Origin of the sequence: Phenylobacterium sp., assembly GCF_036402295.1 — a bacterium.
GTDB lineage: Bacteria > Pseudomonadota > Alphaproteobacteria > Caulobacterales > Caulobacteraceae > Phenylobacterium.
Window position 1 is genome coordinate 1 of sequence record NZ_DASWTE010000041.1, and the last position, 52,825, is coordinate 52,825.

60 protein-coding genes and 2 pseudogenes (1 of these 62 cut by a window edge) are annotated in these 52,825 nt (G+C 71.3%); 36 read left to right on the forward strand and 26 right to left on the reverse strand.

What is annotated here, in order from left to right:
- Window positions 1–162: biopolymer transporter ExbD (locus VGD44_RS02435; protein WP_331083640.1), on the reverse strand; the 162-nt coding region annotated here is incomplete at its 3' end.
- Between the two features lie 164 nt (window positions 163–326).
- Between VGD44_RS02435 and VGD44_RS02440 the strand changes: the two genes are divergently transcribed.
- A complete protein-coding gene (locus tag VGD44_RS02440; RefSeq protein WP_331083509.1) occupies window positions 327–1,295 on the forward strand; it encodes a WD40 repeat domain-containing protein in 969 nt (322 codons plus the stop codon).
- A 24-nt stretch (window positions 1,296–1,319) separates the two neighbouring features.
- On the opposite strand, the gene ald is transcribed toward VGD44_RS02440, so the two are convergent.
- The 4 genes from ald to mtgA all read right to left on the reverse strand — a co-directional run bounded on the left by ald (window position 1,320) and on the right by mtgA (window position 4,445).
- Complete coding sequence (gene ald / locus VGD44_RS02445; protein ID WP_331083511.1) at window positions 1,320–2,432, reverse strand: alanine dehydrogenase; 1,113 nt, start codon at window positions 2,430–2,432, stop codon at window positions 1,320–1,322.
- Between the two features lie 107 nt (window positions 2,433–2,539).
- Window positions 2,540–2,971 (reverse strand): cupin domain-containing protein, encoded by a 432-nt coding sequence (locus VGD44_RS02450; RefSeq protein ID WP_331083513.1) that lies wholly within the window; start codon window positions 2,969–2,971, stop codon window positions 2,540–2,542.
- A 37-nt stretch (window positions 2,972–3,008) separates the two neighbouring features.
- Window positions 3,009–3,434, reverse strand: coding sequence for a CBS domain-containing protein (locus VGD44_RS02455; protein WP_331083515.1), 426 nt, complete (start codon window positions 3,432–3,434; stop codon window positions 3,009–3,011).
- Window positions 3,435–3,746: 312 nt separating this feature from the next.
- Complete coding sequence (mtgA, locus tag VGD44_RS02460) at window positions 3,747–4,445, reverse strand: monofunctional biosynthetic peptidoglycan transglycosylase (protein WP_331083517.1); 699 nt, start codon at window positions 4,443–4,445, stop codon at window positions 3,747–3,749.
- A gap of 133 nt (window positions 4,446–4,578) precedes the next feature.
- On the opposite strand from mtgA, the gene VGD44_RS02465 reads away from it, so the two are divergent.
- From VGD44_RS02465 to VGD44_RS02490, 6 genes are all read left to right on the forward strand, one after another.
- Window positions 4,579–5,241, forward strand: a complete 663-nt coding sequence (locus VGD44_RS02465) for a nitroreductase (protein WP_331083519.1) — start codon at window positions 4,579–4,581, stop codon at window positions 5,239–5,241.
- 100 nt (window positions 5,242–5,341) lie between these two features.
- The gene (locus tag VGD44_RS02470; RefSeq protein ID WP_331083521.1) at window positions 5,342–7,291 is read left to right on the forward strand and encodes a cytochrome P450; all 1,950 of its coding nucleotides are present in this window, start codon (window positions 5,342–5,344) and stop codon (window positions 7,289–7,291) included.
- Window positions 7,288–10,206, forward strand: a complete 2,919-nt coding sequence (locus VGD44_RS02475; RefSeq protein ID WP_331083523.1) for a hypothetical protein — start codon at window positions 7,288–7,290, stop codon at window positions 10,204–10,206. Before VGD44_RS02470 ends, VGD44_RS02475 begins: the two co-directional genes overlap by 4 nt.
- A 19-nt stretch (window positions 10,207–10,225) precedes the next feature.
- Window positions 10,226–10,882, forward strand: coding sequence for a lysoplasmalogenase family protein (locus tag VGD44_RS02480; protein WP_331083525.1), 657 nt, complete (start codon window positions 10,226–10,228; stop codon window positions 10,880–10,882).
- Window positions 10,883–10,976: 94 nt separating this feature from the next.
- The gene (locus VGD44_RS02485; protein WP_331083527.1) at window positions 10,977–11,438 is read left to right on the forward strand and encodes a hypothetical protein; all 462 of its coding nucleotides are present in this window, start codon (window positions 10,977–10,979) and stop codon (window positions 11,436–11,438) included.
- 56 nt (window positions 11,439–11,494) lie between these two features.
- Complete coding sequence (locus VGD44_RS02490; RefSeq protein WP_331083529.1) at window positions 11,495–12,430, forward strand: cyclase family protein; 936 nt, start codon at window positions 11,495–11,497, stop codon at window positions 12,428–12,430.
- Here the strand turns inward: VGD44_RS02490 and VGD44_RS02495 are convergent, their stop codons facing one another.
- Window positions 12,431–13,186, reverse strand: a complete 756-nt coding sequence (locus VGD44_RS02495) for a hypothetical protein (RefSeq protein ID WP_331083531.1) — start codon at window positions 13,184–13,186, stop codon at window positions 12,431–12,433. It lies immediately after the preceding gene.
- A 144-nt stretch (window positions 13,187–13,330) separates the two neighbouring features.
- Between VGD44_RS02495 and VGD44_RS02500 the strand changes: the two genes are divergently transcribed.
- Window positions 13,331–14,188, forward strand: a complete 858-nt coding sequence (locus VGD44_RS02500) for a dienelactone hydrolase family protein (RefSeq protein ID WP_331083533.1) — start codon at window positions 13,331–13,333, stop codon at window positions 14,186–14,188.
- A gap of 104 nt (window positions 14,189–14,292) precedes the next feature.
- Here the strand turns inward: VGD44_RS02500 and VGD44_RS02505 are convergent, their stop codons facing one another.
- From VGD44_RS02505 to VGD44_RS02515, 3 genes are read right to left on the reverse strand one after another with little or no spacing between them, the layout of a single operon-like run.
- A complete protein-coding gene (locus tag VGD44_RS02505) occupies window positions 14,293–15,663 on the reverse strand; it encodes a M20/M25/M40 family metallo-hydrolase (RefSeq protein ID WP_331083535.1) in 1,371 nt (456 codons plus the stop codon).
- 22 nt (window positions 15,664–15,685) lie between these two features.
- Window positions 15,686–16,414 carry a hypothetical protein gene (locus tag VGD44_RS02510; RefSeq protein ID WP_331083537.1) on the reverse strand — a complete coding sequence of 243 codons (729 nt, stop codon included), beginning with the start codon at window positions 16,412–16,414 and terminating at the stop codon, window positions 15,686–15,688.
- Complete coding sequence (locus VGD44_RS02515) at window positions 16,411–17,322, reverse strand: aminotransferase class IV (protein WP_331083540.1); 912 nt, start codon at window positions 17,320–17,322, stop codon at window positions 16,411–16,413. Before VGD44_RS02515 ends, VGD44_RS02510 begins: the two co-directional genes overlap by 4 nt.
- 193 nt (window positions 17,323–17,515) lie before the next feature.
- Between VGD44_RS02515 and VGD44_RS02520 the strand changes: the two genes are divergently transcribed.
- A complete protein-coding gene (locus tag VGD44_RS02520; protein WP_331083542.1) occupies window positions 17,516–18,700 on the forward strand; it encodes a Xaa-Pro peptidase family protein in 1,185 nt (394 codons plus the stop codon).
- An 84-nt stretch (window positions 18,701–18,784) separates the two neighbouring features.
- Window positions 18,785–19,975, forward strand: coding sequence for a gephyrin-like molybdotransferase Glp (gene glp, locus VGD44_RS02525; protein WP_331083544.1), 1,191 nt, complete (start codon window positions 18,785–18,787; stop codon window positions 19,973–19,975).
- A 23-nt stretch (window positions 19,976–19,998) separates the two neighbouring features.
- Here the strand turns inward: glp and VGD44_RS02530 are convergent.
- Window positions 19,999–20,877: pseudogene (locus tag VGD44_RS02530) on the reverse strand (XdhC family protein); the annotation flags it as partial.
- Between the two features lie 123 nt (window positions 20,878–21,000).
- Here VGD44_RS02530 and VGD44_RS02535 point away from each other — a divergent pair.
- Window positions 21,001–21,867, forward strand: coding sequence for a bifunctional regulator KidO (locus tag VGD44_RS02535; RefSeq protein WP_331083547.1), 867 nt, complete (start codon window positions 21,001–21,003; stop codon window positions 21,865–21,867).
- Here VGD44_RS02535 and moaC read toward each other — a convergent pair.
- Window positions 21,827–22,351, reverse strand: a complete 525-nt coding sequence (gene moaC / locus VGD44_RS02540; protein ID WP_331083549.1) for a cyclic pyranopterin monophosphate synthase MoaC — start codon at window positions 22,349–22,351, stop codon at window positions 21,827–21,829. The two genes, VGD44_RS02535 and moaC, sit on opposite strands and share 41 nt — an antisense overlap.
- Window positions 22,351–22,902 (reverse strand): molybdenum cofactor biosynthesis protein B, encoded by a 552-nt coding sequence (moaB, locus tag VGD44_RS02545; RefSeq protein ID WP_331083551.1) that lies wholly within the window; start codon window positions 22,900–22,902, stop codon window positions 22,351–22,353. The genes moaC and moaB overlap by 1 nt, the downstream gene beginning before the upstream one ends.
- 117 nt (window positions 22,903–23,019) lie before the next feature.
- On the opposite strand from moaB, the gene VGD44_RS02550 reads away from it, so the two are divergent.
- Window positions 23,020–24,024: a TauD/TfdA family dioxygenase gene (locus VGD44_RS02550; protein ID WP_331083553.1), complete on the forward strand. Its 1,005-nt coding sequence runs from the start codon at window positions 23,020–23,022 to the stop codon at window positions 24,022–24,024.
- Here the strand turns inward: VGD44_RS02550 and VGD44_RS02555 are convergent.
- Window positions 24,021–24,290 (reverse strand): hypothetical protein, encoded by a 270-nt coding sequence (locus VGD44_RS02555; protein WP_331083555.1) that lies wholly within the window; start codon window positions 24,288–24,290, stop codon window positions 24,021–24,023. The two genes, VGD44_RS02550 and VGD44_RS02555, sit on opposite strands and share 4 nt — an antisense overlap.
- 232 nt (window positions 24,291–24,522) lie before the next feature.
- Here VGD44_RS02555 and VGD44_RS02560 point away from each other — a divergent pair, with 232 nt between their 5' ends.
- The gene (locus VGD44_RS02560; protein WP_331083556.1) at window positions 24,523–24,786 is read left to right on the forward strand and encodes a hypothetical protein; all 264 of its coding nucleotides are present in this window, start codon (window positions 24,523–24,525) and stop codon (window positions 24,784–24,786) included.
- Here VGD44_RS02560 and VGD44_RS02565 read toward each other — a convergent pair.
- The 3 genes from VGD44_RS02565 to moaA are packed head-to-tail and all read right to left on the reverse strand — an operon-like array spanning window position 24,783 to window position 26,504.
- Entirely contained in the window at window positions 24,783–25,226 is a 444-nt protein-coding gene (locus tag VGD44_RS02565) for a molybdenum cofactor biosynthesis protein MoaE (RefSeq protein WP_331083558.1), read from the reverse strand. The two genes, VGD44_RS02560 and VGD44_RS02565, sit on opposite strands and share 4 nt — an antisense overlap.
- Entirely contained in the window at window positions 25,223–25,462 is a 240-nt protein-coding gene (locus VGD44_RS02570) for a MoaD/ThiS family protein (protein WP_331083560.1), read from the reverse strand. Before VGD44_RS02570 ends, VGD44_RS02565 begins: the two co-directional genes overlap by 4 nt.
- A 1-nt stretch (window position 25,463) precedes the next feature.
- Window positions 25,464–26,504: a GTP 3',8-cyclase MoaA gene (gene moaA, locus VGD44_RS02575; RefSeq protein WP_331083562.1), complete on the reverse strand. Its 1,041-nt coding sequence runs from the start codon at window positions 26,502–26,504 to the stop codon at window positions 25,464–25,466.
- A gap of 29 nt (window positions 26,505–26,533) precedes the next feature.
- On the opposite strand from moaA, the gene VGD44_RS02580 reads away from it, so the two are divergent.
- Window positions 26,534–27,133, forward strand: coding sequence for a nucleotidyltransferase family protein (locus VGD44_RS02580; protein WP_331083564.1), 600 nt, complete (start codon window positions 26,534–26,536; stop codon window positions 27,131–27,133).
- 9 nt (window positions 27,134–27,142) lie between these two features.
- On the opposite strand, the gene VGD44_RS02585 is transcribed toward VGD44_RS02580, so the two are convergent.
- Window positions 27,143–27,319 carry a hypothetical protein gene (locus VGD44_RS02585; protein ID WP_331083566.1) on the reverse strand — a complete coding sequence of 59 codons (177 nt, stop codon included), beginning with the start codon at window positions 27,317–27,319 and terminating at the stop codon, window positions 27,143–27,145.
- Between the two features lie 218 nt (window positions 27,320–27,537).
- On the opposite strand from VGD44_RS02585, the gene VGD44_RS02590 reads away from it, so the two are divergent.
- From VGD44_RS02590 to VGD44_RS02600, 3 genes are all read left to right on the forward strand, one after another.
- Window positions 27,538–28,020, forward strand: coding sequence for a hypothetical protein (locus tag VGD44_RS02590; RefSeq protein WP_331083568.1), 483 nt, complete (start codon window positions 27,538–27,540; stop codon window positions 28,018–28,020).
- 90 nt (window positions 28,021–28,110) lie between these two features.
- Complete coding sequence (locus VGD44_RS02595; RefSeq protein ID WP_331083570.1) at window positions 28,111–28,371, forward strand: dodecin family protein; 261 nt, start codon at window positions 28,111–28,113, stop codon at window positions 28,369–28,371.
- 151 nt (window positions 28,372–28,522) lie between these two features.
- Entirely contained in the window at window positions 28,523–28,720 is a 198-nt protein-coding gene (locus VGD44_RS02600; RefSeq protein WP_331083572.1) for a hypothetical protein, read from the forward strand.
- 182 nt (window positions 28,721–28,902) lie between these two features.
- Here the strand turns inward: VGD44_RS02600 and VGD44_RS02605 are convergent, their stop codons facing one another.
- Window positions 28,903–29,193, reverse strand: coding sequence for a DUF1330 domain-containing protein (locus tag VGD44_RS02605; protein ID WP_331083573.1), 291 nt, complete (start codon window positions 29,191–29,193; stop codon window positions 28,903–28,905).
- A gap of 272 nt (window positions 29,194–29,465) precedes the next feature.
- Between VGD44_RS02605 and VGD44_RS02610 the strand changes: the two genes are divergently transcribed.
- Complete coding sequence (locus VGD44_RS02610) at window positions 29,466–29,693, forward strand: hypothetical protein (protein WP_331083575.1); 228 nt, start codon at window positions 29,466–29,468, stop codon at window positions 29,691–29,693.
- A 22-nt stretch (window positions 29,694–29,715) separates the two neighbouring features.
- Here VGD44_RS02610 and VGD44_RS02615 read toward each other — a convergent pair whose 3' ends face one another.
- Both VGD44_RS02615 and VGD44_RS02620 read right to left on the reverse strand, forming a co-directional pair.
- Window positions 29,716–30,384, reverse strand: coding sequence for a hypothetical protein (locus VGD44_RS02615; RefSeq protein ID WP_331083577.1), 669 nt, complete (start codon window positions 30,382–30,384; stop codon window positions 29,716–29,718).
- 11 nt (window positions 30,385–30,395) lie between these two features.
- Window positions 30,396–31,232 carry an enoyl-CoA hydratase/isomerase family protein gene (locus tag VGD44_RS02620; protein ID WP_331083579.1) on the reverse strand — a complete coding sequence of 279 codons (837 nt, stop codon included), beginning with the start codon at window positions 31,230–31,232 and terminating at the stop codon, window positions 30,396–30,398.
- Between the two features lie 111 nt (window positions 31,233–31,343).
- On the opposite strand from VGD44_RS02620, the gene VGD44_RS02625 reads away from it, so the two are divergent.
- Entirely contained in the window at window positions 31,344–32,612 is a 1,269-nt protein-coding gene (locus VGD44_RS02625; RefSeq protein WP_331083581.1) for an MFS transporter, read from the forward strand.
- Window positions 32,613–32,627: 15 nt separating this feature from the next.
- Here the strand turns inward: VGD44_RS02625 and VGD44_RS02630 are convergent, their stop codons facing one another.
- The 3 genes from VGD44_RS02630 to VGD44_RS02640 form a co-directional block, all read right to left on the reverse strand.
- Window positions 32,628–33,014 carry a hypothetical protein gene (locus VGD44_RS02630; protein WP_331083583.1) on the reverse strand — a complete coding sequence of 129 codons (387 nt, stop codon included), beginning with the start codon at window positions 33,012–33,014 and terminating at the stop codon, window positions 32,628–32,630.
- A gap of 113 nt (window positions 33,015–33,127) precedes the next feature.
- The gene (locus VGD44_RS02635; RefSeq protein ID WP_331083585.1) at window positions 33,128–33,388 is read right to left on the reverse strand and encodes a hypothetical protein; all 261 of its coding nucleotides are present in this window, start codon (window positions 33,386–33,388) and stop codon (window positions 33,128–33,130) included.
- 35 nt (window positions 33,389–33,423) lie between these two features.
- Entirely contained in the window at window positions 33,424–34,410 is a 987-nt protein-coding gene (locus VGD44_RS02640; protein WP_331083587.1) for a caspase family protein, read from the reverse strand.
- 128 nt (window positions 34,411–34,538) lie between these two features.
- Here VGD44_RS02640 and VGD44_RS02645 point away from each other — a divergent pair, with 128 nt between their 5' ends.
- The 5 genes from VGD44_RS02645 to VGD44_RS02665 all read left to right on the forward strand — a co-directional run bounded on the left by VGD44_RS02645 (window position 34,539) and on the right by VGD44_RS02665 (window position 39,584).
- On the forward strand, window positions 34,539–35,030 hold the full coding sequence (locus tag VGD44_RS02645) for an OsmC family protein (RefSeq protein ID WP_331083589.1): 492 nt from the start codon (window positions 34,539–34,541) through the stop codon (window positions 35,028–35,030).
- 70 nt (window positions 35,031–35,100) lie between these two features.
- Window positions 35,101–36,144: an alpha/beta hydrolase gene (locus VGD44_RS02650; protein ID WP_331083591.1), complete on the forward strand. Its 1,044-nt coding sequence runs from the start codon at window positions 35,101–35,103 to the stop codon at window positions 36,142–36,144.
- A 37-nt stretch (window positions 36,145–36,181) separates the two neighbouring features.
- Window positions 36,182–37,627 (forward strand): aldehyde dehydrogenase family protein, encoded by a 1,446-nt coding sequence (locus VGD44_RS02655; protein ID WP_331083593.1) that lies wholly within the window; start codon window positions 36,182–36,184, stop codon window positions 37,625–37,627.
- Window positions 37,620–38,381: a glucose 1-dehydrogenase gene (locus VGD44_RS02660; protein ID WP_331083595.1), complete on the forward strand. Its 762-nt coding sequence runs from the start codon at window positions 37,620–37,622 to the stop codon at window positions 38,379–38,381. Before VGD44_RS02655 ends, VGD44_RS02660 begins: the two co-directional genes overlap by 8 nt.
- Before the next feature lie 267 nt (window positions 38,382–38,648).
- Window positions 38,649–39,584, forward strand: coding sequence for a hypothetical protein (locus VGD44_RS02665; RefSeq protein ID WP_331083597.1), 936 nt, complete (start codon window positions 38,649–38,651; stop codon window positions 39,582–39,584).
- On the opposite strand, the gene VGD44_RS02670 is transcribed toward VGD44_RS02665, so the two are convergent.
- A complete protein-coding gene (locus tag VGD44_RS02670) occupies window positions 39,581–40,045 on the reverse strand; it encodes a hypothetical protein (protein ID WP_331083599.1) in 465 nt (154 codons plus the stop codon). The two genes, VGD44_RS02665 and VGD44_RS02670, sit on opposite strands and share 4 nt — an antisense overlap.
- A gap of 177 nt (window positions 40,046–40,222) precedes the next feature.
- Here VGD44_RS02670 and VGD44_RS02675 point away from each other — a divergent pair, with 177 nt between their 5' ends.
- On the forward strand, window positions 40,223–40,879 hold the full coding sequence (locus tag VGD44_RS02675; RefSeq protein WP_331083601.1) for a hypothetical protein: 657 nt from the start codon (window positions 40,223–40,225) through the stop codon (window positions 40,877–40,879).
- 66 nt (window positions 40,880–40,945) lie between these two features.
- Here the strand turns inward: VGD44_RS02675 and VGD44_RS02680 are convergent, their stop codons facing one another.
- Window positions 40,946–41,548, reverse strand: coding sequence for a DUF2726 domain-containing protein (locus VGD44_RS02680; protein ID WP_331083603.1), 603 nt, complete (start codon window positions 41,546–41,548; stop codon window positions 40,946–40,948).
- Window positions 41,549–41,887: 339 nt separating this feature from the next.
- Here VGD44_RS02680 and VGD44_RS02685 point away from each other — a divergent pair, with 339 nt between their 5' ends.
- The 11 genes and pseudogenes from VGD44_RS02685 to VGD44_RS02735 all read left to right on the forward strand — a co-directional run bounded on the left by VGD44_RS02685 (window position 41,888) and on the right by VGD44_RS02735 (window position 52,393).
- Window positions 41,888–42,628 carry an NYN domain-containing protein gene (locus tag VGD44_RS02685; protein ID WP_331083605.1) on the forward strand — a complete coding sequence of 247 codons (741 nt, stop codon included), beginning with the start codon at window positions 41,888–41,890 and terminating at the stop codon, window positions 42,626–42,628.
- 134 nt (window positions 42,629–42,762) lie between these two features.
- Window positions 42,763–43,284, forward strand: a pseudogene (gene rplU / locus VGD44_RS02690) (50S ribosomal protein L21); the annotation flags it as partial.
- A gap of 198 nt (window positions 43,285–43,482) precedes the next feature.
- On the forward strand, window positions 43,483–43,761 hold the full coding sequence (gene rpmA / locus VGD44_RS02695; protein ID WP_331083607.1) for a 50S ribosomal protein L27: 279 nt from the start codon (window positions 43,483–43,485) through the stop codon (window positions 43,759–43,761).
- Window positions 43,762–43,896: 135 nt separating this feature from the next.
- Window positions 43,897–44,490: a GNAT family N-acetyltransferase gene (locus VGD44_RS02700; protein ID WP_331083610.1), complete on the forward strand. Its 594-nt coding sequence runs from the start codon at window positions 43,897–43,899 to the stop codon at window positions 44,488–44,490.
- A 19-nt stretch (window positions 44,491–44,509) separates the two neighbouring features.
- Window positions 44,510–45,046: a biotin transporter BioY gene (locus VGD44_RS02705; protein WP_331083612.1), complete on the forward strand. Its 537-nt coding sequence runs from the start codon at window positions 44,510–44,512 to the stop codon at window positions 45,044–45,046.
- The gene (obgE, locus tag VGD44_RS02710; RefSeq protein WP_331083614.1) at window positions 45,043–46,080 is read left to right on the forward strand and encodes a GTPase ObgE; all 1,038 of its coding nucleotides are present in this window, start codon (window positions 45,043–45,045) and stop codon (window positions 46,078–46,080) included. The genes VGD44_RS02705 and obgE overlap by 4 nt, the downstream gene beginning before the upstream one ends.
- Window positions 46,077–47,207, forward strand: a complete 1,131-nt coding sequence (gene proB / locus VGD44_RS02715) for a glutamate 5-kinase (protein ID WP_331083616.1) — start codon at window positions 46,077–46,079, stop codon at window positions 47,205–47,207. The genes obgE and proB overlap by 4 nt, the downstream gene beginning before the upstream one ends.
- A gap of 32 nt (window positions 47,208–47,239) precedes the next feature.
- The gene (locus VGD44_RS02720; protein WP_331083618.1) at window positions 47,240–48,808 is read left to right on the forward strand and encodes an aldehyde dehydrogenase family protein; all 1,569 of its coding nucleotides are present in this window, start codon (window positions 47,240–47,242) and stop codon (window positions 48,806–48,808) included.
- A gap of 8 nt (window positions 48,809–48,816) precedes the next feature.
- Complete coding sequence (locus tag VGD44_RS02725; RefSeq protein ID WP_331083620.1) at window positions 48,817–49,482, forward strand: nicotinate-nucleotide adenylyltransferase; 666 nt, start codon at window positions 48,817–48,819, stop codon at window positions 49,480–49,482.
- A gap of 171 nt (window positions 49,483–49,653) precedes the next feature.
- On the forward strand, window positions 49,654–50,028 hold the full coding sequence (gene rsfS, locus VGD44_RS02730; protein WP_331083622.1) for a ribosome silencing factor: 375 nt from the start codon (window positions 49,654–49,656) through the stop codon (window positions 50,026–50,028).
- Between the two features lie 40 nt (window positions 50,029–50,068).
- On the forward strand, window positions 50,069–52,393 hold the full coding sequence (locus VGD44_RS02735; protein WP_331083624.1) for a glycogen debranching N-terminal domain-containing protein: 2,325 nt from the start codon (window positions 50,069–50,071) through the stop codon (window positions 52,391–52,393).
- On the opposite strand, the gene VGD44_RS02740 is transcribed toward VGD44_RS02735, so the two are convergent.
- On the reverse strand, window positions 52,374–52,825 hold the 3' end of the coding sequence (locus tag VGD44_RS02740) for an SDR family oxidoreductase (RefSeq protein WP_331083626.1). 577 nt of this gene lie beyond the right edge of the window; 452 of the gene's 1,029 nt are visible here — the last part of the coding sequence; the start codon falls outside the window, past its right edge — the gene reads right to left on this strand; the stop codon is at window positions 52,374–52,376. The genes VGD44_RS02735 and VGD44_RS02740 overlap by 20 nt on opposite strands.

The window sequence follows — 52,825 nt, forward strand, 5'->3', positions numbered from 1 at the left end:
GGGCGGCAGGTCGAGCTTGATCGACACGGTCGCGGCCGGGATCGACACCATGAAGATGATGAGGAGCACGAGCATGACGTCCACGAAGGGGGTCACGTTCATGTCCGAGTTCTGGCCGAGGTCGAACTTAGAGCCGCCCCCTCCGCCAACCTTTGCGCCCATACGTCCTGGTTCCTTACCCTAGAGCCCGCGCAGACCGGGCCTCTCGCGGCGACCATTGGCAAGCCGCCAAGCCCTTGTAAAGCGTGAAAGCGCTGAACGGCGTTCGAACGAGGAGAACGCCCGGCGCTTGCCCCGCGACGGGCGGTCGCACTACAGGACCCGGCATGAATTTCGACTTCGACGCCTATGTGACCGCCGCCTTGTTCGACCGCGCGGGCCGCGCAAGCTTCGCCCTGGGCGACGGATCGGTGCGCTTCGAAGGCGGCGAACAGGTCGAGGCCCACGACGGCGCGGTGCTCTCGGCCTGCCTGCCGGCCACGGGCGACGGGGTCCTGACCGGCGGGGACGATGGGCGCGTGGTGCTGTCGACCCCCGCGGGGGCTACGGAACTCGCCAGGGTCCCCGGCCGCTGGATCGACGCGGTGGCGGCGAGCCCCGACTCGAAGCTGATCGCCTTCGCCGCCGGCCGCGAGTTGCACGTGCGCGATCCCGCCGACCCGGCCTTCGCCCGCGTCTTCACGCACGAGAAGTCGGTGGCGGACCTGGCCTTCGACCCCAAGGGCCGCCGCATCGCGGTCGCCACCTACGGCGGGGTCTCGCTCTGGTACGCCCGCATCGCCGACCAGAAGCCGGTGACACTCAAGTGGGCCGGCAGCCACGTGACCGTCTGCTGGAGCCCCGACGGCAAGTTCCTGGTCAGCGCCATGCAGGAGAACCAGCTGCACGGGTGGCGCGTCGCCGACGAGAAGAACATGCGGATGGGCGGCTATCCCTCGAAGGTGAAGAGCCTAGCCTTCCTGTCGAAGGGCGCCCTGATGGCCACCTCGGGCGCCAACGGCGCGGTCTGCTGGCCGTTCGCCGGCGCCACCGGGCCGATGGGCAAGCAGGCGGCCGAGATCGGCTGGGACGAGAGCGCGCTCACCACCCGCATCGCCGCCGCGCCCGACAAGACCTGGCTCGCCGCCGGCCTCGACGACGGCCGCGTCTGGGCCGCCGACGTCACCGGCGAGCGGCTGGTCCCCATCAAGTCGGAGAAGGGCAGCCCCATCACCGCCCTCGCCCTCAGCCCCGACGCCAAGCGCGTCGCCTGGGGGGACGAGGACGGTCACGCGGGCGTAGCGGAGATCGGTTAGTTCCTTCCCCGCAGGAGAGGAACTCTACTTCCACGCCCCGTAGGGATCCTTGAACGGCTTGCCGAGCGCCTCGGCGACGGCGGGATGGGTGACCTCGCCCGCCAGGACGTTCAGGCCCTTGGCCAGGTGGACGTTCTTCTTCAGCGCATCCAGGCCCTGGTCGGCAAGCTGGAGACCGAAGGGGAGCGTGGCATGCACCAGGGCTTCCGAGGAGGTCCGCGGCGCCGCGCCCGGCATGTTGGCGACGCAGTAGTGCACCACGCCGTCCACCGTGTAGGTCGGCTCCATGTGCGTCGTCGGCCGGCTGGTCTCGAAGCAGCCACCCTGGTCGATGGACACGTCCACCAGCACGGAACCCGGCTTCATCTTGGGGAGGTGTGCCTTCTTCACCAGCTTCGGCGCCGAGGCGCCGGCGGTCAGCACCGCGCCGATGATCACATCCGCCTTCAGCACCTCCTCGTCCACCGCGTCCTGGGTGGAGTAGCGGGTCAACACCCGGCCCTGGAACATGTTGTCCAGCTCGCGCATGCGCGGAATCGAGCGCTCGACGATCACCACCTCGGCGCCCAGGCCCGCGGCCATGCGGGCCGAGTTCATGCCCACCACGCCGCCGCCCAGCACCAGCACCCGCGCCGGCGGCACGCCCGGCACGCCGCCGATCAGCAGGCCCATGCCGCCGTTGTGCTTCAAGAGCGTCTCGCCGGCGGAGAAGACGGCGATGCGGCCCGCCACCTCGGACATCGGCGCCAGCAGGGGCAGGCCGCCCTGCGCGTCCGTCACGGTCTCGTAGGCGATGCCCGCGCAGCCCGACTTCAGGAGGCCCTCGGCCTGTTCCGGATCGGGCGCCAGGTGCAGGTAGGTGAAGAGGATGTGGTCCTTGGTCAGCCGCGCCCACTCGGCGGGCTGCGGCTCCTTCACCTTCACGATCATCTGGGCGCCCGAGAACACCGCCTCGGCGTCCGGGACGATCTTCGCGCCGGCCCGCACATAGGCCTGGTCGGCGTAGCCCGCGCCCACGCCGGCGCCGGCTTCGACCAGAACCTCGTGCCCGTGGCTCACATACTCCCGCACCGCAGTGGGCGGCAGCCCGACCCGATATTCGTCCGGCTTGATCTCACGAGGCACGCCAACGCGCATGAGGGGATCTCCCAGGGTCGGTTATTGCGTTCGCGGCGGCCTTTGGAGGAACGCCGTTGCGGGGTCAAGGGACTCCGGCGTCAACATCGCCTCCGCCGCCGTGGAATTCAGCGCGGCTCGAACTCCGACGCCCAGTCGCGGGTCGCCTCGAGCAGGAAACCATCCGCCGCCGGCGGCGGGTCCTGGTCGGTCCGGTGTCGTACGAAGAGCTGCTCGAAGCCGCCGGGGTGAAAGCTGACCAGCAACTTCACCGGCGCGCCGGAAACATTGGCGAAGCCGTGGCGCACGCCCGGCGAGACGCATACCCGGTCGCCCGGGCCAAGGTCGCGCACCTCCTCGCCCAGCAGGAACCGCAGGCGGCCCGCCTGGACGATGAAGGTCTCTTCGATCTCACGGTGGAGGTGCGGCCCGTAGGCCAACGGCTCTTCTGCCGCCCGGGCGGCGACCTCGTACTCCATCAACGACCAGCGGCCGCCGGTGTCGTCGCCCGACACCAGGATACGGCCGCGGTCCGGCCCATCTTCGAAGCACTCGCCCATGGCGGGAGCCTAGCGCCCTCGCCCGGATGTGGCGACCCTAGTGCGCCGCCGGCGTGTTCTCGCTGATCTCGCCCAGCGTCTTGCCGACAGCCTTCGCGCCGTAGTCCACGGCCACGTCGCCCAGCGACAAGATGCCGGCCATCTTGCCCTGCTCGTTCAGCACGACGAGGCGGCGGATCTGTTTCGACCCCATCTTGGCCGTGGCCTCGGCGACGTTGTCGTCCTCGCGGCAGGTCTCGACGCCCTCGGTCATCACCTCCGAGACCGGCGTGTCCAGGCCCTTCCCCTCGGCGACCACCCGCAGGACGATGTCCCGGTCGGTGATCAGGCCAACCACCCGCCCGTCGTCCATCACGGGCACGGCGCCGCTCTCGACGCTGGCCATGGTGCGGGCGATCTCGGCCACGGTAGTGCGCGGCGTCGCGGTGGCGACCTGGGCGGTCATGACTTCACTGACGTTCATGGTCAGGGCTCCTCCGGTATGTCCGGCGCCCATAACCCGCATGTCGCTGTGGCGTTCCCCGCTCACCCGGGGTCGTGTCGAGCCGCGCAAGATCGTTCGATATTGAACGATCTCGGCGTCCGTCGCGTCGTCCTACTGGACGAAGGCCTTCGACGGCGGGTCGATGTGCTCGGCCGAACTCATCCGCGGCGCCAGGATGATGGCGGCGATGGCGGCGGCGGCGATGAGCGTGAGCTTGTGCATGTCCGTTCCTCTTGGGCGAACGCTAAGCCCACGCTGGCTAAGGGCCGGTTACCGCCGAACCCACCATCGCTACAGCACACAAGAGGTCAGGCCCTCGCGACGGACGGCCTTGGCGTTGCGGTTGATGCTGCCGGCGCGGCGCTTCATGTACGGGCCGGGCCTGGCCGCCTTCCACGACAGCGGCTTGGGCACGATGGCCGCGAGCCGGGCGGCCTGGGCGGCGGTGAGCCTGCTGGCCGGGACCTTGAAGTTCCGTTGGGCGGCGGCTTCCGCGCCGTAGACGCCGGGGCCCCACTCGATGGAGTTCAGATAGACCTCCATGATCCGTTCCTTGCCCCAGCCCACTTCGATGAGGACGGTGAACCAGGCCTCCAGGCCCTTGCGCACCCAGTCGCGGCCCGGCCACAGGAACACGTTCTTCGCCGTCTGCTGGCTGATGGTGGAGCCGCCGCGCAGCTTTTTGCCCGCCGCATTGGCGGCCATGGCCTTCTCGATCGCCTCGAAGTCGAAGCCCTTGTGCTCGCAGAACCGCGCGTCCTCGGCGGCGATGACCGCCCGCACAAGGGCGGGCGAGATCTTCTTCATCGGTACCCAGCGCCGGTCGAAGCCGCGCCCTTCGAACACGCGCTGCACCATCAGGTAGGTCACCGGCGGCGGGACGAAGCGGTAGACCGCGACGACGATCACCGGGCCGATGAAGAGGACGATCAGGCTGGCCACGAAGACCGCCCGGACCAGCCCCCAGAAACCGCCACCCTTCTTCGCCACAGTCCGCTTGCCTTCACCCTACGAACAGATGCCTAGCCTTCCCGAACGGGAAGGCGGCTCTCTTATCTTCAAGAATCACGATCGCACTCGTGAGTGCGATCTTGGGCGCGATTCGTATGTCCGAGGTCAACGCATGAACGTCTCCGACGCGATCGAACACCGCATCTCCGTCCGCGCCTTCCAGGATCGGCCGGTCCCGAAGGAACTGGTCGCCGAGATCCTGGAGCGCGCCGCCCGCGCCCCCTCGGGCGGGAATCTCCAGCCCTGGCGGGTCTACGCCCTGACGGGCGCCCCGTTGGCCGACCTGAAGGCGGCGATCGCCGCCAACCCCTTCGGCGAGACGCCGCAGTACGACGTCTATCCGCCCAACCTCTGGGACCCGTTCCGCAGCCGGCGCTACCAGAACGGCGAGCAACTCTACGAGTCGATCGGCATCCCGCGCGAGGACAAGCCGGCCCGCCTGCGCCAGCTCGCCAAGAACGGCGAGCTGTTCGGCGCGCCGGTGGGGATCTTCTTCTGCCTGGACCGCAAGCTGGGCCCGCCGCAGTGGGCCGACGTGGGCATGTACATGCAGAACGTCATGCTGCTGGCCGCCGAGCGCGGGCTCGACACCTGCCCGCAGGAGTATTGGGCCCGCTACCCTGAGACGGTCGCACGCGCCGTGGGTCTCTCGGACGACCACATGCTCTTCTCAGGCATGGCGCTGGGCTACCGCGACCCCGACCACCCCATCAACCGGTGGCGCTCGACCCGCGATCCGGTGGACGTTTGGTGTCAACTGAACGGCTTCGACTGACGGCGTTCCTCGCCTCCGTAGCGCTTCCCCCTTCCCTCGACGGAGCGACTGCAGCTAAGAATAGAGCGGGGAGGGCGTTGCAACCGGTCTGGGGGCGCGCATGGGGCTGGGGGAACGTCCGAGAACGAAGCTGATCGGGCCGCCGATGGCGCCGCCGGTCGAGCTTGCGCGGTGGCTGCTGGAGAGCCGCAATCGCCCGCACGAGTTCGTCCCGCGCGCCGCCGGCCTCCACGCCTTCGCCTCGCTCCGCCGCAAGCAACCGGTCGAACTGCCGCTGATCCTCTTCCCCGAGGGGCCGATGGGCGGGCTCCTGCCGTCGCTGGCCGCCATCGAGGACCGGCTGGCCCCGCACGAGACGTTGTTCCCGCAGGTCGGCGACCGCGAGTTCGCCTGGAAGCTGGGCGCCGAGCTGTTCGGCCCGGCGGTGAAGACCTTCTACGCCAGCATGCTGCCCCACCCGCGCGTCCTGGCCCCACGGGCGAGCGCGGGCGTGCCCTGGGCCGACGTCGTGGTGGTCCGGCTGGGCTACCCCGGCTGGGAAGCGCTGATGCGGCGCGGCCTGGAGCTCGACGAGTTCGACATCACCGACGCGGCGGCCGCGATCGACGACGTGTTCGCCGAGGTGCAGGCCGCACTCGGCCGCGAAGCGTACCTCGGCGGGCACGCGCCGAGCATCCGCGACGTGGTCTTCGCGGTGCTGGCGAGTCCCGTGATCCTGCCCGACGGCCACCCGGCCTCGATCCCCCTTGTCGAGGAGCTGCCCGAGCCGTTCCGCGCCCAGGTCGAGCGGCTGCGCGCCACCCCCGCCGGCAAGCTGGCGCAGCGGGTCTACGAGCACCGGCCCCCGGCACGCGACCACGGCAAGGCCCCCGCCGACCGGCCGAAGCTGATCCAGCGGCTCGTCACGCCGAAGGTGATCCGTGGCGGCATGCGCCTCTTGGCCGCCGCGGGGCCACGGGTGCTGAAGCTGGGCAAGAACGCCTTCGTGCCGCGCTTCGACGACGTGCAGGAGGTGCTGCGCCGCGACGGCGACTTCCTGATCGCCCCAGTCAACGCCAAGCGGATCGAGGGCGTGATGGGCCCCTTCATCCTGGGCATGGACGCCGGCCACAGGCTGCATGCCCAGCGCGAGGCGCTCTACTCTGCCCTGGATGGCGCCGGCATCGCAGCCGCCACGGCGCTGGCCGCCGCCGAGGCCGAGCGCCTGGCCGAGGCGTCCGCGCGCCGGTTCGGCCGGATCGACGTGGTCGACGGCTACGCCCGGCCGGTCGCCGCCCGCGCCGCCGCCGACGTCTTCGGGGTCCGCGGCCCGAGTGAGGCGGACCTCACACGCGCCGCGCGGGCGGTGTTCCACGAGACCTTCCTGAACCTGAACGGCGAGCCGAAGGTGCAGGCCGCGGGCCGCGCCGCCGGCGCCGAGATCTTCACCTGGATCGCCGACGAGGTGGCCCGGCGCGGCGGCAAACCCACCCCGCGCGGCGACCTGATCGACCGGCTGCAGGCGCAGGTGAAGGCGAAGACGCTCCGGGCAGAGGAAGTCCCCTGGATCACCGCCGGCCTGCTGGTGGGCGCCATCGACACCACGGCCACGGCGGTAGCCAACATCGTCACCGAGGCCGTCGCCGACCCGGCCCTCCTGGCCGCCATGACCGCCGACGTCGACGACCCCCGCCGCCTGCTGGGCTGGTGCATGGAGGCGCTCAGGCGCCGCGCGCACAATCCGCTGGTGCTGCGCGAGGCGGGAGCCGACGTCCCCTTCGCTGGAACTGTGATCCCGGCCGGGACCCGCGTCTGGGCGCTGACGCTGGCGGCCATGCAGGACGCGCGCGTCTTCCCCGATCCCGGCCGCCTCGACGCCGCGCGGCCGCTCGACCTCTACCTGCACTTCGGCGGCGGGCTGCACCGCTGCTCGGGCCGCCAGCTCAACGCACGCAACATCCCCGCCCTGGTGGCCCCCCTGCTGCGCTGCGGCGTGCATGGCCCCGCAGACCTGCGCTTCCGCGGACCGTTCCCCGACCGGCTGGTCGTCAATCTCGAGAGGCCGGCATGAGCCACAGCTGGGTCACCATCGCGATCCCGATGGACTCCGCCCGCACGGCGGCCACGCGCGCCGAACTGCGCAAGATGGGCAATCCCGCCGAGCGCGAGGTCCGTGTCGCCCTGCGCGAGGACCTGAAGATCCATTTCATGAGCACGGGCGTGATCGACGGCGACCCTGGCGCGCCGGCGCACCTTGTGATCGAGGCCTCGTCGGACCTTCCGCCCGACGCCACGATCGCCCTGCTGGCCCGTGCGCTCGCCCCCTGGTACGGCCCGGCCTTCGCGGCGGCGGGGATCAAGGGCGAGCTCGCCACGGTGATGCGGGCCCATCACGTGAAGACCGGCCAGGGCCTGCTCGACCATCCTGGTCTCGACTTCACCGGCTCGCCGGGCATGACCGTGAAGCGCATCCGCGAGGAGTGGCGGCTGGCCCGCGGCGTCCGCGACCTGTTCGACGCCAAGTCCTACCGCGGGACCGCGCTGGAGATCCTGGCGCAGGTCCGCGCCGACGTGCGCAAGGGCAAGCCCTTCAAGGACCTGCAGCACCTGCTCGAGCCCGAGCCGACACCCTGCCTGAACGCGCCGCCGCCGGCGAAATCGACCGCCGCCATCGTGGCCAGCCTGATCGTGCCGGCCGCGCTGACCTTCCTCTGGCCGGTGATCGTTCCCGCGCTGGCGTTGACCCTGCTGGCCATCGGGCTCAGCTGGGGCCAGGGCGCGCTCACCGTGCTCGTGGGCCTGACGGGCCTCTTCCTCACGCTGGTGGCGACGCTCGTCGGCGCGGCCGCGATCTACGCGGGCCTGCGCAAGCGCGAGGCCGCCGACCTGCCCGACAACAGCCTGCCCGACGATGCCGTCCTGGCCGAGATCGCTCAGGACGAGAACAAGGCGGCGCAGAACCACATGACCGGCGTGTCGCGGATGAAGCCCGGCCATCTGCGGCGGATCACGCTCAGGCTCGCCTTCTGGTTCATCGGCAAAGTCGCCAGCGCCTACTACCGCCCGGGCTTCCTGGGCCAGATCGGCACCATCCACTTCGCCCGCTGGGTGCTGCTGCCGGGCACCGACCGGCTGGTGTTCTTCTCCAACTACGGCGGCAGCTGGGAGAGCTACCTCGAGGATTTCATCACCAAGGCGCACAACGGCCTGACCGGCGTCTGGAGCAACACCCAGGGGTTCCCGAAAGCCACCAACCTGTTCGCCGACGGCGCCACCGACGGCGACCGCTTCAAGCGCTGGGCGCGGCGCCAGCAGCAGCCGACGCCGTTCTGGTACTCGGCTTATCCGCACGTCTCGACCGCCCGCATCCGCGCCAACGCGTCGATCCGCCAGGGGCTGGCGTCGGCCGCCACCCACGAGGAGGCCGACCTCTGGTTCGCCCAGTTGGGCGCGCGCACGCCGCCGCCGAGCCTGCTCGAGACCCGCGAGATCCAGACGCTGCTGTTCGGCGGCCTGAAGCACCACCCCTACGCGGCCCTGCTGGCGCTCGCCGCGCCCGCGGACACTGCCGCGGCCCGCGTCTGGCTCAAGGCGCTGAAGCCGCTCGTCGGCTACGGCGACCAGCCCGACCCCAAGCAGGTCGGCATGCTGGCCCTGGCGCCGGCGGCGCTCGCCAAGGTGGGCTTGCCCGCCTCAGGCCTCGCCAGCTTCCCGTTCGCCTTCCGGGACGGCATGGCCAGCGAGGTCCGTTCGAAGATCCTGGCCGACACGGGCGACGACAAGCCGGCCGAGTGGCTGTGGGGTTCGGGCACGAACACCGCCGACGCCGTGCTGGTGCTCTACGCCAGGACGCCGGCCCTCTTGAAGGCCGCCGAGGCTAAGGCGATGGCCGCCAAGGGTGTCCGCCTCGTCCACCGGGTGGCGCTGCGCCCGCTGGACAGCGCGGCCCAGGCGTCGGGCCGCGGCCTCAAGAACCAGGAGCACGAGGCGTTCGGCTTCGCCGACGGCGTCTCCCAGCCGCTGATCAAGGGCGTCCGACGCTGGCGGGCCAGCCGCGACCAGATCCACGAGGTCGAGCCCGGAGAGTTCATCCTGGGCTACCCCGACAACCGGGGCTTCCTGCCGCTCTCGCCCACCCTGCCGTCCGAGGCAGACCCCGCCAACATCCTGACCACCGTGGCCCCGCCGCCGGAGGGGGGCTACGCGCCGGACCTCGGCGCCAGTCACGCGAACCTCGACCGAGACCTGGGCCGCAACGGCACCTTCCTCGTGGTCCGCCAGCTGGCCCAGGACGTGAGGCGCTTCGACGAAGCCCTCGACGCCTTCACCGCGACCGCGATGAACCATGTCGGCGCGCCGCCGCTCGACCGGCCGAAGCTGCGCGAATGGATCGCCGCCAAGATGATCGGCCGCTGGAAGGACGGCACCTCGCTGGTCCGCTACCCGCACCGGCCGGGCACCGGCTGGCAGGGCGAGCATCCGCACATCGAGCCCGACAACGACTTCCTGCTGGGCGCCGAGGATCCGGTCGGCCACCGCTGCCCGTTCGGCGCCCACATCCGCCGGGCCAATCCGCGCGAGAGCTTCGAGCCCGGCTCGATGGAGCAGCTCGCCATCGTCAACCGCCACCGCATCCTGCGCGCCGGCCGCCGCTACGAAAGCTACGTCCCGGCCAAGGGCAAGAAGCGGGAGGACGGCGGGCTGATGTTCATATGCTTCAACGCCGACCTCGAGCGGCAGTTCGAGTTCGTGCAGCAGACCTGGATGATGGCGCCGCAGTTCCATGGCCTGGAGAACGAGGTCGACGCCGTCCTCGGCCGCGGCCGCCAGCGCGAGGAGGACGGCGACCGGGTCATGGCCCGCCTCACCATCCCGACGCCGGCGGGCCCGCTGCACATCCGCGGCCTGCCCGACGTCGTACGTGTGCGCGGCGGCGGCTATTTCTTCGTGCCCTCGAAGAGCGCCCTGGACTATCTCTCCTCGTAGGGCGTTCGGGGGAGTTTCGATGCGTATCGCCGTCTGGGTGCTGGCCGCCGCCGTGCTGGCCGCGAGCAGCTATGTCGTGGGCTGGTTCCTGCCGATCCCGGACTGGCTCGACGTCGCCTGGAAGGGCGCGGGCGTGAGCCTGTTGGCGGTCTATGCCGCCTTGAACGCGAAGAGCCTCAACGGCTGGCTGCTGGCGCTCGTCATGGCCTTCGGCGCGCTGGGCGACATGTTGCTCGAGACCCACGGCCTGGTAGTGGGCGCGCTGGCCTTCCTCGCCGGCCACCTCACCGCCATTGGCCTTTACCTGCGGAACCGCCGCCCCGCCCTTCCCGGCGCCGACCGGGCGGTCGCCGCCGCCATCGTGGTCGGCGTCACGACCGCAGCCTATCTTCTGCCGCCCGACCGGGCCGGCGCCGGGCTTGTCGCCCTCTACGCCCTGGGCCTCGCCGCCATGGCCGCGGCGGCCTGGCTGAGCCGCTTCCCCCGCGCCCTGGTCGCCGCCGGCGCCCTGATGTTCTGCGTCTCCGACCTGCTCATCTTCCTGCGCACCGGCCGCCCGGCCCTCGACATCTTCCCCATGGGCCTCGCCGTCTGGGGCCTCTACTTCGCGGGGCAGGCGCTGATCGCGGTGGGGGTGGTCCGAGGCCTGGCCATCGCCCGCAACCCACACGTTTAACCCGCATAAACCACGCCTCTTCAGCGCAATTTCACCGCGTCCGGTCACCATGGGCCCAGGTCTCGAGAAGACTTCCCGGCCCAGAAGGACCACCATGCGGCTCACGCCCCACCGAGTGATGCAGACGCTGCGCGGGGCCGGGATGGCGGCGGGCGTGGCGGCGGTGATCGCGCTGGCCGGGCCGTTCCGCTACGCGGACCTGGGGCTACCGTTCCCCGACACCGTGGCGCACGCGGTGCTGTTCTACGGCGCCACGCTAGCCATGCTCACCTCGCTGCCGCGGGCGCGGGCCAACGAGGTGGCGATGATCGCCATCCTGCTGGGCGGAATGAGCGAGGTGGTCCAGGCCACGTTCGGCCGCCAGATGTCGTTCCAGGACTTCGCCGGCGATTGCGTGGGTGTGACGGCGGCCTATGCGCCCATCGCCATCACCCGCCTGCGCGAGCTTGCCCGCCTGCATCCGCACCTGACCTTCGGCGAGATCCGCGCCGCCGACCGCCGCACCTCGCGCGCCATCGGCGCCCGACCCGCCACCGAACAGAGGCCGCTCGCCTAGCCACTCCGCCTGCGCCGTGACACGCTCCGCAAAACGACAGGCGAGGGAGAGACGTCATGGTTGGGAAGCTCATGGGCGCGGCGCTGGCCGCGGCCTTGGTCGCGGGCGCGGCGCAGGCGCAGGACACCTGGTACCCGTCGAAGTACGGCGCGGCCGACACCCTGGGCGCGGTCAACAACCTCTCGCCCGAGGGCGTGAAGAAGGCCGCCGCGCTGGTGAAGACCGGCAAGGTCTATGCGCTCGGCATCCCCACCGGTCCGGAGAGCCCCGTCTACGGCGACCGCAAGTACCTGGCCGAGTCCATCGCCACGCCGCCCGCCGGCCAGCCGCCGATCGGCGAGAATAAGGTCACCGCTTTCGACGAGAAGGTGACCACCAGCATGGGCATCGGCACCCAGATGGACGGCCTGGCCCATCTCGGCATCGACCACCGGCACTACAACGGGCTGAAGGCCGACGAGTTGGCCGCCTCGGGCTTCAAGAAGCTCGACATGGCCGCGATCCCGCCGATCGTCACCCGCGGCGTTCTGATCGACATGGCCAAGCACTTCGGCAAGCCGCTGGCCGCCGGCCACGCCTTCACGGTCGCCGACATCCAGGCCGCGCTCAAGGCCCAGAAGCTGACGGTCGGCAAGGGCGACGTGGTGCTGATCCATACCGGCTGGATGGCCGCCAAGTTCCCGAGCGACCGGGCTGCCTTCAACGCCAGCGAGCCGGGGCTGGGCCTCGAGGCGGCGACCTGGCTCGCCGACCAGGGCGTGGTGGCCATCGGCGCCGACACCATCGCGTTGGAGGCCATCCCGTTCGAGAACCCCAACCGCCCGTTCGTGGTCCACCAGACCCTGCTCGCCAAGAAGGGCGTGCACGTGCTGGAGAACGTCAACGTGGGCCCGCTCGCCGCCGACGGCGTCACCGAGTTCCTGTTTGTCCTCGGCCAGCCGCGCTTCCAGGGCACCGTCCAGTTGGTGGTCAACCCGGTCGCGATCCGCTGATCAGCCTTCGTAGAAGCGCAGGAACGTCCCGACCGGCGCCTGCACGGCCAGCACTGGGAACGGGAAAGCGGTCCACGGCGCCTCGGCGTCGAGGTGCGCGAGGTTGGCCATGAGGGCGTCCCGCACGTCAGCGCGGATGGTCTCGCGGCTGTCGATCAGCTGGCCCCAGCTGGACGTTCCCGAGAGGTAGACCGGCCCGGGTGCGATCGCGCGCGTGGCCACATAGTCCGGCGGGAACAGGCGGCGATAGGCCTCGATGTTGTAGAGCCAGGAGCGGCCCGCGATGTGGGTCGCATCCGGATGACGCGCGGCGATAGAGCGGACCATCGCCGCGAGCTCGGCCTTCCGCCGCTCGATCTTCGCCGAAGCCAGCGGCCCGCCGGCCGCGTCGGTGTCCCTGTTGCTGAAGTGGATCTTCACGACCCCGTCCTTCGGCGTTTCGAACGCGAAGCAGCCGAAGCGCCCAGCGCGCGGCGTGGCCTCGTCGGTCGCGGCCCGGAACATGGCCTGGCTGAGGGCGACCTGTTCCGCCAGCGACGACGCCGCCTCCAGCCGCACGGCGTAGGCGAGCCAGGCCTCGGTCGGCGGCGTCAGCACCGGGACGCCTTGTCCGAAGCGGCGGCTGAGGTTGGTGTGCCGGTACGCCGCCTCGCCCAACGCCACGCCCGTCAGCTCGGCCATCCGGCCCGCCAGCCTGAGCTGCGCCTCGAAGTAGGGCCCCAGCCGTTCGGCCCGCGCCGTCCTGTCGTTCTCCATTGGCATGGCCGCAAGGTAGCGACCGACTCAGCAGGCGGGAACCGCGTCGGCCACGCTTGCCTGGCGCCGAAATACCGCCGCAACATTTCCGGCGACGCTTACGCGGCCGAAGAGGCTGCCAAGACCGAGAGCGGGAGGTTCCCCATGTGCGACGACATCCATGAAGGCCTGATCCACGACCCCACCGTCTCGCGCCGCACGTTCGGCCTCCTGTCCGCAGCCGCGGCCGGCGGCCTCGCCACCAGCGCCTATGCGGCCGATGTGGTCGAGAAGGACGTGGAGGTGAAGACGGCCGATGGCGCGGCCGACGCGGCGCTCTTCTACCCGGCCGGCAAGGGGCCGTGGCCGGGCGTGCTGATCTGGTGCGACTTCCTCTCGCTGCGCCCGGTCTTCCGCGAGATGGGCCGCCGGCTTGCAGGCGAAGGCTACGTCGTGCTCGTGCCCAACTTCTACTACCGCTCGCGCAAGGCCCCGGTCTTCGACGGCGCGTTCGACTTCGCCAACCAGGAGCACCGCGCCAAGATCACGCCGATGCGGGCGCTGCTGACCAACGAGAAGATCGAGGCCGACGCGGCCGCCTACATCGACTTCCTCGACGCCCAGCCGCAGACCAACAAGACGAAGAAGGTCGGCGTCCAGGGCTACTGCATGGGCGGTCCGCTGACCGTGCGCACCGCCGGCGTGCGGCCGGCCCGCGTGGGTGCGGCGGCGACCTTCCACTCGGGCGCGCTGGTCACCACCGAAGCGGCCAGCCCGCACCTCGTCATCCCGAAGACCAAAGCCGCCTACCTGATCGCCACCGCCCAGAACGACGACAAGCAGCGGCCCACCGAGAAGGACGAGTTGAAGAAGCTGTTCGCCGACAACAAACTGAAGGCCACGGTCGACGTCTACGCGGCCGACCACGGCTGGTGCGTGAAAGGCAGCCCCGTCTACAACGAGGCCGAGGCCGAACGCGCATGGGGCGAGCTGCTGAAGCTGTACAAGGCGAACCTGGCCTAAGCTCCGCCGCGAAGTGGCCCGAGATCAGGCCCGCGGAAACACGCGGATGCGCGCGGACGAGGTTCACCGCGCCGTCCGCGTCCTTCGGCGTGTTCCGCGGGCTCCTATTGCGGCTTCGCCGCGCCGCCCCGCTCGAACGTTCCCGCCGCGCCCGGGAACACCACCGGGCTCTCGTGGCCGTCCAGGCCGATGGCGCTGACGCCGAAGAACCAGTCGTCGATGTTGACACCCGTGAGCTTGGCCTCGCCGCCGGTCCCGACGACCCGCGAGTATCGCCACTGCGGATCCGTCGTGCTGCGCCACCACACGCGGTAGGCGGCCGCGTCCGGCGAGGGCGTCCATTTCACGGTCGTGTCGGCGCTGACCGCGCCTGCGATCTCCACGCCCGCCGGCGGCCTCGGCGCCGAGGCCAGCGCCGCCATGGTCACCGCGTTCAGCCGCGTCACCTGCGCCAGGTAGGCGAAGTCGACGCCGTCGATGGTGTCGCCGTACTTCACGCCCTTGTCGGTGCGCAGGTCCTGGTGCTGGCGGGTGTAGTTCTCCACCGCCTCGGTCACCCGCACGGCCGGGAAGCCGGCGCGCAGCATCTCCACCTGGTCTCCGCCGCGGCTGAAGCGGTCGGTGCGGTAGACCATCACCACGTCGAGGTTGGTCAGGTAGCGGTCGGCGATCCCGTCCATGAACCGCGCCAGGTTGCGCGACGGGCTGTCGACCTCGCCGCCGTTGTAGCGCCGCCGGTTCGCCTCCTCGGGCGTCTCGGTCGTCCGCGTGCCCTCGGAGAAGACGCGCACGTGGGTGTTGTCGCGCACCCCGCCGATCCCCTCGGTGTTGCCGACGATGTCGTTGTTGAGGTTGGCCTCGACCTTCCAGCCGTTGGCCACCGCGTAGTCGGCCAGCACCTTGCCGCCCAGCAGCCCCTGTTCCTCGCCGCTCAGCGCCGCGAACACCAGGGTGGCGGGGAAGTCGTGCTTGCACAGCACCTGCGCCGCCTCGATCACCGCGGCGACCCCCGAAGCGTCGTCGTTGGCGCCGGGCGCATCGGCCGTGGCGTTCATGACGTCGGTCACCCGGCTGTCGAGGTGACCGGAAATGACGATCACTCGGTCGGGATCGGTCGTCCCCTTCTGGATCGCCAGCACGTCCATCACCTCGGTCGGCGTCGGCACGCGATTGTTGGTGAAGGTCTGGCTGGGCGTCGCCACCGTCAGCTTGCCGCCGCAATCCTTCGATGTTGAACCAAACTTGGCGGCTACCCAGCGGCGGGCCGCGCCGATGCCGCGCTTGTCCGACCTGGTGTCGCTGAGGGTGTGGCGGGTGCCGAAGCCGACCAGCGCCTCGATGGTCGCCCGCTGCCGCGCCTCGGAGACCGATGCGGCGATATCCTTCAACGTTGAATGTTCTCCGCCGAGCGGCTGCGCCGAGGCGGCGGAGGCGGCGATCAGGGCGGCGGCAAGCGAGGTGGTCACGGTGCGCATGGCGCGCGACCATACCCAAGTTTCAGCGCGACGAAAGCCGGTGCGCGAGCAGGGCTTCGTAGTGCGGCCGCGCCGCCTCGGCGATCCGTTTCAGCGCGTCGGGCAGCGGCGGATAGGCCGTCCGTTCGGGCGTCGCGAACCCGGTCGAGCGCCAGACGCTGTCGTACCAGGCCGGCGCCCAGACGCCGTCGCTGGCGCGCGGGCCCGCAGGCCAGCTCAGCATGGCGTCGTCGAAGGCGATCCCCAGCGCGTCGCACAGCGCGCTCAGCGTCCCGCGCGGATCGGCCGTCACGTCGGCCCCGCGCACCACCGGCGGGGCCTTGCCCAGCCGGTCGGCCTCGCGCTCGAAGATCTCGCGCTGACGCACCACGCCGATGTCCTCAAGCGTCACCTCGCCCCGCTTGGCCACATACGACGCCAGCACCTCGGCCGGGTCACGGATCAGGAAGGCGTTGCGACAGGCCCTGATCCACTCCAGCCCGAATCCCGGCAGCATGTGGTGGGCCATGTGCTTCTCGTAGATCACCAGGCCCTCGGCCACCGCGAGCCCGTCGGCCACCGCGCGCCAGTCCCGGGGCTGGGCCGCCAGCACCTCCTCGCGCATCGGGTGGTCCAGGCCTGTCTGCGCCAGGTAGGCCGCATAGAACGGCTCGTCGACCACCGCGCAGTCGGCCCGGTTCTCGAAGCTGCGCATCATCGCTGTCGAGATGTTCCGCGGCCCCGACCACATGGCGATCCGGACGGTGCTCACTGGCCTGCGTCCTCGTCCTTCAGCGCCTCGTAGTGCGCCCGCAGCCGCTGGGTCATCGGCCCCGGCAGCGCTTCAGGCAACGCATGGCCGTCGATGCTGCAGACCGGCGTCAGCCCGCCGAAGGTGCCGGTGACGAACGCCTCGTCCGCGTCGGCCACGTCGCCCAGGTCGAAGTCACCCAGGGTGATCGGGATCCCGTGCCGGCGGCACAGCGCGATGACGTTGGCGCGGGTCACGCCGTTGAAGCAGTAGTCGCCGGTCGAGGTCATCACCCGGCCGTCCTTCACCCAGAAGAAGTTGGTGGCGTTGCAGCTCGAGACGAACCCGTTCGGGTCCAGCATCAGCGCCTCGTCGCCGCCCTTCTCGATGGCGTCCAGCAGCGCCCGGATCAGCGCCAGTCGGCTGTGCGAATTGAGCCGCATGTCGAACATTTCGGCCGGCGTGCAGAGGATCGACGAGGTGGCCAGCGCCAGGCCCTTGGTCAGGATCGCTGGCGACGGCTCCTTGTATTCGGCGGTGATGACGATGGTGGGCTTGCCCAGCCAGTTGCGCGGGTCCTGGTTCACCGCCGCCTTCTCGCCACGGGTCACCATCAGCCGCAGATGCGCGCCGTGCTCCATGCCGTTGGCCGCCAGCGTCCGCTCGATCTCGGCGGTCAGCTCGGCAGGCGTCAGGCCGATGGGCAGCGCGATGTCGTCGAGCCCCTTGTAGAGCCGCGTGAGGTGCGCCTCGAGGAACAGCAGGCGGCCCTTGTGCAGCCGCAGCCCCTCCCAGACTCCGTCGCCCAGCACGAAGCCCGCGTCGAACACCGACACCTTCGCCTGGTCCTTGGGGACCAGCTCGCCGCTCACATAGACCTTGAGGTCGGCGTTCCTGGGGTCCGCCGCGAAGTCCTGACTGCCTGCCATGGGCGCATTCCTACCGCTCCCCCACGGCGTGTCATCCCGGTTTCGCGCAGCGAAGACCGGGACCCCGCAGCGTCGACGGCCCGAGCGTTCTCACAGCGGGCGGGCGCAACGGGGCCCTGACAAGCGCTGCGCGCTTTCCGGGACGACACAGGAGGGGTAGAGCGCATCTCGCGCGGCCTACGGAGTGAGTGCGATGATCGGCGGATCGACGGCGGAACAGGAACTGGCAGAGCTTCGCCCCTGGCCCAACCCGGCGCCGGCCATCACGCGCGAGGAACGCCTCGCCCGCCTCGCCAAGGCCCAGGCGCTGATGACCACCGACGCCCTGATCATCGGGGCCGGCGCCTCGCTCCGCTACTTCGCCGGCGTCGCCTGGAACGCCACCGAACGCCTCGTCGCCATGCTGCTGCCAAGGTCAGGCCAGCCGGTGATGATCTGCCCGCGCTTCGAGGAAGGCTCGCTCAACGCCTCGCTCGGGATCGAGGCGCCGCTGCGGCTCTGGGAGGAACACGAGAGCCCCTACGCGCTGGCGGCCCAGGTGCTGGCCGAGTGGGGCGCCAAGTCCCTCGCCATCGACCCGGCGCTCGCCTTCTTCATGTTCGACGGCCTGCGCCTGGCCGCCGCCGACGTCGCCATGGCCAACGCCGCGCCGGTCGTCGACGGCTGCCGCGCGATCAAGTCGCCCGCCGAGCTTGCGCTGATGTCGCAGGCCAAGGCCATGACCCTGGAGGTCCACCGCCGCGCCGCCCGCATCCTGGCGCCCGGGATTTCCACCGGCGCCGTCCGCCGCTTCATCGACCAGGCGCACCGGGCGCTGGGGGCCGACGACGGCTCCTCGTTCTGCGCCGTGCAGTTCGGCGAGGCCTCGGCATATCCGCACGGCCTGCCCGGCGAGCAGCAGCTCCGGGACGGCGACCTCGTGCTCATCGACACCGGCTGCCGGGTCCAGGGCTACAACTCCGACATCACCCGCACCTACGTCTTCGGCACGCCCACCCAGGAGCAGCGCCGGGTCTGGGAGGTGGAGAAGAAGGCCCAGGCCGCCGCCTTCGCCGCCGTGAGGCCGGGCGTGCCCTGCGAGGAGATCGACGCGGTCGCGCGGGCGGTCCTGGCCTCGGAGGGCTTCAGCGCCGACTACGAGTTGCCCGGCCTGCCGCACCGCACCGGCCACGGCATCGGCCTGTCGATCCACGAGGCGCCCTATCTGGTGCGCGGCGACAAGACCCCACTGGCCGCCGGCATGTGCTTCTCCAACGAGCCGATGATCGTCATCTCCGGCCAGTTCGGCGTCCGCCTGGAAGACCACTTCCACGTCACCGAAGACGGCGCCGCCTGGTTCACCGAGCCGCAGCCGGATTTGGAGCGGCCGTTTCGGTAGTAACCACCGCTGTCATCCAAACAACGGCTGTCATCCCGGTTGGGACGAAGCCCAAGACCGGGATGACAAGCTAAGGGTGATCGCATGAAGCTCCTTCCCGTCGACGACGCCCGCGCCCGGATGCTGGCGGAGATCGCGCCGCTGGAGGCCGAGACCGTGGCCATCGAGGCCGCCATCGGGCGCGTCCTCGCCGAGGACGTCGCCGCCGTGCGGAACCAGCCGCCGTTCCCGGCTTCGGCGATGGACGGCTGGGCGGTCCGCGCCGCCGACACGCCGGGAGCCCTGCGCATCGTCGGCGAGAGCGCCGCCGGCCACGGCTACGGCTCCACCGTGGCGCCTGGCGAGGCGGTGCGGATCTTCACCGGCGCCGCCGTGCCGGCGGGCTGCGACAGCATCGTCATCCAGGAGGACGCCAAGCACGAGGGCGACACGGTCACGGTCCCCGAGGCGAAGCTCGGCCACCACCTGCGCCCCGAGGGCGGCGACTTCCAGGCGGGCCAGGTCCTGCTCACTCGCGGGACCCGCATCGACCCGTGGCGGCTGTCTCTGGCCGCCGCCGCCGGCCGCGCCGAGCTGTCGGTCACGCGTCGGCCCAAGGTGGCGCTATTCTCCACCGGCGAGGAGATCGTCGAGGCGCCCGCCACGCCCGACCAGTTCCAGATCTACGACTCCGGCTCCCGCGCCCTGGAGGCCCTGGTCGCCGGCTGGGGCGCCGAGGTGCAGCGCGCACGGCCGGTGAAGGACGAGCTGGAGGCTACGGTCTACGCCCTGCGCTACGCCGACGGCGACCTCGTGGTGACCGTGGGCGGCGCCTCGGTCGGCGACCACGACCTGGTGCGCGCCGCCGGCGAAGCGCTGGGCCTGGAGCTCAAGGTCTCCAGCGTCAACGTGCGCCCCGGCAAGCCCACCTTCTTCGGCGTGCTGGCCGACGGCCGCCGCATGCTCGGGCTGCCCGGCAACCCCGCCTCGGCGATGGTCTGCGCCGAGCTGTTCCTGAAGCCGATGGTGGCCGCCTACCAGGGCGCCGAGCCCGGGCCCACGATGCAGCCGGCGCGGCTCGCCGTGGCCCTGCCGGCCAACGGCCCGCGCGAGCACTGGATGCGGGCGAAGCTCACCTTCGAGGACGGCCAGCTCACCGCCCAGCCCTACCGCGATCAGGACTCTTCGCTGGTCAGCGTCTTCGCCGTCGCCGACGCCCTGCTCTGCCGGCCAGCCGGCGCGCCGGCCGCGGCGGCGGGTGAGCTGGTCGACATACTGCCGCTGCCGCGTGCGTAGCGCATGGCGGTGATCTCGCCGATCACCGACACCGCCACCTCGAACGGCGACTTGCCGCCGATGTCGAGGCCGATGGGCGCATGCAGCCGGGCGATGGCGGATTCGGGCATCCCTTCCGCCTGCAGTTCCGCAAGCCGCCCCGCCAGCCGACGCCGTGCGCCCAATAGCCCGACATAGGGCGCCGCCGACGGCAGGGCCGCCTTCAACGCCGCGCGGTCGGTGTCGAGGTCGTGGGTGGCCACCGCCACCGCGGTCCAGGGGTCCAGCCCCACCGCCGCCAGCGCCTCGGCCGGCTCCTCCCGCCGATAGGCCAGACCCGCCACCGGCGGCGGCGTCGCCGGCCCCTTGGGCCGCACCAGTGTCGTCTCGAAGCCCGACTTCACGCCCAGCTCGGCGATGGCCAGCGCCGTCGGGTCGCCGCCCACGATCACCAGCCGCGGCGTCGGCTCGTAGGCTTTCACCACCGCGGCCTCCGGACACGGCGACAGGTCGGCCGCGCAGGCCCGCGCCGTCCCGTCGCTGACGTAGATGGTCGGCCGCCGCTCAGCCCAGGCGTCCAGTAGCTCGGTCAGCGCCGCGTCGTGCGCGTCCACTCGCTCCAGGAAGATCTCGATCCGCGCCCCGCACAGCAGCCGGATGTCGGGCCAGGGGCTGCCCTCCCCGTAGACCAGGGTACGCGGCTGGCCGTCCGCCAGGCAGGCGGCGGCATGGCCCGCCACGTCGCCCTCCACACAGCCGCCCGAGAAGTAGCCGGCCACGATCCCCGGCGCGAAGACCATCTGCGTCCCCTCCGGCCGCGGTCCGCCGCCTTCCACGGAATTCAGCGTGGCCAGCACCAGGGCCGAACCGGCGTCCCGCGCGGCCTTCAGCGCCGGGCGCACGTCTTCCGCGACCCCGAACATGGGCCACTCGGGGAGCTCGAAAACAGAGTCAATCACGTCTTAACCATCGGTCGGATACTGCTTCTTAGTCTTCCTGCGTCAAAATGGCCGCTCCCTCGGATTTGACCAAGCTTTTCAGGCTGCATGACCTCATCGCTCAGCAAACTCGGCCTCGGGACCGCTCAGTTCGGCCTCGACCAGCCTCCGGGACCCCGGGGCCGGCCGCGGGAAGCTGAGGCGCGCGACATCCTTTCCATCGCCGGCCGCTCGGGTCTCGCGGTCCTTGAGGTCGCCCGCCAGACGGTCACCGCCGACACCCATCTGCGCGGGGCGCTCCCGCAGCCCAACCCCTTCAACATGTGCCTCACCACCATCCGTCCCGAGCGCGGGCCGGAAGCGGTGGAGACCGAGCTGCGCGCCCAGATGCTTCGCCTGGGCGTCGAGCGCGTGGACGCCGTCGTGGTCCCCTCGGCCACCGACCTCTTCTCGCCCCAGGGCCCGGCGCTCTGGGACCGCCTCAAGAAGCTGAAGGACGAAGGCGTCTGCCGCCGCATCGGCGTGCCCGTCTACGCCTCGGATGACCCGGTGGGCGTCGCCCGGCGCTTCAAGCCCGACCTGGTGCAGGCCCCGGCCTCGCTGCTCGACCAGCGCCTGCTGCTCGACGGCTCGCTGGCCACTATCGCCGAACTGGGCGTCGAGGTGCACCTGCGCTCGATCTTCCTGAACGGCGTGCTGTTCCTGCCGCCCGACCGGGCGCCCAGCCACCTCAAGGCCGCCGCCGGCCGCATCTCGCGCGCCCGCCGGCTGATCGCCGAGGGCCGCTCCGACCCGTTGCAGGCGGCCCTGGGCTTCGCGCTCTCGCGCCCCGAGGCCTCCGCCGTCCTGGTGGGCGTCACCTCGGCCGCCGAGATGAGCGCCGTCGTCGCCGCCGCCATGAGCCCGCCGCCGGACCTCGACTGGGATGAGATGGCTATCGACGACCCCGACGCCCTGAGCTGGGTCGCGGCGTAGCTTTCTCTCCTTTGATGGGGAGGGAAAAGTCGCTCTTCCCGCCGGTCTTGCTGACCAGCCGCACGGCCTCGATCACCATCCCCTTCTCGGCCGCCTTGAGCATGTCGTAGAGCGTCAGCAGCGCCACCGAGCAGGCGGTCAGCGCCTCCATCTCCACGCCTGTCTGGCCCGTGGTCTTCACCCTCGCGGTCACCGAAAGCCCATCCTCGGCCGGCTCCACCCGCACCTCGGCCTTCGAGATGGGCAGCGGGTGGCACATGGGGATCAGGTCGGCGGTCTTCTTGGCCGCCATGACGCCGGCGATCTCGGCCACCGCGCGCACGTCGCCCTTCTTGCCCTCGCCGGACAGCGCCAGCGCCAGGGTCTCCGGGCTCATCCGCAGGAAGCCCTCGGCCACGGCCTCGCGCGCGGTCACGGCCTTGTCGGACACGTCCACCATCCGCGCCCGGCCGCTCTCGTCGATGTGGGTGAGCTTGCCCGACACTACGCTTCCATCAGCCGGGGCATGAGCTCGACCATGTTGCAGGGGCCGTGGCGGCTGTCGAGCTGGGCGGCGATCACCTTGTCCCAGCCGTCCTTCACCGCTCCGTTCGAGCCGGGCAGGCAGAAGACGAAGCAGCCCTTCACGATACCTGCCAGCGCCCGCGACTGCAGGGTGGAGAGGCCCACGGACTGGTAGCTCACTATGTGGAATACCACCGAGAAGCCGTCGATCTCCTTGTCGAACAGCGGCCGAACGGCCTCGGGCGTCACATCGCGGCCGGTGATGCCGGTGCCGCCGGTCGAGACGATGGCCTCGGCGCCCGCGTCCACCCACTTCAGGATCTGGGCGCGGATCTGGTCTACGTCGTCCTTGACGATCCCCTTGGCGACCAGCTCGTGGCCGGCGTCCGTCACCCGGCTCGCCAGCAGGTTCCCCGAGGTGTCGCTCTCCTCGTCGCGGGTGTCCGAGATGGTCAGCACCGCGATCTTCACGGGCTTCAGCGTCTTCGACGTGTCGATCTTCCCGCCGGGGGTGAAGACTGGGGCGTTCATGGGTCGGACTCCTTCGCCGGCAATCTAGCGGCCTCGCCCGCGTCGCCAAAGCTTGTCAGTCGGGTTCATTCGCATTTATATTTCCAGAAGTCTCGAAATGACGTGGAGCGCGTCGCCATGAACCCGGTCCTGGACGCCCATGCCGACATCCCCACCGCGCCGCTCGACACCCCCGATGTCTGGCGCGGCTCCGACCTCGCCGGCCGTAGCGACTGGCAGTACGTCTTCACCCCGGCCGACGTCGCCGAGTTGCTCGCGGCGGTCGCTCACGCTGGCGACAAACCGATGCCGGATTGGGCCCGCGAGGACGTCCCGCTGCCCACGCTTGCGCCTCGCATCGCCGGGTGGGTGGCCGAGCTGGACCGCGGACGCGGCTTCATCCTGCTGCGCGGCTTCCCCGTGGCCGACTACAGCGAGGAGACCTGCGCCAAGGTCTACTGGGCGCTCGGCCGCCACATGGGCCGCGCGATCTCGCAGAACACCGACGGCGACCTGATCGGGCACATCCGCGACACCGGAGCCGATCCGTCCGCCTACGGCGTTCGCCTCTACAAGACCCGAGCCGAGCAGGACTTCCACACCGACGCCGCCGACATGATCGGCCTCTTCTGCCTCAAGACCGCCCGCTCGGGTGGCGTCAGCCGGATCGTCAGCTCGCCCACCATCTACAACCGGCTGCTCGTCGAGCGCCCAGACCTCGCGCCGGTGTTGTTTGAGCCGTTTCCGTTCGACACCCAGGGTCAGCACAAGCCGGGCGACCGTCCCTGGTTCGACCTGCCGCTGTGCCGCTACGCCGACGGGCGGCTGCGCACCTTCTTCGTCCCCTGGTACATCCGCGAGAGCCAGCAGCACGCCGAGGCCCCGCGCCTGACCCGCGCCCAGGAAGAGGCCGTCGCGTTCATCGAACGGACGGCCAACGACCCGGACCTCTACCTCGACATGGATTTCCGGCCCGGCGACATCCAGTTCCTCAAGAACGCCGCCGTCCTGCACAAGCGGACCGCCTACGAGGACTGGGACGAACCCGCCCGCAAGCGCCACCTCCTGCGCCTGTGGCTGGTGGAGCCGCGGTTCTCGGCTGGTGACGAGTTCCTGCGCCGCGGCGTCGCGGCGGCCGGCTAGTTCGCCTCGTCCTCGACCGCCATCGAGCCGAAGCCGATCAGCCGCCGGCCGTCCAGCCGCAACTCGGCCCCCAGGTGGTGCGGGCTGTCGACGACCATACGCCGGGTCGCCTCGATCGCCCCGGCCTCGTCGGCGGCGATCAGGTACAGGGTCGGCACCGAGTAACGGCTGTCATCGATGAAGACCTCGAACGTGTGTCGAGGCGGGTCCCTCTCTTCGTCCAGCAGGTTCCGCTCCAGATCAAATGTCGCATAGTCGACGGTCATGTGATTTTCTTTCTCTTGCCATCGTAGCATTCGATCTGGATTAATCAAAACGGATCTTGTTTTACATAGTTATAGTAATACTGCTTTCACGGTAAATATTCACAATGAGCTGCTGACACCGCTCCAGCCTAAACCGTAGTCGCCGCCGGGCGCCGATTATGAGTAAGTTGCAACGCTTCCGCCTGTTGAGCGTTTACCGGTCCAACGTCCATGCAAGCTGGGCTGGAAAAGGATGCCTGACCAACTGCGCGGTGAGCGGCTGCAGATCATGCTCACCGAGACCGAACTGTCCGCGCTCGACGACTGGCGCTTCGCCAGACGCATGCCGAGCCGAGCCGCCGCCGTGCGCGAGCTCCTGCGTCTGGGCCTCACCGCCGAGGGCATGAACCTTGCCGATGGGCGCATGCGCTCGAAGGACTTCAGCGTCACGGACGGCGAAGACCACGGGGCCGGGCATCGTCCCCGCCACACGAACGGCGACGGCGCGGACCTCTAGCGCCAGCGTTCCCGGTCGGCGTGGTCCTGGGCGGTGGGCTCGATCCACCGCTCGCCCTCGGGCCCATGCTCCTTCTTCCAGAAGGGGGCCTTGGACTTCAGGTAATCCATCAGGAAGTCGCAGGCCTCGAAGGCCGCGCGGCGATGGCTCGCGGCCGTCGCCACGAAGACGATCGGCTCGCCCGGGCCGATCCGGCCCACGCGGTGCAGGATCATCAGGTCGTGCAGCGCCCAGCGCCCCTGCGCCTCGCTCGCGATCTTGCTGATCTCCGTTTCGGTGAAGCCGGGATAGGCCTCGAGCTCCAGGATGTTCGTCGCGCCCTGCTCGGCGCGCGCCAGGCCGGTGAAGGTGGCCACCGCCCCCGTCTCGCTCCGCCCGCGGCTGAACTCCGAGAGCAAAGCCCCGGGATCGAACGGCGCCTCGGTGAGGCGGATGCTCATCCGCCGCTCATCGGCGGCAGGAAGGCGACCTCGCTCCCGTCGCTCAGCGCCGCGTCGCCGCGCACCAGCGCCTGGTCCACCGCCACCTGCACGCCCGGGCCGCTGATCGCCTCGCCCAATTCGGCGTCCGCCTCGGCCAGGGCGATGCGCAGCGCCGAGACCGAGCCGGCCTCGATCCGCTTCTCCCGCCAGCCGGCGAGATCACGCAGTGGTCCGAACAGCAGGACGCGGGCCACCTCAGCCCCCCGTGGTGGACATGTGCCGCGCAACGGCGGGCTGGCGCCGGGCGATCTCGAAGTCGTGGCCCTTGGGCTTGACCGACACCCCGCCGCGGATCACCGCCGCCAGCTCGGCGTCGGTGGCGCCCGCGCGCAGCACAGCGCGCAGGTCGGTGGCGTCCTCCTGGCCCAGGCAGGTGTGCAGCGTCCCCGTGCACGTCAGCCGCACGCGGTTGCAGGCCTCGCAGAAATTGTGGCTGAGCGGGGTGATGAGGCCCAGCCGTCCGCCGGTCTCCTCCACCCGGACATAACGCGCCGGCCCGCCGGTCGAGAACGGCAGGTCGGTGAGCGTCCAGAAGCTCTCCAGTTCGGCGCGCACGTCGGCGAGCGACAGGTACTGGTCGGTGCGGTCGGCTTCGACCTCGCCCATCGGCATAGTCTCGATCAGCGTGAGGTCATGGCCCTGGCCGTGCGCCCAGCGGATCAGCTCGGGCAGCTCCGCGGCGTTGTCGTGCTTCAGCGCCACGGCGTTGATCTTGACTGCGAGGCCAGCCGCCTTCGCGGCTGCGATGCCGTCCAGCACCTTCGCCACCTGCCCGCCGCGCGTCAGCGTCCGGAAGAGCTCGGGCTTCAGCGTGTCCAGCGACACGTTCACCCGCCGGATGCCCGCCGAGGCCAGTTGTGGCGCGAACTCGGCCAGCCGCGTGCCGTTGGTGGTCAGCGTCAGCTCGTCCAGCGCCCCGCTCGCCAGATGCCGCGACAGGCTGCGGATCAGGTCCATCATGCCCTTGCGCACCAAGGGCTCGCCGCCGGTCAGCCGGAGCTTGCGCGTGCCCAGTCCCACGAAGGCCGTGGCGATGCGGTCCAGCTCCTCCAGGCTCAGCACCTCGGCCTTCGGCAGGAAGGTCATGTGCTCGGCCATGCAGTAGACGCAGCGCAGGTCGCAGCGGTCGGTGACCGACAGGCGCAGATAGGTCACCGTGCGGCCGAAGCTGTCGATCAGCGGCGCGGTCGTTGGCGTACCTTGGGCCGCGGGGGCTATGTCGTCGTACGGCGTCATCGGTACGACAAGATAAGGGGGAACCGCGCGTGGCGACAGGGGCCGACTTCACGGAGAGCTTCGCCGCCCTCGTCCTGGCGGCCGGATCCGCCAGCCGCTTCGGCGGCGGCAAGCTCACCGCGGACTATGCCGGGCGCCCGCTCCTGCACCATGCCCTGGCCGCGGCCCGCGCGGCGCCGGTGGCGTCGGTGACCGTCGTCACGGGGTCCGACGCAGAGGCCGTGGCCGCCTGCGCACGGGCCTTCGACCCGGCCATCCGGCTGGCCCACGCCGCCGACCACGCCGAGGGCATGGCCGCCTCGCTTCGCGCCGGGATCGCCAGCCTGCCGGACGGAACCACGGCCGCCTTCGTCTTCCTGGGCGATATGCCGCGCGTGCCGCATGCGGTGCTGGAGCCGCTGGCGGCGGCGGTCAGGGCCGGCGCGCCGGCCGCGGCGCCCGTGTTCCAGGGCCGGCGCGGCAATCCGGTGGTGCTGGCGAAGGCGGTGTTCGCCGCGGTGTCGGCGCTGGAGGGCGATGTCGGCGCCCGGCCCATCCTGCAGCGCCTGGGCGCGCGTTTGGCCCTGGTCGAGGCGCCGGACGACGGGATCCTGTTCGATGTCGACGAGCCGGGCGACCTCGCCCGCTGAGCCCTGGCCCTAGACCTTCAGGTCAACCTGCGCCGCCGGCGGCGCTGAGGGGGCGATCCGCACCTGGTCGGCCAGGTTCAGCGTCCGGGCCGCCGCGGCAAGCGTCTGCGCCGCCTGCACCGAGGTGGGCAGGAGCAGGGCCGTCCATAGCCCTTGGCCGGAATTTCTCAGCTGCACGCTGACCATAGCGTTGCCTCGACATTCTGACGGCGACGCTAGGACACAAGCCCTTAACGGGCAGTTAACCTGGGCTCACTTTATGGTTGCAGCGCGCTCGTGTCGCGGGCGCCCGTCTCGGAGGCCTGCGGCGGCGTTCCCGTTCCTGCCCAACCCGCGTTCGGCCGACGCGATACGCGAGGCCGCGCAGGGTTGCCGGGGGCGCCGGGTCGGGGGATGCTCGCCGCATGGCTGTTCCGTTCCGCCTTACCTCGATGCTGGCCGGTCTGGCGCTGGCGACGCTCGCCACCGCAGCCGCCGCGCGCGACTATGTCGTAGTCAGTTCGACCGACCCGGCCGTGGCCCGCGGCCAGTCCTTCGCCGCCGGCGCGCGCGTGGCGCTCCCGGTCGGCAAGACCGCCACCCTGATGCACGCGTCCGGCGATCTGGTGCGCATCAAGGGCGCGGCCGGCGGCGTCCTGCTGCCCAGGCGCGCGGCCAGCCAGGGCGAGGCCGACCGCCTCGCCATCCTGAAGGTGATCGTGGCCCCGGCCGAGCGGTCCACGGTAGGCGGCATGAAGCTCGCCAGGACCCGCGGCGGCGTCTGCCCGCGGCCCGAGGCGGTCGCGACGCTGGACGCCATCGTCCAGGTCCACCAGGCCGGCTGCCCGGCCGTCGCCGCCGACGCGCTCGAGGCCTGGTTCGCGAGCCACCCGCCCTCGGCCGAATAGCCGGTTGCGCACCGCCCGCCGCGGGCGCAGGGTCAACTCCGCGACCAGCTCGGCGGCCGTCGCCGGGCGCGCCTGCGACAGGAGGTCCGCATGAGCGTCTACCGCGTCACCGAAGTCATCGGAACGAGCAGCAAGAGCTGGGAGGACGCCGCGCAACAGGCGGTCTCGGCGGCGGCGCGCAGCTTGCGCGACCTGCGGGTGGCCGAAGTGGTGGAACAGGACCTGACCCTCGCCGACGACGGCACCATCGACAGCTTCCGCACCAAGCTGCGCCTGTCCTTCAAGTACGAGCAGCCGATCGGCGCCCCCGAGTGGGAAGGCCAGGAAGCCCGCCAGACGATCCCCGCCTGAGCCACCCTGATCCCGGCGGCCCGACCCTGCGTCGGGTCGTCGACAACGCGCAAAAGTTACCCACGGCCTAGCCGAACCCGTCGGCCTTCCACGGCTTTAGGACCGCGCAGCCCCTCCGGGCTGCACGCAGATCCAGACGGAAGGAAGACCTATGGGCGACGAAAACAACATGGACAACCAGAACGACCAGACCCGCCGTCCGCAGCAGCAGGACAACCAGGGCACGCAACAGCAGCCGAACCAGCAACAGCAGCAGGGCGAGCGTCGCGACCAGCAGCGCGGGCAAGGTCAGCAGGACAAGCAAAACCAGGCCGGCCAGCAGGATCAGCAGAAGGATCAGAACCGCTAGCGGGTCACAAAACGAAGGCGGCCCCGGCAGCCATCTAAGGCGCCAGGGCCGCACACCCGCCGCTGGCCGGTCCGGAGGGGGAAGGACCAAGTTGACCAGCGCGATCGCATGTTCATTTGGGGGGCCTGTGCGCCGGTTCAAGGGCGCGGCTCATCCCAAAACGTCGCGCCTCCGCTCGCACTTCAGTCGCACCCATCGACCAGGACCAGCTTGCTGTTGGTCGTCCTGTGGCGCACGGCAAAGAGCGCCTGAGCCTTGGGGTCGTCCAGGAAGGCCACGGCGTTCTCACGTGCTGGAAATTCCAAGATCACCATCCGCTGGGGCGTCCAGTCGCCCTCCATGACGGCCGGCTCCACCCCGCGCACGATGTATCTTCCCCCGTGCTTCTCGATGAACGCCGGAATGGCCTCGACGTACGGCAGGAAGCCTGGAAGGTCGTGAACGGCGAAGTCGAGCACCAAGTACGCCTTCATCTTCCGTCCCAGATTGCGACGAGGCGTAGGACCGGCATCCCTAAGGGATGCCACCCGCCCTTGAATCCATGGTCGAATGCGAGCCTGGGGGTCGAGCCGTGTCAAGGACGCGCCTCTGGCGCGCCGCCGCGGCCGGCCCTGCGGGCCGGTCCCTGAGACGGCTCGACCCCCAGGCATACTGGCAGCCATGGACTTAAGGCTCAGAAGGGCCGCTGCCGACGCGTTGCGGGTGTCTAGCCCCTGAGCAAGCTTATGGAGTGAAGGAGCGGACGATGCCCGAGATCGCCGGTCGGCAGTATGAGGTGATTGTCGGCAGCGATGTCGCCGAACGCGATGGAATGTACCTTGAGCTCTACGACGCTGCGGAGCAGATCCTTGAAGTCTTCTATTCGGACGCCGATGGGTCGATGACCTTCAGTGCCTTCCGATCCGACCTGCCCTTGGCCGTTGTTGAGTGGGCTATCGCCGAGGGTAAGGCCCGCCTTATCCCTGTGCGCTGAGTTCCGCGGGCCCCCGTCTCCCCTACCGCATCGCCGCCAGCGCCACCGCGGCCGAGGCTTCCTCCAGCTTCGCCCGGTCCGGACCGTACGCCGCCTCCGCCGCCTGGTAGCGCGCCGCCAGGGCCTGCAGGTTGGTCAGCAAGAGCGCGTGCTCGGCCTCCAGCGCCTTGCAGCCCTCGTAGGCCAGCAGCGGCTCGCTGGCGTTGCAGGTCTCCAGCATCGCCTCGGCCGCGGTGACCTGGTCGTCCGTCTCCTGGCGCAGCTTGGCCTGGCCGTCCATCAGCGCGGCGTGGGCCGTTTCGGCTTCCCGGCGAGCGGCCGTCACCAGCGCGGTCAGCGACGCCCGACGCGCCGCCGGCGCCTGGTCCGCGCCCCGCCCCGCCTCCAGCGCCCGCGCCGCCGCCGACCGGATGCGGGCCTCGTGGTCGGCGATGGCCTTCAGGGCCGCGGGCGTGCGCTCGTTGAACGCCTTCACCTTCGCCAGACCGGCGTCCACGCCGTCGGCGCCGCCGGGCCGGCCGGAGTCGGCCGTCACCGGCGCCAGCGCGGGGCGCTGGGGCGACGCCTTGGGCGGAAACGCCTGGCGATTGGCCTCATCGTCGCCCTTGTCCTGGCATGCGGCCAGCAGCAGGCCGATCGCTGCGACGACGCCGATCGCCCCAACGCCGATCCCTGGGCCCCTCGCGCGCATGGCCGGCTCCTCTATCTCCCGGAGAATCGCGGCGCCCGCTTCTCCATGAACGCCTTCATACCCTCCATGGCGTCCTCCGTCCTCAACAGCGGCAGGAGCTGCAGGAAGACGTGGTGGACGTGCTCGTCGAAGCCTTCGGACAGCCCCATGCGCATCATCCGCTTCGACGCCTGCACGGCCAGCGGCGCGTTGGCGGCGATCTCCAGGGCGAGCCCGCGGGCCACGCGGGCGACGTCGGCCTCGGGCACGGCCTGCGAGGCCAGGCCCAGCTCGACGCACTCCGCCGCGGTCAGGGTGCGGCCGGTGAAGATGATCTCGGCCGCCTTCGACCAGCCGATCAGCCGCGGCAGGAACCAGGTGCCGCCGCTCTCGGGCACGATCCCGCGCTTGGTGAAGGCTGCCGCCAGCTTGGCGCCGTCGGCCATGATCCGGATGTCGCAGCCCAGCGCCGTGTCCATGCCGTATCCCGCCGCCGAGCCGTTCAGCGCGCAGATCGTGGGCGTGTCCAGGTTGAACAGCACGGTGGGCGGCGTCGAGCGCAGGTCGAGGTTGGTGGAGGTCGAAGCGCCCTCAAGCCCGGTGCTGCCCTTGGTGGCGCCCGCGAGGTTCAGGCCCGCGCAGAACGCTCGCCCGGTCCCGGTCAGGATGATGCAGCGCACCTCGGGGTCGCGATCGGCCTTGAGCAGCAGCTCGGCCAGCAGGCCCAGCATCGGCCCCGAGATGGTGTTCATCCGCTCGGGCCGGTTCAGGGTGAGCGTGGCGACGTGCTCGCTGACCTCGTAGAGCACCTCGGGTCCGGCGGTTTCCGCAGCGGCTTGCGGGTTCGTGGCGACGGCGCTGTCGGCCATAGGACGTCCTCCTGATCCTTGCGCCTCAGGCTAATCCCTTGCCGCTAGGCGAGGGCAATGGTTTTCGCAAACAGCGTACGCCATGCCATGCTGCGGTGGGGGAACGCAGCGGTGACGGCCACTTCAGACACCATCGACGGCCAGCCCGCGGCGCCCACGGGCTTCGCCGCTTACCTTTGCGCGCACGCGGCCTGGTTCCTGGTGTTCGGCGTCCAGATGGTGCTGTTCCCCTATCTGGTGCGCGTGGTGCTGCACGAGGACGAGATCCGCCTGGGCCTCGCCCAGATGTGCCAGCAGCTGCCAACCACGCTGCTGATCCTGCTGGGCGGCTTCGTCGCCGATCGCGCCGACGGCAAGAAGATCGTCGTCGGCGCCTGCCTGGTCGCCGCCGCGACCTTCTTCGTCCTCGCCGGCCTCGTCTCCAGCGGACGGCTCACCTACGGCCTCTTGATCGGCTACGCGCTGGTGGTCGGCGTGATCGGGGCCTTCGCCACGCCGGCCCGCGACGCGCTACTGAGCCACGTGGCCCCCGTCGCCGGCGGCGTGCAGCGTGCGGTCTCGGGCGCCTTCCTCGCCCAGTTCGCGGGCCAGATCCTGGGCATGGTCGCGGCGATCTTCGCGCCGCTGGTGGGCGTCGCGGCCTTGCTGTTCGGCCAGGCCGGCCTGCTGCTCGCGGCCGGCGCGGCGGCGCTGCGCATGCGCCCGCGGCCCGCCCAGGTGCGCGCCCCGGCGGTGGGCCATCCGCTGCGGTTCCTGCTGGCCGAGATCGCCGAAGGCTTCCGGGCCGCCGTGGCCTCGCCGGTGATCGGGCCGGTCTTGCTCTGCAGCGTCGGCATGGGCGTCTGCTTCATGGGCGCCTTCTTCGTGCTCCTGCCGCTGATCGTGCAGAGCTACTTCCCGCCGGTGACCGCCGGCGCCCAGAACACCGCGATCGCCTCGGCGCTGGGCGTCTTCACCCTCTGCTTCTGGGTGGGGTCGATGCTGTCGGCGATGGTGCTGATGCGGCTCGGCCCGCCGCGCCGCAAGGGCCTGGCCTATCTGTTGGCGCTGGCGTCAGGCGCCCTGGTGCTAGGCCTCTGCGCCATCCCGATGCCGTTCTGGGCGCTGTGCGGCCTAAACCTCGTCTGGGGTCTGGGCGGCGGCGTGGCCATGACCCTGGGCCGCGGGCTGGTGCAGGAGCACGCCCCCGAAGACAAGCGCGCCCGCGTGCTCTCGATCTTCACGCTCGGGGGGATGGGCGGCGGTCCGCTGGGGGCGGTCGTCTACGGCGTCCTGGCGCACGAGATCGGGCCGCGGCCGGCGATCCTGGTCCCCGCGATCCTAATGGGCGTCGTCGTCGCAGCCGTCGCCGCCCGCTCACGCCTGCGGACCCTGGCATAGACGTTCGAGCCCGCCCTAGCCCCAGGCGATCTTCACCCGGCGGACCCGCACCGAGGCGGCGATGGCGTCGGCGCGGGCCTGGTCGCCCGGCACGTCCGCCGCCCAGGCCTGCACCTCGGACGGCCAGCGGGTGTCGGTGACCATGATCCGGCTGCGCGGCACGGCGCGGTCGGCGGCGTTCCCGGCGTAGATCCCGGCGTACACGCGGCCTTCGCAGCTGACGTAGAAGATCGCGAACGAGGCGCGGACCGCGCCGTCCTCCAGCACGCAGCCCTCGGGCAGGTCGACGGTGAACGCAGCCCGCGCGCGGCCCAGGTCGAACACCGGCGGGGCCGCGCCCGCGGTTCCGGCCAACGCCGCAAGTCCCAAAGCCAAGCCGAGGCTCTTAGCCTTCCAACCCATCCCAAGTCCTCCCAGAACACCCGCTTATCGTTGGGCTCGCTGGCCCGCGGTTTGTTGTGGGTATGGAACACCGGGATCGCCGAACCGTCCAGAGGGCGGATCGCCGCTCCGGCTCAGGTTCCGCAGCCGCCGGCCAGCCGCCGCGCGTGGTCGGCCCGCTGCATCACGCCCGGCGGCCGCTGCGGATACCGCCGCTCCAGCTCGCCCAGCATCATGCAGGCGTCATTGGCCCGCTTCTCCTCGGCGAGCGCCAGGGCCGCACTCGCCGCCGCGTCGGCCGCCCAGGCCGTCGTCGGCCAGCCCCTGAGCGACAGCAACAGCTCGCGCAGCGCCCCCGTCCGGTCGCCCCGCTCGAGCAGGCCCCTGGCGGTCATGTAGTGGTCGAACGGCTTTGCGCCGCCGAACGCCCCTAGCGTGTCGCCGCCGAGCGGCGCCGCGGCCCCTTGAGCGTCGTGATTGCCGCCTTCGCCATCACGGCATAAGCGCCGTCCGGATACTGCGCGAGATAGGCCTGGTAGGCGGCCACCGTGTTCAGCCGCTCGGCGCTTTTCCAGCTGTTGAGCTCGGCGTCCAGGCCCACCGCCGCCGGGGCCGAGGTCTGCACGGGCGCGGCCGGCTGGGCCTCTCCACCCACCAGGAAGAACGGTTGGCCGCTCATGCTCGCGCTCACGAACGGCCGCTGCTGCTGGCCGGTGGCGCCCATCACGTCGTCGCGGATCACGCCGCCCAGCAGCTGCACCGGCACCCCGGCCTTCGGCAGCGCCCGGGCCACCGCCTCGGCGAACGGCGAGTTGACGCCCTTGCCGTCTGCCGCCCGCTCGCCCGGCGCCGCGGCGAAGACGATCAGCACGTCGTCGGCCTCCACGCGCCCCAGCCCGCGCATGACGCTGCGCGTGCCCGCCTTCCACGTCCGTCCGAACGGATTGTCCCGGCAGGCGTCGAGCAGGAGGATCCGCACCCGCGCGCCCGCCACCGCCTCCAGCGCCAGGTTGGTGTCGATCGCCTCGTAGGGCAGGGCGCGCTCGTCCGACAGCGTGGCGTCGATCGGGATCAGCCAGTTCACGCCCTTCGCCTCGATCCCGTGGCCGGCGTAGTAGATCACCGCCACCTCGGCCCCGTCGGCCTGCGTCTGGAACTCGCGCAGCGCCTTCTGGAAAGCCTGGGTCGACAGGTCGGTGCGCGTGGTCACGGTCGTGAACCCCGCCTGCTTGAGCGCCCCGCCCACCAGGTTGGCGTCGTTGTGGGTGTTGGCGAGCGCGCCGGCCGAGGCGTAGGCGCCATTGCCGATGACCAGCGCCACCCGCTTCGGCCCCTGGGCCAGCGCCGGCGCGGCCACGACCAGCGCGGCGATCACCGCTAGCACCGCCCGCCACACCGTCCGCAGCCCCCGCGTCATACGCCTACGCCCTCGCCCCGCCGAATATAGCCTGACCGCACACGGATGAATTGTCGATCCGCCGCCTCTGCTAGAACGGCGCCTACGCCAGCCGCCCCACCTTCACTTCCTTAAGGAACACCAGGCCCATGCCCGACTGCATCGCCGATCCAGACGCCGTCACCGTCGCCGAGACGGGCGCCGGCAAGTTCCAGGTCGAGGTCCTGGCCCCCGGCGCGACCTTCCTGGCAGACGAGCCGGTCGAGGCCGGCGGCCTGGGCTCGGGCCCCGACCCCTACGACCTCTTGGCCGCCGCGCTCGGCGCCTGCACGTCCATGACCCTGCGTCTCTACGCCGAGCGCAAGGGCTGGCCGCTCGAGCACGTCATGGTCCGCGTCGTCCACGCCCGCACCGGCGAGGGCGGCCGCGACCGCTTCGCCCGCGAGGTGGTGCTGGACGGCCCGCTCGAGCCCGCCCAGCGCGCCCGCCTGCTCGAGATCGCCGACAAGTGCCCCGTCCACCGCACCCTCGAGCGCGGCTCCGAGATCATCACCGTGCTGTCCGCCCCACCCCCGGCCGACACCCTGGCGCTGGCCGGCGAAGGCCACCTGCGCGACATGCTGGAGGCGTGCGCGGACTAGCTGGCGGCTTGGCCTCCCTAGCGGCGCCCTGTCAGCCTCCCTCCATCCGTCGCTGCAGGAGCCGACTGCCATGAACGACGTCACCGCCTCCAAGCTCGTCCGCGATCCGCGCATCGACCCGCGGCTGAAGGCCCTGTTCGCCTGGCCCGACCGCCCGCCGGTCGGCGATATCGCGAGCCGCGAGGCGCTGATCGCCGAAGCCAACACCCCGGCCGCGCTGGCCGCCGAGGCCGCCATGATCGGGCTCTTCGACGCTTGCGACACCGAGGCGAACGCGCCCACGACCGGCCTCTCCATCGGGACCGAGACCTACGTCTCCGCCCCCGACGGCAACTCGATCCAGGCCGCGGTGATCCGCCCGGACACCGCCGAACGGCTGCCCGCGATCGTCTACATCCACGGCGGCGGCATGCAGACCATGAGCTGCTTCAACGGCATGTACAAAGCCTGGGGCCGCATCATCGCCAGCCAAGGCGTGGCCGTGGTCATGCCCGACTTCCGCAATGCGCTGCGTCCCTCCTCCGCGCCCGAGGTGAAGCCGTTCCCGGCCGGTCTCAACGACTGCGTCTCGGCGGTGAAGTGGGTTCACGGCAACGCGCACGCCCTCAACATCGACCCCGACCGCATCGTGGTCGCCGGCGAGAGCGGCGGCGGCAACCTCACGCTGGCCACGGGTCTCAAGCTCCTGAAGGACGGCGACATCGGGCTCATCAAGGGCCTCTACGCGCTCTGCCCCTACATCGCCGGCCAGTGGCCCCACCCCGACAACCCGTCGTCCGTCGAGAACAACGGCATCCTGCTCGAGCTGCACAACAACCGCGGCGCCATGGCCTACGGCATCGAAGAGCTTGAGCGGAAGAACCCGCTCGCCTGGCCCGGCTTCGCCACAGAGGCCGACGTCCGCGGCCTGCCGCCCGTGATCATCAGCGTCAACGAGTGCGACCCGCTGCGCGACGAGGGCGTGAACTTCTACCGCCTGCTCCTGCGCGCCGGCCAACCCGCCCGCTGCCGCCAGATCATGGGCACGACCCACGGCGCCGAGATCTTCTCCATCGCCTGCCCCGAGATCAGCCGCGACACGGCCGCCGACCTCGCGCGGTTCGCCAAAGGCTGACCCTTGGGCTTACTCTCCGCTTCGGGGAGGGAGCGCCGTGGCGGTTGAGCTGAACAGGGACGGCTTGCGGATCGGCGGCGCCTGGCGCGCCGGCGCCGGCGGCCGCCTGCCGGTCGAGAACCCCTCCACCGGGGACTGCGTCGGCGAGATCGCCGCGGCCGACGCCGGCGACGTCGACGCTGCCGTCTCCGCCGCCCGCATCGCGCTCAGCGGCGACTGGGGGCGCCTGTCCGCCACCGAGCGCGGCCGCCTCCTCGCCCGCCTCGGAACCCTCGTCGCCGAGCACGCCGAGCCCCTCGCCCACATCGAGGCGCGCGATGTCGGCAAGCCGCTCCGCCAGGCCCGCGCCGACGTCACCGCGCTCGCCCGCTACCTGGAGTTCTACGCCGGCGCCGCCGACAAGGTGCTGGGCGAGACCATCCCCTACCTGCCCGGCTACACCGTCCACACCCGGCGCGAGCCGCACGGCGTCACTGGCCACATCATCCCCTGGAACTACCCGCTGCAGATCATCGGCCGCTCCGTGGTCGCGGCGCTGACCATGGGCAACGCCGCCGTCCTGAAGCCCGCCGAGGACGCCAGCCTGTCGGCGCTGGCCTTCGCCGCGCTGGCCGAGGCGGCGGGCCTGCCGCCCGGCGCCCTGAACGTCGTCACCGGCCGCGGCGACACCGCCGGCGCGGCGCTCGCCGGCCATCCCGGGATCAACCACCTCTCCTTCACCGGCTCCGGCCCGGTGGGCGCCCAGGTCCAGGCCGCGGCCGGCCGCAACGGCGTCGGCGTCACCCTCGAGCTGGGCGGCAAGTCGCCCCAGCTGGTCTTCGACGACGCCGACCTCGAAAAGGCCCTGCCCTTCCTGGTCGCCGCCGCGATCCAGAACGCCGGCCAGACCTGTTCGGCCGCCTCGCGCATCCTGGTGCAGCGCGGCGTCCACGACCGCGTCGTGGCGGCCCTCGCCGAGCGGTTCGCCGCCCTCACCGCCGGTCCCGCCGAGGCCGACCTGGACCTAGGTCCCCTGATCTCGGCGAAACAGCGCGCCCGCGTGCAGGGGTTCCTCGCCCAGGGCCGCGCCGACCTGGCGCTCGCCGCCGAAGGCCGCATCGCCGAGGGCGCCCCGCCCGGCGGTCACTACGTCGCCCCTGTCCTCTTCACCGGCGTCCCGGCCGACCACCCGCTGTTCCAGGGGGAGATCTTCGGCCCCGTCGCCCTGGTCACCGCCTTCGACGACGAGGCCCAGGCGATCGCGCTGGCCAACGCCACCCGCTACGGCCTGGTCGCCGGGGTCTGGACCCGCGACGGCGACCGCCAGATGCGGCTGGCGCGCGACGTGCACGCCGGCCAGGTGTTCATCAACAACTACGGCGCCGGCGGCGGCGTCGAGCTGCCCTTCGGCGGCGTCGGCGCCTCCGGCCACGGGCGCGAGAAGGGCCTGGAGGCCCTCTATGGCCTCTCCGCCCTCAAGACGGTGGCGCATCACCATGGCTGACGCGAACCTCCGGCTCAGCGGCCAGGCCGCCGTCGTCACCGGCGGCGCCTCGGGCTTCGGCGAGGGGATCGTGCGCCGCTTCGTCGCCGAAGGCGCCCGCGTCGGCATCGCCGACCTAAATCTCGAGGCCGCCCAGCGCCTGGCCGCCGAGCTGGGCGCCGCCGCCGTCGCCCTGGCGGTCGACGTCTCCGACGCCGCCCGAGTCGCCGAGATGGCCACGGAAGCGCAGGCGCGCCTGGGGCCCATCGGCATCGTCGTCAACAACGCCGGCGTCCCCCAGGCTCCCGGCGCCCTGACCGACATGCCCGAGCACGAGTTCGACCGGCTCTTCGCGATCAACGCCAGGTCGGTGTTCCTCACCAGCCGCGCCTTCGTGCCGGCCATGATCGCGGCGGGCGGCGGCGCGATCCTCAACATCGCCTCCACCGGCGGCGTGCGGCCGCGCCCGAACCTCACCTGGTACAACGCCTCCAAGGGCTGGATGATCGCCGCCACGAAGGCGATGGCGATCGAGCTCGCCCCGGCCGGCATCCGCGTCAACGCGCTCAACCCGGTGGCCGGCGACACGCCCATGCTGAACACCTTCATCGGCGGCGACAGCGACGAGGCCCGCGCCCGCATCGTCGCGACCATCCCGCTGGGCCGCCTCTCCACCCCGGCCGACATCGCCGCCGCCGCGGCGTTCCTGTGCTCGCCGGACGCCGCCATGATCACCGGCGTGGCCCTGGAGGTAGACGGCGGCCGCTGCATCTGAGGCGCCCATTCGGCTGCTGGTCCTCACCGGCGACGGCATCGGCCCCGAGGTCACCGACCAGGCGCTGCGGATCGTCACCTGGTTCGCGCCTCGCCTCGGCCGCCGCTCCAGATCGGCCATGGCCTGGTCGGCGGCGCCTCGATCGACGCCTGAGACGAGGCGGTCAGCGACGCCGTGGTCGCCGAGGCCAAGGCCGCCGACGCCGTCCTCGCCGCCCTCGACCTCGCGTTCATGGACTCGCTGACGTAACGACGGTACGCGTAAAGCATGAAGGGCGCGCTCGCGACGCTTGTCCTGGCGACGGCGATCCTGGCCGGCGGATCCGCCGCGGGCCAGGTCTGGCGCGCCCCGCGCACCGTCGCCGGCCAGCCCGACCTGCAGGGCGTCTGGTCGTACAACTCGCTTACCCGCCTCGAGCGCGCGGACCGCTACTCCGCCGTCGTGATCGGCGAGGAGGAAGCGCGCGCGGTCACGCCCCCGCCGCTCATCCCGCCGGACGAGACCGGGCAGGCCGAGTCCGAAACCTACGACGCCGAGGGTCTCGAGCTGGCGCGGGTCAACGGCGAGATCCGCACGGCCTGGATCGTCGAACCGCCGGACGGGCGTCTGCCGCTCACCGCCGAGGCGCGCGCCCGCGCACAGGCGCCGCCGACGTTCGATGGCCCCGAGACCCGGCGCAACCAGGAGCGGTGCCTGATGATGCCCAACGTGGGCCCGCCGATCGCCACCGCCATCTACAACAACAACCTCCAGATCCTGCAGACGCGGGACCATGTGGTCATCCTCATGGAGATGAACCACGAAGCGCGGATCGTGCCGCTCGGGCGACCGCCGCACGGGCCCCTCCACCGCTGGATGGGCGACTCGGTCGGCTGGTGGGAAGGCGACACGCTGGTGGTCGAGACCACGCGCCTGACGCCCGCCCAGGGCCTGCGCGCCTCCCCGGCGGGCGCGCTCTACCTCTCGCCCGACGCCGTGATCACCGAGCGCTTCCGCCGCATCTCCCCCGCCCAGATCCTTTACGGCTACACGGTCGTGGACGCGGCGAACTACACCCGACCGTGGCGCGGCGAGATGCCCCTGACGGCCACCCGGGAGCGGATGTTCGAGTACGCCTGCCACGAGGGCAACTACTCCCTGCCCAACATCCTGGCCGGCGCCCGGGCGCAGGAAAGGGCCATCGCCGCCCAGCCCCGCCCCTAGCCGCCGGCAACCGGCCTCGAATACGCCAGCGGCCAGCGACCGCTCTCGGCAGCCGCCACGAGATCGCCGATCGTGATCGCCAGGTGCGGCCGGTGCTTCCGTCCCTGCGCCGATCCGAACACGCAGCCGCCGACGAGCCCGACCACACCGGGCCCTGCGCTCCACACCGGCAACAGCCCAGCCCCCGCCGCTACGAAGACGCCCAGCGCCCCGACGACGGCCCAGTTCGCCCGGATGTCCGAGAAGCCCAGCCCCTCGGGCCCGAAGTGGCGCGACCAGTTGCGATACAACGGCGCCAGGTCCGGCGAGAACCGCGCCTCGAACGCCTGGAAGAACTCCACCGCGTCGTCGCCGTCCATGCCCAGGTCCTCGAGCAGTCGTGACGCCGGACTGAGCCCCGCGGCCGAAACCTCCACGGCCTCGGCCACCATCGCCGTCACCTGCTCGGCGAGTTCGTTCATCCGGCCCCGCGTCCCGCGCCTACTCGGTCCCGCGCCCGACATACGCCTGCGCCGGCTTCGCCCCCGCGTGACACCGCTTCAGCCCGTCCCGCGAGCCCAACCCAACCAGGTTGTATCCGCCCTCGCCGCACCAACGATGCGACCGCTTCTGACGCAGCCGCCATCTAACCTCACGCCATGCCCGCCTTCACCCCCGCCGAGCGCGAGACCTTCCTCGCCCTGCTCGTCACCCGCCGCGCCGCCGGCGAGTCCTTCGACGCCATCGCCGCGACTCCCGGCTGGCCCAGCCGCCCCACGCTCCGCAAATGGCTCCGCCGCTATCCCGACCTCGACGTCCCGCCGCTCCGGCGGCCCTCGGTGCACTGGTCGGCCGTCCTCGCCCGCGAGATCGTCGAGCGGTTCGAGTTCGAGAGCCTGCGCGAGATCTGCGCCTCGCCCGGCATGCCCGACCGCAAGAGCCTCCACAACTGGCGCCGCGCCCGCCCCGACTTCGACGCCGCCCTCGAAGCCGTCCGCCAGGCCACCCGCCAACCGCCCACCGGCCGCCGCTCCACCTACACCGACCTCGTCGCCGACGACGTCGTCTGGGCGGTCTTCGAGGCCGGCTCCATCCACGCCGCCTGCCAGGGCCCCGACCAACCCCCGGGGCGAACCGTCCGCGACTGGGCGCGCATCCATCCCGAGTTCGCCCGCAGCCTCGGCATCGCCTACGAGATGGCCCACGACCGCCGCATCGCGCCGCGGCTGGCAGCGGCCGAAGCCCGCCTCGAAGCGAGGATCCGCAAGCTCACCGGCCAGCGCGCCGCCCTGCCGCCCCGCCTGCGCCGCGGCTAAGCCCTAAGTTCCTCCCCCGCAGGGGGAGGGGGACCGCGAAGCGGTGGAGGGGGCTTCCGCCGAGGCCTACGATGTCCGATCGACCAGCTCCGCCAGCCGCGCGATCTCCCGCACCAGGTCGGCCTCGCCGTGATCGGTCGTCATCTCGATGTAGCGGACGCCGGCCTTGCGCAGCGCTTCCTTCTTCACCGCGTCGCGGGCGGGCGCGGTCCCCTGGTAGTGGCCGCCGCCCTGGTGCTCGATGGCGGCCAGGGGATCGCCGCGCCGCGACACGATGAGCAGGTCGGCCCGTTTGCTGTTGATGGCGCCATAGGCCTTCGGGTCCGGCGACGAAAGCACCTCGCCGAGACTCACCTGCGCCATGACCCGCCAGCCGCGCTTCAACTCCCCGATCTCACGTTCCGCGATGTAGAGCAGCCGCGCCTCCTCCTTCGAGAGCAGCGGCCGCGTCGCGAAGCTCGCCCCCATGACGATCCGAAGCTGATCGGCCGCATCCGGCGCCTGCGTCTCCGTCGGCCGCTTGAAGGGCGTCACCTTCGACCCCGCCTCGCCGCCCCCGCGGCGCGTCTGCCACGCCCGCCTCGCGCGACGGGCCCGCCAACGCTCACCGTAGAGCCCGGCCAGGAACGCCACCGCCACGATGGCGAAGATGTAGAGGTACAGGTCCATGCCGCCCGCATCCCTCAGGGGATGCTTCCCGCCCTTAAATCCATGGTTGATTGCGAGCCTGCGGGCTGGACCGTGTCAAGGAGCGGCCTCCGGCCGCCCGCGCCGCGGCGAGCGCTGCGCGCTCGTGTCGGCGGAGACGGTCCAGCCCGCAGGCAAACTCCGTCCATGGATTGAATGGCTCGGAGGGGCGGTTCGCCCCAGTTCCTCACGCGCTCGCGGGGGAGGCGACCGCGAAGCGGTGGAGGGGGCGCTGGGGCCGTGCGCGAACGTTATGGCTGATAGCTAGCCGGGAAATATATCAACCTGTCACCCAACTTCTGCTTGCGCTAAGCAACGCCGATGGCCGCCGAACCTCGCGCCCCCCGCCTTGTCGTGTTGATCGATGCGGACAACGCCTCCGCGCGGATCGCCTCGGGGCTCTTCGAGGAGATCGCCAAGATTGGTGAGGCCAGCGTCCGCCGCATCTACGGCGACTTCGCGAGCCCCCACCTGCAAGGCTGGACCAGCATCCTCGCGGCCCATGCGATCACGCCGCAGCAGACGTTCGCCTACACCAGGGGCAAGAACGCTTCAGACATCGCGCTGGTCATCGACGCCATGGACCTGCTCCTCAGCGGCCGGTTCGACGGCTTCTGCTTGGTCTCGTCAGACAGCGACTTCACGCGGCTGGCCGCGCGGATCCGCGAGCAGGGCGTGGATGTCTATGGCTTCGGCGAGCAGAAGACGCCGGAGAGCTTCCGGATGGCTTGCCGGCGGTTCATCTACACGGAGAACCTGCTGCCCGAAGCGCCAGCCGCCGACGAACCGGAAAAGCCAGACGCGCGCCCAGCCTCAGATCGCAAGCCGGTGAGCCAGGCCACCCAGCTGCTGAGGACCGCGATCTCCCAGATGGAGGGCGACGATGGCTGGGTCGCACTGGGAGGTGTCGGGAACAGGCTCGCGAATCTGGCGCCCGACTTCGACCCCCGCACATATGGCAAGGCAAAGCTGGTCGACCTCGTGGAGTTGACGTCCGCCTTTGACGTGCAGCGTCGCGAGGGCGGCGGGGTCTACATCCGGCTCAGGCCGAAGAGACGGTGACTGGTGGATGGCACGCTCCACCCCCGCCGTTGACTCACCGCGCCGCGTCTGTATAACCGCGCCTCCTCGTCCCCGGGCCCGCCCTGGGGGCGCGAACACGCTTTCAATCAAGAAGAAATACAAAGGCGCGAACGATGTACGCGGTGATTAAGACCGGCGGCAAACAGTACCGGGTCCAGCCCGGCGACCTGCTGGTTGTTGAAAAGCTCGAAGGTGAACCCGGCGCGGTCGTCGCGTTCGGTGACGTGCTGCTGCTGGGCGACGGCGAGGCCGTGACGGTCGGCGAGCCGACCGTGGCCGGCGCGTCCGTGGCCGCGACCCTGATCGAGACCCGCAAGGGCGAGAAGGTGAAGATCTTCAAGAAGATCCGCCGCCAGGGCTATCGCCGCACCCGCGGTCACCGCCAGGCCGAGTCGGTCCTGCGCGTCACCGGCATCACCGCCGGCGGCAAGGAGACCAAGTGGGACGGCGCGGTGGACATGACCACCAAGGCCGAGCTCAACGCCCGCTCGCGCGGCCTGGACTTCGCCACCCTGAACGTGCCGAAGAAGGCCGTGAAGGCGCAAGCCGAAGCCCCGCTCGCCAAGGCGACCAAGGCGCCTGCCAAGGCCAAGGCCCCCAAGGTGACCGACGCGGTCGTCGAGGAAGCCGCCGCGGCCGCCCAGGTGAACGCGCCGGTGGAAGCCGAAGCCAAGACCGAAGCCAAGAAGGCCGCGCCGAAGAAGACTGCGGCTCCGAAGGCTGAAGCCAAGGCTGAAGGTGAAGCCAAGAAGCCGGCGGCCAAGAAGGCCGCTGCCAAGAAGGACGGCGCGGCCGAGTAATCGGGCCGCCTCAGTTAAGGACAGGAGCACACCATGGCTCACAAGAAATCCGGCGGCTCCTCGCGCAACGGGCGCGACTCCGCGGGCCGCCGTCTCGGCGTGAAGAAGTTCGGCGGCGAAGCGATCAACGCCGGCTCGATCATCGTGCGTCAGCGCGGCACCAAGTTCTGGCCAGGCGAAAACGTCGGCATGGGCAAGGACCACACCCTCTTCGCGCTTATCACCGGCGCGGTGAAGTTCGTGACCAAGGCCAAGAACCGTACCTACGCGACGGTCGTGCCGGCGGACCAGAAGGTGATCGCAGCCGAATAGGCGGAACCACCTTTCTCCGGTTCCGCCCTCACCAAGTAAGGCGGACCGGACAGACGACCTTCGCGGGGAGTCCGGTTCAGCCGGGCTCCCCGCAGTCGTTTCAGGGCTCCGCTAGAGGGCCGGGAGGTAAGTGAAATGTGTGCCGTCGACGTCAGACCCGCCATAGGGACCGACCGCCTGATCCTGCGCGGGGTGACCCGCGCCGACGCGGGCGCCATCGCCGAGCTCGCCAACGACCTGGGGGTGTCGGGGAACGTGGCGACCATGCCCTACCCCTACCGGCCGGCCGACGCGCTCGCGTTCATCGCCGGGACCGAGCGGGCCGATCCGCGCGCGCATGCCGAGTTCGCCATCGAGCATCGCCAGTTCGGGCTCGTCGGCATGCTGGGCTTCCACGAGAAGGAGCCCCCCGCCATTGGCTCGCCAATGGCGGATTCCTCGCAAGAATCCCGTTCGCTGCGCGAACGGGGGCGTGCGGAGGTCGGCTACTGGCTCGGCCGGCCGTTCTGGAACCGCGGCTATGCGACCGAGGCCCTGACCGCGGCGCTGCGCTGGGTGAAGTTCGACTGGCGCCGCCACGTGGTGTGGGGCGGCCACTTCGCCGACAACCGGGCCTCCGGCCAGGTGCTGGTGAAGGCGGGCTTCCTCTACACCGGCGACGTCGAGTGGCGGATGAGCGAGGCCCGCGCCGAGCCCGCCCCCACCCGGATGATGGTGTGGCTGGCCTGATATGCTATCGGCTCCCGCCATGACTGCTGCCGCGTCCCGCCGCTCGTCGTCCGCCCACTCGCTGCCCGTCCAGGCGGCGATCGTGACGGCGGGCGTCGTGGCGATGGCGGCGGCCTCGCGGGTGGCGTTCGACTTAGGGCCGGTCCCGATCACGCTGCAGACCTATGCGCTGTTCGTGCTGGCGGGCCTGTTCGGCGGCCGGCTCGGCCTCTTCATCGTGGTGACGTGGCTGGCGGCGGCGGCCCTCGGGCTGCCGGTGCTGGCCGGCGGCGCCGGCGGCTGGAAGGCCGTGATCGGCCACACCGCGGGCTTCCTCGCCGGCATGGCCGCGGCGGCCTGGGTGTGCGGCCAGGGCGCGGCGAAGGCGAAGGGCTGGGTGTCGCTGACCGCGCTCTTCATCGCCGGTCACCTGATCGTGCTGGCCGTGGGCTGGGCCGGCCTCGCCAGCTTCATGGCGCCGAAGGCCGCCTTCGAGAGCGGCATCCTCCCCCTTCTGCCGGGCGCCGCGGTGAAGTCGCTCGCCGCCGCCCTCACCGTCCGATTGTTCGCCCGATGAAGTTCCTCGACCAGGTCAAAGTCTATGTGCGCTCCGGCAACGGCGGCGGCGGCGCCGTGTCGTTCCGGCGCGAGAAGTACATCGAGTACGGCGGCCCCGACGGCGGCGACGGCGGCCGCGGCGGCGACGTCTGGATCGAGGCGGTCGAGGGCCTGAACACCCTCATCGATTATCGATATCAACAGCACTTCAAGGCCGGCACCGGCGTCCACGGCATGGGGAGAAACCGCCACGGCGCCGCCGGCGCCGACGTCGTCCTCAAAGTCCCCGTCGGCACCGAAGTTCTTGACGAGGACAAGAACCTCATCGTCGACATGGCCCACGCCGGCCAGCGGGTTTTGCTGGCCAGGGGGGGCAACGGCGGGTTCGGGAACACGCACTTCAAGGGCCCAGTGAACCAGGCGCCCCGCCACGCCAACCCGGGCCTCGAAGGCCAGGAACTGGCCATCTGGCTCCGCCTGAAGCTGATCGCCGACGTCGGGCTCGTCGGACTTCCCAATGCCGGGAAGAGCACCTTCCTGGCGGCGGCGAGCGCAGCGCGGCCGAAGATCGCGGACTACCCGTTCACGACACTCGCGCCCAACCTCGGCATGGTCGACCTGTCGGTGGGCGAGCGGTTCATCCTGGCCGACATCCCGGGCCTTATCGAAGGGGCCAGCGAGGGCGCGGGGATCGGGACGCGGTTCCTCGGGCATGTGGAGCGCACCGCAGTGCTGGTGCACCTGGTGGACGGCACGCAGGACGACGTGGCCCAGGCTTGGCGCACCGTCCGCCATGAGCTGGAGGCCTACGGCGAGGGGCTGGAGGACAAGCCCGAGCTCCTGGCGCTGAACAAGATCGACGCGCTGGACGACGAGACCATCGCAGCCAAGGCGGCCGAGCTGGAGGCCGCGGCGGGCGTGAAGGTCCGCCGCGTGTCGGGCTTCGCCAAGCTGGGGGTGACCGAGCTGCTCCGCGAGGCGTACGGCCTGGTCCTGGAACGCAAGGGCGAGGTCGCCCGCGAGGTCGCCGGCCCCGAGGACTGGGCCCCTTGAGCGAGCTCACCGCCGCCCGAACCGTCGTCGTCAAGGTCGGCTCCGCCCTGCTGGTGGGGCCCGACGGGGCGGCGCACGGCGCGTGGCTGGCCGATTTCGCCGCCGACGTGGCGCGGATGCGGGCGCGGGGGCAGCAGGTGCTTGTGGTGTCGTCCGGCGCCGTGGCGTTGGGTCGCCGGCGGCTGGGGCTGGGCAAGCGCGCGCTCAGCCTGCCCGAAAAGCAGGCCGCCGCGGCCGCCGGGCAATCGGCGCTGATGCGGGCCTGGGAGGAGGCGCTGGGGCCGCTCGGCTTCGCGTGCGCCCAGGTGCTGCTTACCCGCGACGACACCGAGGTGCGCCGCCGCTGGCTGAACGCGCGCGCCACCGTCGAGACCCTGCTCTCCCTGGGCGTGATCCCGGTGATCAACGAGAACGACACCGTGGTTACCGAGGAGATCCGGGTCGGCGACAACGACCGGCTGTCGGCCCGCGTGGCCCAGCTGGTGAGCGCGGAAGTGCTGGTGCTGCTGTCGGACGTGGAGGGGCTCTACACCGCCGACCCGCGCCGCGACCCCACGGCGACCCTGATCCCGCGGGTGGCGCAACTGACGCCCGAGATCGAGGCCATGGCCGGGGGCGCGAACGCCGCGGCCGGCGTCGGCACCGGCGGCATGGCGACCAAGCTGGAAGCCGCACGGATCGCGAGCCAGGCCGGCTGCACCACCGTCATCACCCTGGGCACCCGCTCAGGACCGTTGGCGGCCGTGGAAGCCGGGGCGGCGGCGACGGTGATCGAGCCCGCCACGACCCCGCGCGCCGCCTACAAGGCCTGGATCGGCGGCTCGCTGGCCCCAGCCGGAGCGCTCAGCGTCGACGCCGGCGCCGCCGCGGCGGTGCGCCGGGGCAAGAGCCTGCTGGCGGCCGGCGTGAAGGCCGTGGAGGGCCGCTTCGACAAGGGCGAGTGCGTGGTCGTGCGCGATCCCGCGGGCGGCGAGATCGCCCGCGGCCTGGTCCGCTACGAGGCCGGGCACGCGGCGCGGATCTGCGGGCTGAAGTCGGAGGCGATCGAAGCGGCGCTGGGCTACACGTCCGGGCCCATGATCCACGCGGACGACCTTGCGCTGGCGGCCGCGGCCGTGAGCGCGTAGGTAAGGCTCAAACTGAGCAAATGGGGGTCCCCGTGGACGACGGGACGTCAGGCAAGGGAGCGACGGTCGCCCGCACGGGACGGCTGGAAGCCCTCGCGCCCGGCCAGGCCATCCCCTTCGGCGGCGACCGCTGCGCCTACGTGACGCCCGAACTGGCGGCCGCCTTCCGCCCCGGCGACCGCCTGGTGGTCGTGCAGGACACCGGCGACCTGCTGCACATCCCCGCCCGCGAGCACGCCGCCGCCGAAGCCGCCGTCGGCCGAGCCGCGGCCGCGTTCGCGCGGATGGGCGAGGTCACAGACGCCGCCATCACCGCCTTCTTCGAAGCCTTCGCCGCCAAGCTGGAAGACGACGCCGTCTGGGCTGCCATTGCCGCCGCCAACACCGCCGACGTGGAGAGCGCCAAGGCCCGCGGCCGGTCCACCACCCGCCTCGTCGCCACCGACACCATGCGGCGCGACATGATCGCGGGCCTGCGCGCCTGGCGCGACGCCGAACCGCCACGCGGCCGGGTTCTTGAGCAGATCGAGCATTCCGGATGGTCGGTCGAGCAGGTCATGGCGCCGCTGGGCGTCGTGGGGTTCGTGTTCGAGGGTCGCCCCAACGTCTTCGCCGACGCCACCGGCGTGATCCGCGCCGGCAACGCCGTGGTCTTCCGCATCGGCTCGGACGCCTTGGGCACGGCGCGCGCCATCGTGGCCGAGGCGCTGAACCCCGCGCTGGCCGAGGCCGGCCTACCCGAGGGTGCGGCTGTCCTGGTGGACTCCGCGGCCCACGCCGCCGGCTGGGCCATGTTCGCCGACAGCCGCCTGGCGCTGGCCGTGGCGCGCGGCTCCGGTCCCGCCGTCTCGCAGCTGGGCGCCATCGCGCGGCAGGCTGGCACGCCGGTCAGCCTTCACGGCACGGGCGGCGCCTGGATGGTGGCGGACGCGACGGCCGACGCCGAGCGCTTCCACGCCGCGGTGTTCCATTCGCTGGACCGCAAGGTCTGCAACACGCTGAACGTCTGCTGCATCGTCCGCGAGCGCGCCGACGAGCTGCTTCCGGTGTTTCTGGAGGCCCTGATCCAGGCCGGGGAACGCCGGAAGGGCTGCAAGCTGCACATGGCCGAAGACGACTGGGACCGCCTGCCCGACGCCTGGCGCACCGCCCGCACCCCCGTGATCCGCGCCGAGGGCCCGGTGGAGGAGGCATTGGCCGAGCCCATCGCCGACCCTGACCTCGGCCGCGAGTGGGAGTGGGAAGAGACCCCCGAGGTAAGTCTCAAGATCGTGGCCGGCGTGGCCGAGGCCGTGGCGCTGTTCAACGCCTTGAGCCCCCGCTTCGCCGCCGCCCTGATTTCCGAAGACCCGGCGGCCCACGCCCGCTTCTACGAGACCATTGACGCCCCCTTCGTCGGCGACGGCTTCACCCGCTGGGTCGACGGCCAGTACGCCCTGAACCGGCCTGAGCTGGGCCTCTCCAACTGGGAGAACGGCCGTCTGTTCGCGCGCGGCGGCGTGCTGGCGGGGGACGGGGTCTTCACCGTCCGCGCCAGGGTCCGCCAGACCGATCTTCACCTCGACCGCGGGGGCGCGCCCACCCCGCCGCGCCACGGCTGACCGCGGGCATGTGGTTCGCTGGCCCGGCGCGCCGCGCGCCCGTCTCCGGTCGCCCCCAAGCTCTGCGGCTGGGCCTGCACCTGGCGCCGGGCATGAAGGTCGGGCTCTACGGCGGCTCGTTCAACCCGGCCCACGACGGCCATGCCCATGTGGCCGAGACGGCCAAGCGCAGGCTGGGCCTGGACCGCGTGGTCTGGCTGGTCTCGCCGCAGAACCCGCTCAAGGGCCGCGGCGAGACGGCGGACCTCGAGGAACGGATCGCCGGCGCCAGGGCTCTGACCCAAGGCCTCGGCAACATCGTCATCGGCGCGGAGTCGAAGCTGGGCTCGACCTACACCATCGACACGATCCGCAGCCTCAAGGCGCGGTTTCCCGGCGTGAAGTTCGTCTGGATCATGGGCGCCGACAGCCTGGCCTCGTTCCACCGCTGGAAGGGCTGGACCCAGATCATGCAGGAGGTCCCGGTGGCGGTGGTCTCCCGGCCATGGATCTCGCTGAAGAGCCGCTTCTCGCCGGCGGCCCGCCGCTTCGCCCGCTTCCGCCGCCCCAGTCACGGCGCCGTCACCCTGCCCGGCAGCCCGACCCCGGCCTGGGTCTTCCTGTTCGGACGGTTCAATTTCCAGTCGTCGACCGCGCTGCGGGAGCGGATGCAGCGCGCCCGGGCCCGTCGATAGGGCGTTCCAGGAACGCATCCGGCGCCTGCGGCTTGATGTTCCTGCGAGGCCCTGCCCCCGCGTCCCGCGCTGTGCTAGGGTCCGCCGAGCGAGGACATCAAAGGAGCAACCCCGCTGAACCGTGAATCTGCGCGATCTGCGCACGAGGCCCCGGCCGACGCCGAGGCCTCCTTGAGTGACAAGAGCCTGAGTGGCCCTGGCCGCATAACCGCCATCGAGGACCTGATCCTTTCGCGGTTGGACGACGACAAGGCCCAGGACGTCGTCTTCATCGACCTCAAAGGCAAGAGCCCCGTGGCCGACGGGCTGATCGTGGCGTCCGGCCGCTCGCAGCGGCACGTCGGCGCCATGGCCGACCACCTGCTGCGCGCCCTGAAGGACGCCGGCTACGGCAAGTGCCGGGTCGAAGGCATGCCGAACGCCGACTGGGTGCTGATCGACGCCGGGGACGTGATCGTCCACCTGTTCCGGCCCGAAGTCCGCAGCTTCTACAACATCGAGAAGATCTGGTCGGTCGAGCCGCCGGCGAACCGCGCCGCGATCTGAGCTCGGAACGCGCGCGCCGGCTGCGGGTTAAGCGCGCGCCATGCCGCGCGATGCGCCACACCTGCCCGAAGGCCCGGATGCGGACGCGCCGGCCGGTCTTGCCCTGGATGAGCTCGAGCTCGTCCGCCTGAGCGTCCGGCCGGGCGTGAACTATGTCAGCAGCGACCGCACGGTGCTCGCGACCGCCGAGGACGGCGCGGTCACGGGCGAGCCGGATCACGGCCTCTTCGTCAGCGAGACGCGGCTGCTGTCGAGGTACCGATACCTGATCCACGGCCGGGCGCCGCACCTGTCGTCGGCGTCCAACGTCGCCCAGCGCTCGTGGCTCGGCTATTTCATCGCCGCGCCGCGGCCGAGCGTGACGCGGCTCTCCGAGATCACCCAGGACGCCGTGGAGCTCAGGCTGTCCCGCTACGTCGGCGGCGGCCTGCACGAGGACGTGGACGTCACGAACTTCTCGCGCCGGCCCGTGACGCTGTCACTCGACCTGGAGATCGAGTCCGATTTCGCCGACCAGATGGAAACCGACGGTCCGCGCCGGCAGCGCGGCCGCAAGACCACGGCCTGGCGCGCCGGTACCGCGGACTGGGGGCTGACGACCCTCTACGACGCCCGCCACGGTGAGGCGCACATCCGGCGCGGGCTGAAGGTGCGCTTCTCGAACGCCGGCAGCCCGCCCCGTCGCACGCGCCGCGGCGTCCGGTTCCGCATCGTCCTGCCGCCCCAGGGTTGCTGGCACTGCTGCGTGGACATGACGCCGATCATGGGCGAAGGCGAGCTGGCCCCGCGCTACCGGTGCGGATCCTTCGTCGCGCAGGACAACGCCTTCGAGCGCAAGACGCGGGCGTTCCTGAGCGAGGCCACCGCCTTCGGCTCCCAGGAGAGCGGAACCCTCGCCGACGTGGTGGTGGGCGCCCTCGAGCGGGGCAAGCGCGATCTCGCGGCCCTGCGGTTGTTCGACCTCGACGTCGGCGACCATGCCTGGACGGTCGCGGCGGGTCTGCCCCTCTACGTGGCTCTCTTCGGGCGCGACACCCTGACGGTCGCCTGGGAGGCCGCGCCCGTCACCTTGGACCTCATGCGCGGGACGCTGCCCGCGCTCGCGGAGCTCCAGGGCCGCACGGTCGACGACTGGCGCGACGAGCAGCCGGGCCGGATGGTGCACGAGGCGCACACCGGCCCGGTCTCGGCGCTGGGCCTGACGCCGCAGGGGCGCAACTACGGGTCCCTCACCACGTCGGGCTTCTATCCGTTCGTGGTGGCGCAGCTCTGGCACTGGACCGGCGACAAGGCCCAGGTGGCGCCCTACGTGGAGCCGGCCGTCAGGGCGCTGAAGTGGCTCGACGATTGCAGCGATCGCGACGGCGACGGCTTCTACGACTACCGCACCCGCTCGCCGCTCGGGGTCGAGAACCAGGGCTGGAAGGACTCCGGCGACGCGCTCGTGCACGCCGACGGGACCGCCGCCGCGGTTCCGATCGCGACCTGCGAGGAGCAAGGCATCGCGTACGCCGCGAAGCTGAATCTCGCCGAGGTGCTCTGGTGGATGGATCGCCGTGACGAGGCGCGGCGGCTCTGGGACGAGGCGGTCGAGCTCAAGAAGCGGTTCAACGAGGCCTTCTGGATGGAGGACGAGGGCTTCTTCGCCATGGCCCTCGAGCGCGACGGCCGCCAGGTCCGTTCCATCGGATCGAACGCCCTGCACTGCGTCGCCACGGGAATCGCCGACACGTCGCTCGTGCCGCGCTGCCTCGAGCGGCTGTTCGCCCCGGACATGTTCAGCGGCTGGGGCGTGCGCACGCTCTCGTCCGAGCATCCGGCGTACAACCCCTACGCCTATCACCGCGGCACGGTCTGGCCCGTCGAGCACGGTCCCTTCGCGGTCGGCGCCTACCGGTATGGCTGCCACGACCGGGTCGAGCAGGTCAGTCGCGCCCAGTTCGAGCTGGCCGCCCTGTTCAAGCACCGGCGGCTGCCCGAGTGCGTGGCGGGCCACCCGCGCGATGCCGACCACCCGTTCCCGGCGGTCTATCCCGCCGCCAACGCGCCGCAGGCGTGGTCCACGACCACCGTCTACACCCTGCTCCAGGCGATGCTGGGCCTGCAGCCGTTCGCGCCGTTCCGCCTGCTGTTCGTGGATCCCCACCTCCCGCCCTGGCTGCCGGAGATCACTGTCGCGAACATGCGGGTCGCCGATGCGATCGTCAGCCTGCGGTTCTTCCGCAAGGCCGGCGGGCGCAGCGACTATGAGGTGCTCGAGCGGCGCGGCGGACCGCTGGTGGTCGTGCGCCAGCCCAGTCCGTGGTCGTTGACGGCCGGCCTGCCGGAGCGGACCTGGGACATCCTCACGAGCTTCGCTCACTGACGGGCAGGCGCCCGACCCGAGCGCTAAGGCCGACGACGAGGGCCGTGGCGGCCGCCAGCGTCGCCGCGCCCGCGATCCAGGCCCGATGCCGGCTGGCCCACAGCCCGGGCGCGTGCGAGCGCGCCTCGCCAGAGAACCTGCCGCGGGTCCGGTGGAGGCCGGGCACCGGCTGGAACAGATTGTCCCGAAGCGGCGGTTCGCCGGGCGTCTCGTACTGGGCCGTCACGCCCCGGCGCGCCAGGTAGCCGTCGAGCAGGCCGGACGCGAGCTTGTCGCCGACGATCGCCTCGACCGCCGGGGCGCCGACCACGACCTCCTTACGGTTCGCGTGGGCGGCGAACCAGATGGCGCGGGCCGCCACTTCCGGCTGGAAGATGGGCGCTACGGGTCGCGGCCGGCCGGGCACGCGAGCGCGAACCCAGTCGAACTGGG

What these genes read in the sequence shown, in the direction of transcription:
- VGD44_RS02440 (WP_331083509.1), top strand. Translation starts at nt 327, where the DNA reads ATGAATTTCGACTTCGACGCCTATGTGACCGCCGCCTTGTTCGACCGC.
- ald (WP_331083511.1), bottom strand. Translation starts at nt 2,432, where the DNA reads ATGCGCGTTGGCGTGCCTCGTGAGATCAAGCCGGACGAATATCGGGTC.
- VGD44_RS02450 (WP_331083513.1), bottom strand. Translation starts at nt 2,971, where the DNA reads ATGGGCGAGTGCTTCGAAGATGGGCCGGACCGCGGCCGTATCCTGGTG.
- VGD44_RS02455 (WP_331083515.1), bottom strand. Translation starts at nt 3,434, where the DNA reads ATGAACGTCAGTGAAGTCATGACCGCCCAGGTCGCCACCGCGACGCCG.
- VGD44_RS02465 (WP_331083519.1), top strand. Translation starts at nt 4,579, where the DNA reads ATGAACGTCTCCGACGCGATCGAACACCGCATCTCCGTCCGCGCCTTC.
- VGD44_RS02470 (WP_331083521.1), top strand. Translation starts at nt 5,342, where the DNA reads ATGGGGCTGGGGGAACGTCCGAGAACGAAGCTGATCGGGCCGCCGATG.
- VGD44_RS02475 (WP_331083523.1), top strand. Translation starts at nt 7,288, where the DNA reads ATGAGCCACAGCTGGGTCACCATCGCGATCCCGATGGACTCCGCCCGC.
- VGD44_RS02480 (WP_331083525.1), top strand. Translation starts at nt 10,226, where the DNA reads ATGCGTATCGCCGTCTGGGTGCTGGCCGCCGCCGTGCTGGCCGCGAGC.
- VGD44_RS02485 (WP_331083527.1), top strand. Translation starts at nt 10,977, where the DNA reads ATGCGGCTCACGCCCCACCGAGTGATGCAGACGCTGCGCGGGGCCGGG.
- VGD44_RS02490 (WP_331083529.1), top strand. Translation starts at nt 11,495, where the DNA reads ATGGTTGGGAAGCTCATGGGCGCGGCGCTGGCCGCGGCCTTGGTCGCG.
- VGD44_RS02495 (WP_331083531.1), bottom strand. Translation starts at nt 13,186, where the DNA reads ATGGAGAACGACAGGACGGCGCGGGCCGAACGGCTGGGGCCCTACTTC.
- VGD44_RS02500 (WP_331083533.1), top strand. Translation starts at nt 13,331, where the DNA reads ATGTGCGACGACATCCATGAAGGCCTGATCCACGACCCCACCGTCTCG.
- VGD44_RS02505 (WP_331083535.1), bottom strand. Translation starts at nt 15,663, where the DNA reads ATGCGCACCGTGACCACCTCGCTTGCCGCCGCCCTGATCGCCGCCTCC.
- VGD44_RS02515 (WP_331083540.1), bottom strand. Translation starts at nt 17,322, where the DNA reads ATGGCAGGCAGTCAGGACTTCGCGGCGGACCCCAGGAACGCCGACCTC.
- VGD44_RS02520 (WP_331083542.1), top strand. Translation starts at nt 17,516, where the DNA reads ATGATCGGCGGATCGACGGCGGAACAGGAACTGGCAGAGCTTCGCCCC.
- glp (WP_331083544.1), top strand. Translation starts at nt 18,785, where the DNA reads ATGAAGCTCCTTCCCGTCGACGACGCCCGCGCCCGGATGCTGGCGGAG.
- VGD44_RS02535 (WP_331083547.1), top strand. Translation starts at nt 21,001, where the DNA reads ATGACCTCATCGCTCAGCAAACTCGGCCTCGGGACCGCTCAGTTCGGC.
- moaB (WP_331083551.1), bottom strand. Translation starts at nt 22,902, where the DNA reads ATGAACGCCCCAGTCTTCACCCCCGGCGGGAAGATCGACACGTCGAAG.
- VGD44_RS02550 (WP_331083553.1), top strand. Translation starts at nt 23,020, where the DNA reads ATGAACCCGGTCCTGGACGCCCATGCCGACATCCCCACCGCGCCGCTC.
- VGD44_RS02555 (WP_331083555.1), bottom strand. Translation starts at nt 24,290, where the DNA reads ATGACCGTCGACTATGCGACATTTGATCTGGAGCGGAACCTGCTGGAC.
- VGD44_RS02560 (WP_331083556.1), top strand. Translation starts at nt 24,523, where the DNA reads ATGCCTGACCAACTGCGCGGTGAGCGGCTGCAGATCATGCTCACCGAG.
- VGD44_RS02565 (WP_331083558.1), bottom strand. Translation starts at nt 25,226, where the DNA reads ATGAGCATCCGCCTCACCGAGGCGCCGTTCGATCCCGGGGCTTTGCTC.
- moaA (WP_331083562.1), bottom strand. Translation starts at nt 26,504, where the DNA reads ATGACGCCGTACGACGACATAGCCCCCGCGGCCCAAGGTACGCCAACG.
- VGD44_RS02585 (WP_331083566.1), bottom strand. Translation starts at nt 27,319, where the DNA reads ATGGTCAGCGTGCAGCTGAGAAATTCCGGCCAAGGGCTATGGACGGCC.
- VGD44_RS02590 (WP_331083568.1), top strand. Translation starts at nt 27,538, where the DNA reads ATGGCTGTTCCGTTCCGCCTTACCTCGATGCTGGCCGGTCTGGCGCTG.
- VGD44_RS02595 (WP_331083570.1), top strand. Translation starts at nt 28,111, where the DNA reads ATGAGCGTCTACCGCGTCACCGAAGTCATCGGAACGAGCAGCAAGAGC.
- VGD44_RS02600 (WP_331083572.1), top strand. Translation starts at nt 28,523, where the DNA reads ATGGGCGACGAAAACAACATGGACAACCAGAACGACCAGACCCGCCGT.
- VGD44_RS02605 (WP_331083573.1), bottom strand. Translation starts at nt 29,193, where the DNA reads ATGAAGGCGTACTTGGTGCTCGACTTCGCCGTTCACGACCTTCCAGGC.
- VGD44_RS02610 (WP_331083575.1), top strand. Translation starts at nt 29,466, where the DNA reads ATGCCCGAGATCGCCGGTCGGCAGTATGAGGTGATTGTCGGCAGCGAT.
- VGD44_RS02615 (WP_331083577.1), bottom strand. Translation starts at nt 30,384, where the DNA reads ATGCGCGCGAGGGGCCCAGGGATCGGCGTTGGGGCGATCGGCGTCGTC.
- VGD44_RS02620 (WP_331083579.1), bottom strand. Translation starts at nt 31,232, where the DNA reads ATGGCCGACAGCGCCGTCGCCACGAACCCGCAAGCCGCTGCGGAAACC.
- VGD44_RS02630 (WP_331083583.1), bottom strand. Translation starts at nt 33,014, where the DNA reads ATGGGTTGGAAGGCTAAGAGCCTCGGCTTGGCTTTGGGACTTGCGGCG.
- VGD44_RS02635 (WP_331083585.1), bottom strand. Translation starts at nt 33,388, where the DNA reads ATGACCGCCAGGGGCCTGCTCGAGCGGGGCGACCGGACGGGGGCGCTG.
- VGD44_RS02640 (WP_331083587.1), bottom strand. Translation starts at nt 34,410, where the DNA reads ATGACGCGGGGGCTGCGGACGGTGTGGCGGGCGGTGCTAGCGGTGATC.
- VGD44_RS02645 (WP_331083589.1), top strand. Translation starts at nt 34,539, where the DNA reads ATGCCCGACTGCATCGCCGATCCAGACGCCGTCACCGTCGCCGAGACG.
- VGD44_RS02650 (WP_331083591.1), top strand. Translation starts at nt 35,101, where the DNA reads ATGAACGACGTCACCGCCTCCAAGCTCGTCCGCGATCCGCGCATCGAC.
- VGD44_RS02660 (WP_331083595.1), top strand. Translation starts at nt 37,620, where the DNA reads ATGGCTGACGCGAACCTCCGGCTCAGCGGCCAGGCCGCCGTCGTCACC.
- VGD44_RS02665 (WP_331083597.1), top strand. Translation starts at nt 38,649, where the DNA reads ATGAAGGGCGCGCTCGCGACGCTTGTCCTGGCGACGGCGATCCTGGCC.
- VGD44_RS02670 (WP_331083599.1), bottom strand. Translation starts at nt 40,045, where the DNA reads ATGAACGAACTCGCCGAGCAGGTGACGGCGATGGTGGCCGAGGCCGTG.
- VGD44_RS02675 (WP_331083601.1), top strand. Translation starts at nt 40,223, where the DNA reads ATGCCCGCCTTCACCCCCGCCGAGCGCGAGACCTTCCTCGCCCTGCTC.
- VGD44_RS02680 (WP_331083603.1), bottom strand. Translation starts at nt 41,548, where the DNA reads ATGGACCTGTACCTCTACATCTTCGCCATCGTGGCGGTGGCGTTCCTG.
- VGD44_RS02685 (WP_331083605.1), top strand. Translation starts at nt 41,888, where the DNA reads ATGGCCGCCGAACCTCGCGCCCCCCGCCTTGTCGTGTTGATCGATGCG.
- rpmA (WP_331083607.1), top strand. Translation starts at nt 43,483, where the DNA reads ATGGCTCACAAGAAATCCGGCGGCTCCTCGCGCAACGGGCGCGACTCC.
- VGD44_RS02700 (WP_331083610.1), top strand. Translation starts at nt 43,897, where the DNA reads ATGTGTGCCGTCGACGTCAGACCCGCCATAGGGACCGACCGCCTGATC.
- VGD44_RS02705 (WP_331083612.1), top strand. Translation starts at nt 44,510, where the DNA reads ATGACTGCTGCCGCGTCCCGCCGCTCGTCGTCCGCCCACTCGCTGCCC.
- obgE (WP_331083614.1), top strand. Translation starts at nt 45,043, where the DNA reads ATGAAGTTCCTCGACCAGGTCAAAGTCTATGTGCGCTCCGGCAACGGC.
- VGD44_RS02725 (WP_331083620.1), top strand. Translation starts at nt 48,817, where the DNA reads ATGTGGTTCGCTGGCCCGGCGCGCCGCGCGCCCGTCTCCGGTCGCCCC.
- VGD44_RS02735 (WP_331083624.1), top strand. Translation starts at nt 50,069, where the DNA reads ATGCCGCGCGATGCGCCACACCTGCCCGAAGGCCCGGATGCGGACGCG.